This is a genomic window from Kribbella sp. NPDC054772 (assembly GCF_053611945.1).
The window spans coordinates 113,175-168,006 of record NZ_JBSHBJ010000011.1 but is presented as its reverse complement, the minus strand read 5'-3'; the positions used below and the strand labels follow the sequence as shown (position 1 = coordinate 168,006).

59 protein-coding genes and 1 pseudogene (2 of these 60 only partly in view) are annotated in these 54,832 nt (G+C 68.9%); 29 read left to right on the top strand and 31 right to left on the bottom strand.

Annotated elements, in window-relative coordinates; all coding sequences use genetic code 11:
* The 6 genes in view from ACWGID_RS20035 to dop are tightly spaced (at most 55 nt apart) and all read right to left on the bottom strand, a layout consistent with a single transcriptional unit that may run on beyond the window.
* Window positions 1–189: the beginning of a nitroreductase family deazaflavin-dependent oxidoreductase gene (locus ACWGID_RS20035; protein ID WP_452198554.1), read on the bottom strand. 234 nt of this gene lie to the left of the window's left edge; the window shows 189 of its 423 coding nt (coding positions 1–189); its start codon is at window positions 187–189; its stop codon lies beyond the left edge, outside the window.
* 13 nt (window positions 190–202) lie between these two features.
* Entirely contained in the window at window positions 203–811 is a 609-nt protein-coding gene (locus tag ACWGID_RS20030) for an NUDIX hydrolase (protein WP_452198552.1), read from the bottom strand.
* Window positions 808–1,668 carry a proteasome subunit alpha gene (gene prcA, locus ACWGID_RS20025; RefSeq protein ID WP_452198550.1) on the bottom strand — a complete coding sequence of 287 codons (861 nt, stop codon included), beginning with the start codon at window positions 1,666–1,668 and terminating at the stop codon, window positions 808–810. Before prcA ends, ACWGID_RS20030 begins: the two co-directional genes overlap by 4 nt.
* A 39-nt stretch (window positions 1,669–1,707) precedes the next feature.
* The gene (gene prcB / locus ACWGID_RS20020) at window positions 1,708–2,550 is read right to left on the bottom strand and encodes a proteasome subunit beta (RefSeq protein ID WP_452198548.1); all 843 of its coding nucleotides are present in this window, start codon (window positions 2,548–2,550) and stop codon (window positions 1,708–1,710) included.
* Window positions 2,551–2,558: 8 nt separating this feature from the next.
* On the bottom strand, window positions 2,559–2,768 hold the full coding sequence (locus ACWGID_RS20015) for a ubiquitin-like protein Pup (RefSeq protein WP_387779528.1): 210 nt from the start codon (window positions 2,766–2,768) through the stop codon (window positions 2,559–2,561).
* Window positions 2,769–2,823: 55 nt separating this feature from the next.
* Window positions 2,824–4,344, bottom strand: coding sequence for a depupylase/deamidase Dop (gene dop, locus ACWGID_RS20010; protein WP_452198545.1), 1,521 nt, complete (start codon window positions 4,342–4,344; stop codon window positions 2,824–2,826).
* 73 nt (window positions 4,345–4,417) lie between these two features.
* Here dop and ACWGID_RS20005 point away from each other — a divergent pair, with 73 nt between their 5' ends.
* The 4 genes from ACWGID_RS20005 to ACWGID_RS19990 all read left to right on the top strand — a co-directional run bounded on the left by ACWGID_RS20005 (window position 4,418) and on the right by ACWGID_RS19990 (window position 7,253).
* Window positions 4,418–4,918 (top strand): NUDIX hydrolase, encoded by a 501-nt coding sequence (locus ACWGID_RS20005; RefSeq protein WP_452198543.1) that lies wholly within the window; start codon window positions 4,418–4,420, stop codon window positions 4,916–4,918.
* Window positions 4,915–5,655, top strand: coding sequence for a phosphotransferase (locus tag ACWGID_RS20000; RefSeq protein WP_452198542.1), 741 nt, complete (start codon window positions 4,915–4,917; stop codon window positions 5,653–5,655). Before ACWGID_RS20005 ends, ACWGID_RS20000 begins: the two co-directional genes overlap by 4 nt.
* 72 nt (window positions 5,656–5,727) lie before the next feature.
* Window positions 5,728–6,348 (top strand): RNA polymerase sigma factor, encoded by a 621-nt coding sequence (locus ACWGID_RS19995; protein WP_452198540.1) that lies wholly within the window; start codon window positions 5,728–5,730, stop codon window positions 6,346–6,348.
* Window positions 6,345–7,253 carry a hypothetical protein gene (locus tag ACWGID_RS19990; protein WP_452198538.1) on the top strand — a complete coding sequence of 303 codons (909 nt, stop codon included), beginning with the start codon at window positions 6,345–6,347 and terminating at the stop codon, window positions 7,251–7,253. The genes ACWGID_RS19995 and ACWGID_RS19990 overlap by 4 nt, the downstream gene beginning before the upstream one ends.
* Here the strand turns inward: ACWGID_RS19990 and ACWGID_RS19985 are convergent.
* From ACWGID_RS19985 to ACWGID_RS19970, 4 genes are all read right to left on the bottom strand, one after another.
* A complete protein-coding gene (locus ACWGID_RS19985; RefSeq protein ID WP_452198536.1) occupies window positions 7,246–7,599 on the bottom strand; it encodes a hypothetical protein in 354 nt (117 codons plus the stop codon). The two genes, ACWGID_RS19990 and ACWGID_RS19985, sit on opposite strands and share 8 nt — an antisense overlap.
* A gap of 138 nt (window positions 7,600–7,737) precedes the next feature.
* Complete coding sequence (gene arc, locus ACWGID_RS19980; protein WP_452198534.1) at window positions 7,738–9,483, bottom strand: proteasome ATPase; 1,746 nt, start codon at window positions 9,481–9,483, stop codon at window positions 7,738–7,740.
* A 69-nt stretch (window positions 9,484–9,552) separates the two neighbouring features.
* The gene (locus tag ACWGID_RS19975) at window positions 9,553–10,521 is read right to left on the bottom strand and encodes a tRNA (adenine-N1)-methyltransferase (RefSeq protein WP_452198532.1); all 969 of its coding nucleotides are present in this window, start codon (window positions 10,519–10,521) and stop codon (window positions 9,553–9,555) included.
* Window positions 10,522–10,561: 40 nt separating this feature from the next.
* Window positions 10,562–11,716 carry a site-2 protease family protein gene (locus ACWGID_RS19970; protein ID WP_452198531.1) on the bottom strand — a complete coding sequence of 385 codons (1,155 nt, stop codon included), beginning with the start codon at window positions 11,714–11,716 and terminating at the stop codon, window positions 10,562–10,564.
* Between the two features lie 141 nt (window positions 11,717–11,857).
* Between ACWGID_RS19970 and ACWGID_RS19965 the strand changes: the two genes are divergently transcribed.
* The 6 genes from ACWGID_RS19965 to ACWGID_RS19940 all read left to right on the top strand — a co-directional run bounded on the left by ACWGID_RS19965 (window position 11,858) and on the right by ACWGID_RS19940 (window position 18,961).
* Complete coding sequence (locus ACWGID_RS19965; RefSeq protein WP_452198530.1) at window positions 11,858–12,745, top strand: RecB family exonuclease; 888 nt, start codon at window positions 11,858–11,860, stop codon at window positions 12,743–12,745.
* A gap of 50 nt (window positions 12,746–12,795) precedes the next feature.
* A complete protein-coding gene (locus ACWGID_RS19960; protein WP_452198528.1) occupies window positions 12,796–13,554 on the top strand; it encodes an ABC transporter ATP-binding protein in 759 nt (252 codons plus the stop codon).
* Window positions 13,554–16,076, top strand: coding sequence for an ABC transporter permease (locus tag ACWGID_RS19955; protein ID WP_452198526.1), 2,523 nt, complete (start codon window positions 13,554–13,556; stop codon window positions 16,074–16,076). The genes ACWGID_RS19960 and ACWGID_RS19955 overlap by 1 nt, the downstream gene beginning before the upstream one ends.
* 46 nt (window positions 16,077–16,122) lie before the next feature.
* Window positions 16,123–16,881, top strand: coding sequence for an IclR family transcriptional regulator (locus ACWGID_RS19950; RefSeq protein ID WP_452198524.1), 759 nt, complete (start codon window positions 16,123–16,125; stop codon window positions 16,879–16,881).
* A gap of 60 nt (window positions 16,882–16,941) precedes the next feature.
* Window positions 16,942–18,459 carry a glycerol kinase GlpK gene (gene glpK, locus ACWGID_RS19945; protein WP_452198522.1) on the top strand — a complete coding sequence of 506 codons (1,518 nt, stop codon included), beginning with the start codon at window positions 16,942–16,944 and terminating at the stop codon, window positions 18,457–18,459.
* 118 nt (window positions 18,460–18,577) lie between these two features.
* Window positions 18,578–18,961, top strand: coding sequence for a hypothetical protein (locus tag ACWGID_RS19940; protein ID WP_452198520.1), 384 nt, complete (start codon window positions 18,578–18,580; stop codon window positions 18,959–18,961).
* A 55-nt stretch (window positions 18,962–19,016) separates the two neighbouring features.
* Here the strand turns inward: ACWGID_RS19940 and ACWGID_RS19935 are convergent, their stop codons facing one another.
* The 3 genes from ACWGID_RS19935 to ACWGID_RS19925 are packed head-to-tail and all read right to left on the bottom strand — an operon-like array spanning window position 19,017 to window position 23,168.
* Window positions 19,017–20,729 carry a glycerol-3-phosphate dehydrogenase/oxidase gene (locus ACWGID_RS19935; RefSeq protein ID WP_452198518.1) on the bottom strand — a complete coding sequence of 571 codons (1,713 nt, stop codon included), beginning with the start codon at window positions 20,727–20,729 and terminating at the stop codon, window positions 19,017–19,019.
* 36 nt (window positions 20,730–20,765) lie between these two features.
* Window positions 20,766–22,283, bottom strand: coding sequence for a glycerol kinase GlpK (glpK, locus tag ACWGID_RS19930; protein ID WP_452198517.1), 1,518 nt, complete (start codon window positions 22,281–22,283; stop codon window positions 20,766–20,768).
* Between the two features lie 39 nt (window positions 22,284–22,322).
* Window positions 22,323–23,168 (bottom strand): MIP/aquaporin family protein, encoded by an 846-nt coding sequence (locus ACWGID_RS19925; RefSeq protein ID WP_452198515.1) that lies wholly within the window; start codon window positions 23,166–23,168, stop codon window positions 22,323–22,325.
* 223 nt (window positions 23,169–23,391) lie between these two features.
* On the opposite strand from ACWGID_RS19925, the gene ACWGID_RS19920 reads away from it, so the two are divergent.
* From ACWGID_RS19920 to ACWGID_RS19895, 6 genes are read left to right on the top strand one after another with little or no spacing between them, the layout of a single operon-like run.
* Complete coding sequence (locus tag ACWGID_RS19920; protein ID WP_452198513.1) at window positions 23,392–23,664, top strand: hypothetical protein; 273 nt, start codon at window positions 23,392–23,394, stop codon at window positions 23,662–23,664.
* Entirely contained in the window at window positions 23,601–24,155 is a 555-nt protein-coding gene (locus tag ACWGID_RS19915; protein ID WP_452198511.1) for a hypothetical protein, read from the top strand. The genes ACWGID_RS19920 and ACWGID_RS19915 overlap by 64 nt, the downstream gene beginning before the upstream one ends.
* 49 nt (window positions 24,156–24,204) lie before the next feature.
* Window positions 24,205–25,503, top strand: coding sequence for an alpha/beta hydrolase (locus tag ACWGID_RS19910; protein WP_452198509.1), 1,299 nt, complete (start codon window positions 24,205–24,207; stop codon window positions 25,501–25,503).
* Window positions 25,500–26,303 (top strand): SGNH/GDSL hydrolase family protein, encoded by an 804-nt coding sequence (locus ACWGID_RS19905; protein WP_452198507.1) that lies wholly within the window; start codon window positions 25,500–25,502, stop codon window positions 26,301–26,303. Before ACWGID_RS19910 ends, ACWGID_RS19905 begins: the two co-directional genes overlap by 4 nt.
* 19 nt (window positions 26,304–26,322) lie before the next feature.
* On the top strand, window positions 26,323–26,829 hold the full coding sequence (locus ACWGID_RS19900) for a SigE family RNA polymerase sigma factor (RefSeq protein WP_452198506.1): 507 nt from the start codon (window positions 26,323–26,325) through the stop codon (window positions 26,827–26,829).
* Window positions 26,826–28,007: a hypothetical protein gene (locus ACWGID_RS19895; RefSeq protein WP_452198504.1), complete on the top strand. Its 1,182-nt coding sequence runs from the start codon at window positions 26,826–26,828 to the stop codon at window positions 28,005–28,007. The genes ACWGID_RS19900 and ACWGID_RS19895 overlap by 4 nt, the downstream gene beginning before the upstream one ends.
* A 12-nt stretch (window positions 28,008–28,019) precedes the next feature.
* Here ACWGID_RS19895 and ACWGID_RS19890 read toward each other — a convergent pair whose 3' ends face one another.
* From ACWGID_RS19890 to ACWGID_RS19860, 7 genes are all read right to left on the bottom strand, one after another.
* Window positions 28,020–29,084, bottom strand: coding sequence for an ABC transporter ATP-binding protein (locus tag ACWGID_RS19890; RefSeq protein ID WP_452198503.1), 1,065 nt, complete (start codon window positions 29,082–29,084; stop codon window positions 28,020–28,022).
* Between the two features lie 26 nt (window positions 29,085–29,110).
* On the bottom strand, window positions 29,111–30,181 hold the full coding sequence (locus ACWGID_RS19885) for an ABC transporter ATP-binding protein (RefSeq protein ID WP_452198611.1): 1,071 nt from the start codon (window positions 30,179–30,181) through the stop codon (window positions 29,111–29,113).
* An 8-nt stretch (window positions 30,182–30,189) separates the two neighbouring features.
* Entirely contained in the window at window positions 30,190–31,203 is a 1,014-nt protein-coding gene (locus ACWGID_RS19880; RefSeq protein ID WP_452198501.1) for an ABC transporter permease, read from the bottom strand.
* A gap of 98 nt (window positions 31,204–31,301) precedes the next feature.
* Window positions 31,302–33,077: an ABC transporter substrate-binding protein gene (locus ACWGID_RS19875; RefSeq protein WP_452198499.1), complete on the bottom strand. Its 1,776-nt coding sequence runs from the start codon at window positions 33,075–33,077 to the stop codon at window positions 31,302–31,304.
* 56 nt (window positions 33,078–33,133) lie between these two features.
* Window positions 33,134–34,126, bottom strand: coding sequence for an ABC transporter permease (locus ACWGID_RS19870; protein WP_452198497.1), 993 nt, complete (start codon window positions 34,124–34,126; stop codon window positions 33,134–33,136).
* 239 nt (window positions 34,127–34,365) lie between these two features.
* The gene (locus ACWGID_RS19865) at window positions 34,366–35,937 is read right to left on the bottom strand and encodes an ABC transporter substrate-binding protein (RefSeq protein ID WP_452198495.1); all 1,572 of its coding nucleotides are present in this window, start codon (window positions 35,935–35,937) and stop codon (window positions 34,366–34,368) included.
* Between the two features lie 65 nt (window positions 35,938–36,002).
* Window positions 36,003–36,656 (bottom strand): HAD family hydrolase, encoded by a 654-nt coding sequence (locus tag ACWGID_RS19860; RefSeq protein WP_452198493.1) that lies wholly within the window; start codon window positions 36,654–36,656, stop codon window positions 36,003–36,005.
* Window positions 36,657–36,864: 208 nt separating this feature from the next.
* On the opposite strand from ACWGID_RS19860, the gene ACWGID_RS19855 reads away from it, so the two are divergent.
* Window positions 36,865–37,713: a PAC2 family protein gene (locus ACWGID_RS19855; RefSeq protein WP_452198491.1), complete on the top strand. Its 849-nt coding sequence runs from the start codon at window positions 36,865–36,867 to the stop codon at window positions 37,711–37,713.
* Here the strand turns inward: ACWGID_RS19855 and ACWGID_RS19850 are convergent.
* Complete coding sequence (locus tag ACWGID_RS19850; protein ID WP_452198489.1) at window positions 37,710–38,075, bottom strand: MerR family transcriptional regulator; 366 nt, start codon at window positions 38,073–38,075, stop codon at window positions 37,710–37,712. The two genes, ACWGID_RS19855 and ACWGID_RS19850, sit on opposite strands and share 4 nt — an antisense overlap.
* Before the next feature lie 55 nt (window positions 38,076–38,130).
* Here ACWGID_RS19850 and ACWGID_RS19845 point away from each other — a divergent pair, with 55 nt between their 5' ends.
* The 3 genes from ACWGID_RS19845 to ACWGID_RS19835 all read left to right on the top strand — a co-directional run bounded on the left by ACWGID_RS19845 (window position 38,131) and on the right by ACWGID_RS19835 (window position 40,743).
* Window positions 38,131–38,970, top strand: coding sequence for a polysaccharide deacetylase family protein (locus tag ACWGID_RS19845; protein WP_452198488.1), 840 nt, complete (start codon window positions 38,131–38,133; stop codon window positions 38,968–38,970).
* A gap of 99 nt (window positions 38,971–39,069) precedes the next feature.
* Window positions 39,070–39,840, top strand: coding sequence for a L,D-transpeptidase family protein (locus ACWGID_RS19840; protein WP_452198486.1), 771 nt, complete (start codon window positions 39,070–39,072; stop codon window positions 39,838–39,840).
* A 9-nt stretch (window positions 39,841–39,849) separates the two neighbouring features.
* Window positions 39,850–40,743 (top strand): hypothetical protein, encoded by an 894-nt coding sequence (locus ACWGID_RS19835; protein WP_452198485.1) that lies wholly within the window; start codon window positions 39,850–39,852, stop codon window positions 40,741–40,743.
* Window positions 40,744–40,786: 43 nt separating this feature from the next.
* Here the strand turns inward: ACWGID_RS19835 and mshC are convergent, their stop codons facing one another.
* Complete coding sequence (mshC, locus tag ACWGID_RS19830; RefSeq protein WP_452198483.1) at window positions 40,787–42,016, bottom strand: cysteine--1-D-myo-inosityl 2-amino-2-deoxy-alpha-D-glucopyranoside ligase; 1,230 nt, start codon at window positions 42,014–42,016, stop codon at window positions 40,787–40,789.
* Window positions 42,017–42,134: 118 nt separating this feature from the next.
* Between mshC and ACWGID_RS19825 the strand changes: the two genes are divergently transcribed.
* Window positions 42,135–42,839: a DUF6882 domain-containing protein gene (locus ACWGID_RS19825; RefSeq protein ID WP_452198482.1), complete on the top strand. Its 705-nt coding sequence runs from the start codon at window positions 42,135–42,137 to the stop codon at window positions 42,837–42,839.
* On the opposite strand, the gene ACWGID_RS19820 is transcribed toward ACWGID_RS19825, so the two are convergent.
* From ACWGID_RS19820 to ACWGID_RS19810, 3 genes are read right to left on the bottom strand one after another with little or no spacing between them, the layout of a single operon-like run.
* A complete protein-coding gene (locus ACWGID_RS19820; protein ID WP_452198480.1) occupies window positions 42,836–43,630 on the bottom strand; it encodes an SCO1664 family protein in 795 nt (264 codons plus the stop codon). The two genes, ACWGID_RS19825 and ACWGID_RS19820, sit on opposite strands and share 4 nt — an antisense overlap.
* Window positions 43,627–44,202: a DUF3090 domain-containing protein gene (locus tag ACWGID_RS19815; protein WP_452198479.1), complete on the bottom strand. Its 576-nt coding sequence runs from the start codon at window positions 44,200–44,202 to the stop codon at window positions 43,627–43,629. Before ACWGID_RS19815 ends, ACWGID_RS19820 begins: the two co-directional genes overlap by 4 nt.
* Before the next feature lie 12 nt (window positions 44,203–44,214).
* Entirely contained in the window at window positions 44,215–44,910 is a 696-nt protein-coding gene (locus tag ACWGID_RS19810) for a histidine phosphatase family protein (protein ID WP_452198477.1), read from the bottom strand.
* A gap of 41 nt (window positions 44,911–44,951) precedes the next feature.
* Between ACWGID_RS19810 and corA the strand changes: the two genes are divergently transcribed.
* Entirely contained in the window at window positions 44,952–45,932 is a 981-nt protein-coding gene (gene corA / locus ACWGID_RS19805) for a magnesium/cobalt transporter CorA (RefSeq protein ID WP_452198475.1), read from the top strand.
* A 124-nt stretch (window positions 45,933–46,056) separates the two neighbouring features.
* Here corA and ACWGID_RS19800 read toward each other — a convergent pair whose 3' ends face one another.
* Together ACWGID_RS19800 and ACWGID_RS19795 are read right to left on the bottom strand one after the other, a co-directional pair.
* A complete protein-coding gene (locus ACWGID_RS19800) occupies window positions 46,057–46,884 on the bottom strand; it encodes an undecaprenyl-diphosphate phosphatase (protein WP_452198473.1) in 828 nt (275 codons plus the stop codon).
* Window positions 46,884–47,942: an LLM class F420-dependent oxidoreductase gene (locus tag ACWGID_RS19795; RefSeq protein ID WP_452198471.1), complete on the bottom strand. Its 1,059-nt coding sequence runs from the start codon at window positions 47,940–47,942 to the stop codon at window positions 46,884–46,886. Before ACWGID_RS19795 ends, ACWGID_RS19800 begins: the two co-directional genes overlap by 1 nt.
* A gap of 51 nt (window positions 47,943–47,993) precedes the next feature.
* On the opposite strand from ACWGID_RS19795, the gene ACWGID_RS19790 reads away from it, so the two are divergent.
* Together ACWGID_RS19790 and ACWGID_RS19785 are read left to right on the top strand one after the other, a co-directional pair.
* The gene (locus ACWGID_RS19790) at window positions 47,994–48,935 is read left to right on the top strand and encodes an aldo/keto reductase (protein WP_452198469.1); all 942 of its coding nucleotides are present in this window, start codon (window positions 47,994–47,996) and stop codon (window positions 48,933–48,935) included.
* A gap of 33 nt (window positions 48,936–48,968) precedes the next feature.
* A complete protein-coding gene (locus tag ACWGID_RS19785) occupies window positions 48,969–49,154 on the top strand; it encodes a DUF5703 family protein (RefSeq protein WP_452198467.1) in 186 nt (61 codons plus the stop codon).
* On the opposite strand, the gene ACWGID_RS19780 is transcribed toward ACWGID_RS19785, so the two are convergent.
* Both ACWGID_RS19780 and ACWGID_RS19775 read right to left on the bottom strand, forming a co-directional pair.
* Entirely contained in the window at window positions 49,132–50,169 is a 1,038-nt protein-coding gene (locus tag ACWGID_RS19780; RefSeq protein WP_452198465.1) for a helix-turn-helix transcriptional regulator, read from the bottom strand. The genes ACWGID_RS19785 and ACWGID_RS19780 overlap by 23 nt on opposite strands.
* A gap of 2 nt (window positions 50,170–50,171) precedes the next feature.
* Window positions 50,172–50,588, bottom strand: coding sequence for an ester cyclase (locus tag ACWGID_RS19775; protein ID WP_452198463.1), 417 nt, complete (start codon window positions 50,586–50,588; stop codon window positions 50,172–50,174).
* Between the two features lie 95 nt (window positions 50,589–50,683).
* Between ACWGID_RS19775 and ACWGID_RS19770 the strand changes: the two genes are divergently transcribed.
* Genes ACWGID_RS19770 through ACWGID_RS19760 form a run of 3 tightly spaced genes read left to right on the top strand, consistent with a single transcriptional unit; the run spans window position 50,684 to window position 52,774 of the window.
* Entirely contained in the window at window positions 50,684–51,160 is a 477-nt protein-coding gene (locus ACWGID_RS19770) for a MarR family winged helix-turn-helix transcriptional regulator (RefSeq protein ID WP_452198462.1), read from the top strand.
* On the top strand, window positions 51,157–51,996 hold the full coding sequence (locus tag ACWGID_RS19765) for an ABC transporter ATP-binding protein (protein ID WP_452198460.1): 840 nt from the start codon (window positions 51,157–51,159) through the stop codon (window positions 51,994–51,996). Before ACWGID_RS19770 ends, ACWGID_RS19765 begins: the two co-directional genes overlap by 4 nt.
* Window positions 51,956–52,774, top strand: coding sequence for an ABC transporter permease (locus tag ACWGID_RS19760; protein ID WP_452198459.1), 819 nt, complete (start codon window positions 51,956–51,958; stop codon window positions 52,772–52,774). Before ACWGID_RS19765 ends, ACWGID_RS19760 begins: the two co-directional genes overlap by 41 nt.
* Here ACWGID_RS19760 and ACWGID_RS19755 read toward each other — a convergent pair.
* On the bottom strand, window positions 52,745–53,953 hold the full coding sequence (locus ACWGID_RS19755) for an MFS transporter (protein WP_452198457.1): 1,209 nt from the start codon (window positions 53,951–53,953) through the stop codon (window positions 52,745–52,747). The genes ACWGID_RS19760 and ACWGID_RS19755 overlap by 30 nt on opposite strands.
* A gap of 73 nt (window positions 53,954–54,026) precedes the next feature.
* On the opposite strand from ACWGID_RS19755, the pseudogene ACWGID_RS19750 reads away from it, so the two are divergent.
* Window positions 54,027–54,161 (top strand): annotated as a pseudogene (locus ACWGID_RS19750) (helix-turn-helix domain-containing protein); the annotation flags it as partial.
* On the opposite strand, the gene ACWGID_RS19745 reads toward ACWGID_RS19750, so the two are convergent.
* On the bottom strand, window positions 54,129–54,260 hold the full coding sequence (locus ACWGID_RS19745; protein WP_452198613.1) for a hypothetical protein: 132 nt from the start codon (window positions 54,258–54,260) through the stop codon (window positions 54,129–54,131). The pseudogene ACWGID_RS19750 and the gene ACWGID_RS19745 sit on opposite strands and share 33 nt — an antisense overlap.
* 94 nt (window positions 54,261–54,354) lie before the next feature.
* Between ACWGID_RS19745 and ACWGID_RS19740 the strand changes: the two genes are divergently transcribed.
* On the top strand, window positions 54,355–54,832 hold the 5' portion of the coding sequence (locus ACWGID_RS19740; protein ID WP_452198455.1) for a LysR substrate-binding domain-containing protein. It continues 56 nt past the right edge of the window; the window shows 478 of its 534 coding nt (coding positions 1–478); its start codon is at window positions 54,355–54,357; the stop codon falls past the right edge of the window.

Here is a 54,832-nt window from a genome sequence, read left to right as displayed (position 1 = left end):
GCTCGCGAACACATAGACGACGTTCGGATCGGTCTCGTTCTGCAGGTACATCGTCGGGGCGATGTACTCCTCGCCGCTCTTGCGGCCACGGTGGTGCAGCAGGACCATCGGGGCGCCCTCGAACGGCCCGCCGACCCTGCCTTCGTTCTCCCGGAACTCCGCGATGACGTTCGCGTTCCAGTCGCTCATATCAAGGTCCCTTTCAGAGAAGTCCTGCATAGTCCAACGCCAGATAGGCGGCATCGATTCCGGTCATTGCACCGGGTGTCCGCAATTCGGCACGGAACGCATCCACGGACAGCTCGACCGGAACGCAGTCCTCTGCTTCGTCCAGCTGCTGCTTCCCGTCGGGACGGCAACCGCGCGCGATCGCGACGTACTTGCGGAACGTCGACGACGCACCGGACCACTGCCAGCCGACCACGTCGAGCGTCTCGCAGGTGTACCCGGTCTCCTCCTCGAGCTCTCGGGCACCGGCGACGGCCACTTCCTCCCCGGGCTCCACCAGGCCACCGGGCAGGTTGGTGACGACGCTGTCCGGGCCGGCGCGGAACATCCGGATCGTGACGATCCGCCCGTCCGGCGTCAGCGGCAGCACGGTCACCCCGGACGCCACCCCGGCCTCCGGACCGAGCACGTCCCACTCGACCTCGCGACCGTCCGGCATCCGGTACGTGCGCAGGCGCACGCTCAGGAAGCGCTGGAAGCCCTTCTCCTCCCCCAGCAACTCCCACGGCGCCGGGTCGGCGGGCCGAGACAACTCAGCCGCCACGGTGTCCGTGACGGCTGAGTTCTCGTGCTGATCCGTCACAGCGGACGGTCGTCGTCGGAGTTGTCCGGCGGAGCCACCGGTACGTCGTCCGACGGCGGCGCGACCGGGGTGTCGTCCCCCTCAGCCGACGTGGTGTCCTCGGCCTTGGCGGACTCGCCGTCCTCCGAGTCCGTGGAGCCGGCCGCGTCCTCAGCCGGCCGGGACTCGGACAGAATCCGCTCGAGGGTCTCCTCGGTCATTCGCTTGAACTTCCGCACCTGGGACCTGCTCCGGTCCAGGACGGCGACCTCGAGCTGGTCCGGGGTCAGCGCCCGGACCTCGGTGCCGTCGTGGCCGAGCGCGTCCACCGCGAGCCGGAGCGCGCCGGCCAGCGAGATGCCGTCGGTGTAGTGCTCGCCGATGTACTCCGCGACCTGGTCGGCCGGACCACCCATCACGGCGTACCCGCGGACGTCCGCGATCGAGCCGTCGTAGGTGAGCCGGTAGATCTGGTCCTCGGCCGTCGAGGAGCCGACCTCGGCGACCAGGATCTCGACCTCGAGCGGCTTCTCACCGCCGGAGGAGAAGATCGCGCCGAGGGTCTGCGCGTACGCGTTGGCCAGCGCCCGGCCGGTGACGTCCCGCCGGTCGTAGGAGTACCCACGCATGTCGGCCAGCCGCACGCCGGCGATCCGCAGGTTCTCGAACTCGTTGTACCGGCCGACGGCCGCGAAGGCCATCCGGTCGTAGATCTCGGCCACCTTGTGCAGGGCGGGCGAGCGGTTCTCCGCGACGAACAGGATGCCGTCGGCATATTGCAGCGCGATCGCGCTGCGGCCCTTGGCGATGCCTTTCCGGGCGAAATCCGCCCGGTCCCGCATCAGCTGCTCGGGCGAGACGTAGAAGGGAACGCTCATCGAATCCTCTGTCAGTTCGGTCGGGGGGACAAGACAGCGTCAGGTCAGGGACGCCGCGGCCGGACCGTCTGGCCGCAGGTGCCGCTGGCTCCAGGCCGCGTCGACGAGCCCCGCGACCTCGTCCTCCGGCAGTCGCCGGTAGCCGTCCGCGGTGACCACGCCGACCACCGGGAAGATCCGCCGGAGCATGTCCGGGCCACCGGTCGCCGAGTCGTCGTCGGCCGCGTCGATCAGGGACTGGATCGTCACCGTCACGCAGTCGATCTCGGACAGGTCCTCGCGGTACAGCTTCTTCAGCGCGCCGCGGGCGAACAGCGAACCCGAGCCGACACTGTGGAAGTGGTGCTCCTCGTAGCGACCGCCGGTGGCGTCGTACGAGAAGATCCGCCCGCCCTTCAGGTCGGCGTCGTAGCCCGCGAACAGCGGCACCACGGCCAGACCCTGCATCGCCATCGCCAGGTTGCCCCGGATCAGCGCGCTCAGCCGGTTGGACTTGCCGTCGAGGCTCAGGGTGGCGCCCTCGAGCTTCTCGTAGTGCTCCAGTTCGACCTGGAACAGCCGGACCATCTCGATCCCGAAACCGGCCGAGCCGGCGAAGGCGACCGCCGAGTACTCGTCGGCCGGGAACACCTTCTCGATGTCACGCTGGGCGATGATGTTGCCCATCGTGGCCCGCCGGTCGCCGGCCATCACCACGCCACCCGGGAAGGTCGCGGCGACGATCGTCGTCCCGTGCGGGACCTGACTGGACAGGTCACCCGCCCCCGGGGACCGCCGTCCGGGCAACAGGTCGGGCGCGTGCCCGGCCAGGAAGTCCATGAACGACGAGCCCCCTGGGGTCAGGAAGGCTTCCGGCAACCGGCCGGAGGCATCGAATGTCATCGAGCGGTTCACTCCCCACCCTTTTGAACGAATCCGCGAACGAACTCCTCGGCGTTCTCCTCGAGGACCTCGTCGATCTCGTCCAGGATCGAGTCCACGTCCTCGTCGAGCCGTTCCTTGCGCTCGGCGACGTCTTCGGACGTCTCGACCTGCTCGACCTCTTCCTCGGTCGAGGAACGCTTCGGCTGCTTGTGCTGCTGACCGCCGTCCTTCGCCATGGCCACCTCCTAGAACCGCTGGGAAGGCCGCCCAAATCGGCCTTCACTAGCGACCCTACCCGGCGCCGCCCCCAGTAATGGTGCGAACCAGGTCACTCGCGGTGTCGCATTGGTCAAGAAGTGCCCCGACGTGCGCTTTCGTGCCCCGCAGCGGGTCCAGCGTCGGGATCCGCTGGAGCGATTCCTTCCCGGGCAGATCGAAGATCACCGAGTCCCAGGAGGCGGCCGCGACCTGCGGCGCGTACTGCTGCATGCAGCGGCCGCGGAAGTAGGCCCGGGTGTCGGTCGGCGGGTGCGCGACGGCCATCCGGATCTCCTCGTCGGTGACGACCCGCTGCATCCGGCCGGACTTCACCAACTTGTAATACAGACCCTTGTCCGGGCGCAGATCGGCGTACTGCAGGTCGACGAGGTGCAGCTTCGGGTCGTCCCACCCGAGACCGTCGCGGTCCCGGTAGGACTGCAGCAGTTTGTACTTCGCGACCCAGTCCAGCTGGTCCGACAACTTCATCGGGTCGATGGCGAGCTGGTCGAGGACCTGCTCCCAGCGGTGCAGCACGTCCTTGGTCTGCCGGTCCGCGTCGTCGCCGTACTTGTCCTCGACGTACTTGCGGGCCTGCTCCAGGTACTCCGTCTGCAACTGGACGGCGGTGAGCTTGCGGCCGTCCTTGAGGGTCAGCAGATGCGTGCAGGACGGGTCGTGGCTGACCTCGTGCAGCGCGGTCACCGGGCGGTCCACACCGAGGTCGTCGGTCAGCCAGCCGTCCTCGATCATCGCCAGCACCAGCGACGTCGTCCCGACCTTCAGGTACGACGAGATCTCGGACAGGTTGGCGTCGCCGATGATCACGTGCAGCCGGCGGTAGCGGTCCGGATTCGCGTGCGGCTCGTCGCGGGTGTTGATGATCGGGCGTTTCAGCGTCGTCTCCAGGCCGACCTCGACCTCGAAGTAGTCCGCCCGCTGGCTGACCTGAAACCCGTGCGTGGCACCGTCCTGGCCGATCCCGACGCGGCCGGCGCCGGTGACCACCTGACGGCTCACGAAGAACGGCGTCAGGTGCCGCACGATCGACGCGAACGGCGTCGACCGGCGCATCAGGTAGTTCTCGTGCGAGCCGTACGACGCGCCCTTGTTGTCGGTGTTGTTCTTGTAGAGGTTCAGCTGCGGAGCCCCTGGGATCAGCCGGGCCTGGCGCGCGCCCTCCATGATCACCAGCTCGCCGGCCTTGTCCCACACCACCGCGTCGCGCGGGTTGGTGGTCTCGGGCGCGGAGTACTCCGGGTGGGCGTGGTCGACGTACAGCCGGGCGCCGTTGGTGAGGATCACGTTCGCCAGGCCGGTCTCCTCGTCGGTGAGCTGGCTGGAGTCCGCCACCTCCCGGCTCAGGTCGAAGCCGCGCGCGTCCCGCAACGGGTGCTCCTCGTCGAAGTCCCATCGGGTCTTGCGCGCGAGCGGCTGCGTCTGCGCGTAGCCGTTCACCACCTGGCTCGAGGTCAGCATCGGGTTCGCCCCGGGCTGGCCCGGCACCGAGATGCCGAACTCGGTCTCGGTACCCATGATCCGCCGAACACTCATGGAGTTGAGCCTACGCGGTACCGACGACCAAAGGGGTTGCTGTGTCCACAGGGTTACCTGTGAAAATGCTCCGGTGGACGAACTCGTGGCGATTCTTGACGACGACAACCGGGTCACCGGGACGGCACCACGATCCGTGATGCGGCGTGACAACCTGCGGCACGCGGCCACCGGCGTCCTCGTCCGGAACCCGGCCGGCGACATCTACGTGCACCGCCGGACGCCGACCAAGGACGTGTACCCGGGCCGGTACGACTTCGCCGCCGGTGGGGTCGTGGCGGCCGGCGAGGAGCCCTTCCACGCCGTCGTACGGGAGCTGGACGAGGAGCTCGGGATCTCCGGGGTGGAGCTGATCCGGTTGCCCGAGGGTGACTACGCCGACGACAACACGACGTACCACGCCTACCTGTACGCCTGCGTCTGGGACGGCGCGATCAAGCACCAGCCCGAGGAAGTCGCGTGGGGCGCGTGGCTCTCCCCCGCCGAGCTCGTCGCCAAGCTCGATGTCTCGGAGTGGTCGTTCATGCCCGATGCTGTCGCACTGCTCGGCCCGTACGTCCGCAGCCTGCTGTGATCCTTGTCGAGGGCTGGGACAGCCGTGCGTGGATCGATGGCCCCTGGATCCACCGGTCGCCGCGGCGGCCGGAAGTGCGCCCCCGGCTGCTCGCCGAGACCACGCTCCTTCCCTGGCTCGCCCCGCAGTTGCCACTGCCCGTCCCGCTGCCAGAGCTGACGGAGGACGGCGTACGGCATCTGCTGTTGCCCGGCGAACCGCTGTCCGAGGACAGCCCGGAAACCGGGCGGGAATTGGGCGCGTTCCTCAAGGCCCTGCACTCTGTTGACCCGTCAGAAGCCGTTGCGTACGGCGCACTCGACGCCGAGACCGCGACGGCTGCCAAGACGCTCGAATTGGTCGAATTCCGGACGTGGATCGTGCCTTTACTCCCGTCCGAGGTCCGCACCACGGCGAGTGAGCTGCTCGACCGTGTCGCCCGGGTGCGGACGTCCCTGGTCCACTGCGACTTCGGTCCGGACCACATCCTGACGACCGACGGCCGGGTCACCGGGATCATCGACTGGACCGACGCGGTCATCGGAGACCCGGCCCTGGACCTCTGCTGGCCCCTCAACGGCGCCCCGGAAGCCGTCGCCGCCGGCGTCCGTGAGGTCTACCAGCCAACACGCGAGTTGATCGAGCGTTCGAAGGACTGGGCGCGGCTCTCCCCCTGGTACGGCGTCCACCGCGGTCTGCTGCTCGACCTGCCCGGCGACGTCGAGACGGGACTGCCGCAGATCATCGCCGCGCTCTGATGCAACCAGTTGGCCGGCGACCGGTCATTAGCTGCTGTGAAGATCATCCTGACTGACGATACGGAGCCGTCGATGGGATCCGCAGGCGCCGGTGCAGCGAGCGAGCCTGCGCCCGTCGACGGCTCGGACCACGATCTGTGGGAGCGGTTGCGCACCGGGGACCACTTCGCGCTGGGCGAACTGTTCGACCGGTACGCCGACGACGTCCGCGCGTTCGCGTTCCGTCGTACTGCCTCGTGGAGCACCGCGGACGACGTGGTGCAGGCGACGTTCCTGAACACCTGGCGGCGGTTCGAGCGGAACCCACCGGGGCGGCTGACCGCGCCGAGCGCTCGCGGCTGGCTGCTCGTGGTGGCCGGCAACGAGTGCCGGACGCTGGCTCGGACGGCGAACCGCTTGCGGAAGCTGGTGGATCGCCTGCCCGGTCCCGCGCCCGGTGACGACCACGCTCCGGACGTCGCCCGCCGCCTCGACGACGAACTCCGGATGTCCGCGATCCGCCGCGCCGTCGCGAAACTCCCCCGGCACGAACGCGAGACGCTCGAGCTCGTCGTCTGGTCCGGACTGACCACCTCCGAGGCGGCGGAAGCCCTCGGCGTACCGATCGGGACCGTCAAGGCCCGGCTGCACCGCACCCGTCAGCGTTTCCCCGACCTGCTCACCCGGGTCGACCTCACCGAGGAGCTCTCATGAACACCGAACTCGAACCGCCGCGCGTACCGCCGCTGACCGCCGCCGAGCACGCCCGGATGCGCAACCAGCTGATGGAGCGGGCCCGGCCCGACACGCGTCGTCCGGCCCCGCACCGGGTCGCCCCGGTGGTTGGCGTCGCCGCCGTCGCAGCCGTGGTCGCCGGCACGCTCGTCATCACCCAGAAGTCACCGGACCACGCCGGGGTAGCCGGTACCTCGACGCCGGTCGCGGCCCCGACCCTGGCGTACGGCACGGCCAAGCCACAGGCCCGTGTCGGCGTCGACCTCGGCCCCGTTCCGCAGGCCCAGTTGGCGAAGGTCGTCAACGAGTGCCAGTTCCCCGATGAGCCGGGTCCCGCCGAGCTCGTCTGGAGCCGTCACGTCCGGGGCATCTCCAAGGACAGCACCACGCTGGTGGGGCTGGCGCGGGACACGAAGGGTGCGACCCCGAAGCCCGTGAACGGCGACGGCGGTCGCAGGCCGGGGGCCGGGGCGGGAGGGGCTCCCGCCCCCTTCAGCCTCGGGTACCGGTACTGCCTCTCACGGACGCCGCCGCTCAGCAAGCTCGGCTCGATCGGCACGGTCGGCAGGGTCGACGACAAGGCATGGCGGGCCGACCCGACCGTGCAGCGCGGTCTGGTGGCGCTCGCCGGGTCGGACGGCGACTTCACGAACGACCTCCACACCTTGCAGGCGTGGCGGATCTACCGAGCGCTGCCCGAGATCGCGAAGGTCGAGGCCCGCTACGTCCTGGACGGTAAGCCCGGCCCGTGGACCAGCGGTGTCGTCGACGGCGGCTTCGCCTACACCGAGGTCCAGGCGACCGGGACGTTCAAGTCCGGCCAGCACCTCAAGACCGAGATCCGGGCGTTCGACGCCAAGGGCCGCCAGCTGCTGATCAACTAGGGCGTCGGGCCATCGTGCGGGCGTAGTTGATGCCGACCAGGCCCGCCCAGCAGATCAGGACGCCGAACTTGCCCATCATGTCGGCCGCGATCGCCGTGATCGGGATCGCCGCCACGATCGAGACGATCGCCAGCGCGAGACCACCCGGGTCCGTCTCCCGGCTCGGGTGGCGGCTCACCGGCCGGGCCGGTACGGGTTCCGGCAGCAGGCCGGCACGGCGCTGGGCGTCGCGCTGGTCGAGCTTGTCCAGGAAGCTGTCGATGACCTCGGACTCGTACTCCGGCCCGAGCTCCTGCCGTGCCGCCACCGCGGCCCGCAGGTCCTTGCGTAGATCGTCCGTCGCCATAGCAGCACGGTAGGCCCGCTATGACGCCGTACCAATCGGGGAAACCCCCCGATTGAACCGGGGGTTATCTCTACCCCCTGAGCGCAGACAAACGCCCCTGGACCGCGCTGGTCCAGGGGCGTTTCGCCGTCCGTGTGCTTACAGGTACTGACCGGTGTTGGTCGCCGTGTCGATCGACCGGCCCGGCTCGGTGCCCTGCTTGCCGGAGATGAGCGTCCGGATGTAGACGATCCGCTCGCCCTTCTTGCCGGAGATCCGGGCCCAGTCGTCCGGGTTCGTGGTGTTCGGCAGGTCCTCGTTCTCCTTGAACTCGTCCACGCAGGCCTGCAGCAGGTGCTGCACCCGAAGGCCCTTCTGCTTCTCGTCCAGGAACGCCTTGATCGCCATCTTCTTCGCCCGGTCGACGATGTTCTGGATCATCGCGCCCGAGTTGAAGTCCTTGAAGTACAGGACCTCCTTGTCACCGTTGGCGTAGGTGACCTCGAGGAACCGGTTCTCGTCGGCCTCGGTGTACATCCGCTCGACGGTGCGCTGGATCATCCCGTCCACGCAGGCCTGCCGGTCGCCACCGAACTCGCTCAGGTCGTCGGTGTGCAGCGGCAGTCCGCTGGTCAGGTACTTCGAGAAGATGTCCCGGGCCGCCTCGGCGTCCGGGCGCTCGATCTTGATCTTCACGTCTAGCCGGCCGGGCCGCAGGATCGCCGGGTCGATCATGTCCTCACGGTTCGAGGCACCGATCACGAGGACGTTCTCCAGGCCCTCGACACCGTCGATCTCGCTGAGCAGCTGCGGGACGATGGTGTTCTCGACGTCGGACGACACACCGGAACCGCGGGTGCGGAACAGCGAGTCCATCTCGTCGAAGAATACGATCACCGGCATTCCCTCGGACGCCTTCTCGCGCGCCCGCTGGAAGACCAGGCGGATGTGCCGCTCGGTCTCACCGACGTACTTGTTCAGCAGCTCCGGGCCCTTGATGTTCAGGAAGAACGACTTCTGCTCGGCGACACCGGTGCGCTCGGCGACCTTCTTGGCCAGCGAGTTCGCCACCGCCTTCGCGATCAGCGTCTTCCCGCAGCCGGGCGGCCCGTAGAGCAGCACGCCCTTCGGCGGCTTGAGCTCGTGCTCCAGGAACAGGTCCTTGTGCAGGTACGGCAGCTCGACCGCGTCCCGGATCTGCTCGATCTGGCCGGCCAGGCCACCGATCTGGGTGTAGTCGATGTCCGGGACCTCTTCGAGCACCAGCTCCTCGACCTCGGACTTCGGGATCTTCTCGTAGACGTACCCGGAGCGGGGCTCCAGCAGCAACGAGTCGCCCGACCGCAGCGGCACGTCGAGCAGCGGCGACGCGAGCCGCACCACCCGTTCCTCGTCCGCCTGCGCGATGACCAGCGCCCGCTCACCGTCGGCGAGCAGCTCCTTGAGCATCACCACGTCGCCGACGACCTCGAACTCGCAGGCCTCGACCACGTTGAGCGCTTCGTTCAGCATCAGTTCCTGGCCGAGCCGCAGCGCGTCCAGGTCCACCGACGGGCTCGCCGCGACCCGGAGTTTCCGGCCGCCGGTGAACACGTCCAGCGTGTCGTCTTCATTGCGTCCGAGGAAGGTGCCGAATCCGGACGGCGGTTGCGCCAGCCGGTCGACTTCCTCCTTCAGGGCGATGATCTTCTCTCGCGCCTCCCGCAGCGTGTCGGCCAGCCGCTCGTTCTGAGCGGTGACACTCGCCAAGGAGGCCTGGGTTTCGGACAGTCTGCTCTCGAGCGACCGGCTGTCCGCCGGGTGCTCGAGCAGCCGACGTCGCAACGCCGCGACTTCGGCTTCCAGGTACCGGACCTGGTTACGCAGTTCTGCCGCGGTAGGGCTCTCGTCTCCAGCCACGATCATCACCTCACCATGTGGGGCTCGACCCTATGGACCTTACCCAGAAAAGCTCGCCGGGCAAGCTGTATCCCATCACGTGTCGGTTGCGGATGAACCAGTTGCCTTCGGCATGTCGCCCGACGAATCCGCAGGGGCTTCCGCACGACGGGGCCCGAGGTAATCGTCGCCGTACGCACCAGGCGCGGGGCGCCGCTTCTTCCGGGGTGCCTGCTCCCCGTGCGCCATCCGTCGCGCGGTGACCAGGAAGGCGGTGTGACCTTGCATCCGGTGTCCCGGACGAACCGCAAGGCCTTCTACGTGCCAGTCTCGCACGAGTGACTCCCACGCGCGCGGCTCGGTGAACTCGCCGTGCGCCCGCAGTGTCTCCACGACCCGGCTCAGCTGCGTCGTGGTGGCGACGTACGCGCAGAACACCCCACCCGGGGACAGGGCCTCGGCGCAGACGTCGATGCACTCCCACGGGGCCAGCATGTCCAGGACGACGCGGTCCACATCCTGCTCGTTCAGCTTCTCGACCAGGTCGCCGACCTCGAGCCGCCAGGCCGGGTGCTCGGCTCCGAAGAAACCGGTGACGTTCTTGCGCGCGACCTCGGCGAAGTCCTCGCGGCGCTCGAACGAGATCACCTGCCCCTGGATCCCGACCGCGCGCAGCAACGCGGTGGTCAGCGCCCCGGAGCCGGCGCCGGCCTCGACCACCTTCGCGCCCGGAAAGATGTCGGCCATCGTGACGATCTGCGCGGTGTCCTTCGGGTAGATCACCGCCGCGCCGCGCGGCATCGAGACCGAGTAGTCGGCCATCAGCGGGCGCAGCGCGAGGTACTCGACGTTGCCCTTGGAGCGGATCGTGACCGCGTCCGGGCCGTCGATCAGTTCGTCGTGCGCGATCCCGCCCTTGGTGGTGTGGAAGATCTTCCCGCGCTCCAGCTTCACCGAGTGCCGGCGGCCCTTGGAGTCCTGCAGGGTGATCCACTCGCCCTCCTGCAAGGGGCCGTGGTGCACCCCGGAGAACGCCTGGTCAGGAAAGTCACGCAAGTCAGCCATAAGGCGCTCACCTTAACTTTCGGTCACCGGAACCGAGTAATCAGCCGGACCGGAACGCGCGTTCCACGTCCGCGGTCGCGAGCACGCCGTACACCGTGCCGTTCGCGTCCAGGACGAGGTACTCCGAGGCGGGGTGCTGGCGGAGCGTGGCGAGGATCTCCTCGCCGGTGTCGTTGACGCCGATGATGTGGCCCGCGCCGATCCGCGTCGAGACCTCGCTGACCGTGGTCCACGGACGCTGGTTCGGCGCCACCGCGGCGACCGCGGACTCCGACACCAGCGCGTGCGGGCTGCCGTCGCCGTCGATCACCACGACCGCGCCGGCCTGGGCCTCCCCGGCCATCCGGACCGCCTCGGAGATCGGTGTCCCGGAATGTACGGCGACGGCGCGGCGGGCCAGCGTCCGGACCTGAAGCGTGGGCAGCTTGCTGCGCAACCGGGCCTGCATCAGCGATGCGGTCGAGCCGCTCCACAGGAAGAAACCGACCAGCAGCGCGATCACGAAGTCGATCATCGACGGCTGCCAGCCCCAGAGCTGCTCGAACAGGACCGGCGCGGCCAGCACCGAGATCGCCAGCAGCCGGCCGGCCCAGGCCGCCACCACGGTGCCGGTGTGCATGTTCCCGGTGAGCTTCCAGACGATCGCGCGCAGCACCCAGCCACCGTCGAGCGGCAGGCCGGGCAGCAGGTTCGTGACGCCGACGATCAGGTTCGCGATGCCGAGCTCCAGGAGGGCGACGTACCCGACGCCCTCGTCGAAGGCGCGGGAGCCGAGGTACGCGAGGCCGCCGACGATCAGGGAGGCGATCGGGCCGACCACCGAGACGGCGAATTCCTCGAGTGGTGACTTCCGCTCACCCTCGATGTGCGTACCGGCCGCGAAGAAGCCGAGGTTGATCTCCGAGACGCCGATCCCGAACTTCAGCGCCATCAGCGCGTGCGCCAGCTCGTGGACCAGGATCGACAGCGTGAACGCGACCACGAAGGCGAACGCCGCGAGGTAGCGCCAGCCGCCGAGCTCGGGGAACTGGCGGCCGATGATCGCCGCGAAGCCGAGCGCCAGCAGCATCGCCACCGGCAGCCAGGTGAAGCGCATCGTCAGCCGGATCCCGCGGACACGACCGAGCACCCAGGTACCGGGCGGTGGTGGACCGGCCGGCTGGGCGGAGTTCTGGGAGTCGCGAGAATCTGGCATCAAGCCAACGCTACTGGTCTCGTGGTAACTCCGTGCTACGCACCCACCGTGAGCCGGGCGGCAAACCTCCTGGTTGCTGTTTTCCACAGGGTCGGGGTGGGCGCGCGCGAACTGTCGGTCGTTGTGCCTAGGGTTTGGGGCATGAGCGTCGCAGCCGCAGTCGATCCGCACCAGCATCCGCGGGGTGCCCTGTCGCCCTCCCGAGCGGCGGACTTCATGAGCTGCCCGTTGAAGTACCGGTTCCGCGTCGTCGACCGGCTGCCCGAGAAGCCGTCGCCGGCGGCCGTCCGCGGGACGGTGGTGCACGCCGTGCTCGAGCGTTTGTACGACCTGCCGCGCGGGCAGCGGACGCTCGAGCAGGCCGCCGAGATGCTGGAGCCGCAATGGCAGCGGGTGCTCGAGGAGGAGCCCGAGGTCGCGCAGCTGTTCGCCGAGGACGCGAGCGGCGAGGAGCTGGCCAAGTGGCTCGCCGAGGCCCACCAACTGCTCGGCAAGTACTTCACCCTCGAGGACCCGAACGCCCTGGAGCCCGCCGAGCGCGAGCTGTACGTCGAGACCGCGCTCGACTCCGGTCTGGTACTGCGCGGCTACGTCGACCGCCTCGACGTGGCGCCGACCGGTGAGATCCGGGTCGTCGACTACAAGACCGGTCGTTCGCCGTCGGAGTTCTTCGAGGCGAAGGCGCTGTTCCAGATGAAGTTCTACGCGCTGGTGCTGTGGAAGCTCCGCGGCGTGGTGCCGGCGATGCTGCAGCTGGTCTATCTGGGCAACGGCGAGATCGTCCGCTACGTCCCCGACGAGGCCGACCTGCGCGCCTGCGAGCGCAAGGTGTCCGCGCTCTGGATCGCGATCACCCGCGCGCTGGACTCCGGCGACTGGCGGCCGAGCCCGGGCCCGCTGTGCGACTGGTGCGACCACAAGGCGATCTGCCCGGCCTGGGGCGGCACTCCCCCGCCGCTGCCGACCCGCTCCGTCGAGGAGGTCGCAGCCGAGTCGGCCGGCATCGACCTGATCACGGTCGACGGCTGAGCGACGACCACCAGTCGGCCGAGGAACCCTCGGTCGATAGGTTTCGTCGCATGAGTGTGGGTGACGCTGCGGTCCAGGCGGTCGGGTTGTGGAAGCGGTACGGCGGTGGGCAGACGCAGGTCGACGCGCTCGCCGACGTGAGCGCGGATTTCGGGCGCGGCCGGTTCACCGCGATCATGGGCCCGTCCGGCTCCGGGAAGTCGACGTTGCTGCACTGTCTCGCGGGGCTCGACAAGCCGACGCTCGGGCAGGTGCTGCTCGGCGACGTCGACCTGACCAAGCTGCCCGAGAAGCAGCTCACGCACCTGCGCCGCGACCGGATCGGCTTCGTGTTCCAGGCGTTCAACCTGGTCCCGACGCTGACGGCGCTGGAGAACATCACGCTCCCTCTCGACCTGGCCGGCCGCAAGCCGGACCAGGAGTGGCTGACCACGGTCATCGACTCGATCGGCCTCAGCGACCGCCTCGGTCACAAGCCGTCGGAGCTGTCCGGCGGTCAGCAACAGCGGGTCGCCTGCGCCCGCGCTCTGGTCTCCCGACCTGATGTGGTGTTCGCCGACGAGCCGACCGGCAACCTGGACTCCCGCTCCTCCGGTGACGTCCTCGACTTCCTGCACCGCTCGGTTCGGGACTTCCAGCAGACGGTCGTGATGGTCACCCACGATCCGAGCGCGGCGTCGTACGCCGACCGGGTGCTGTTCCTCGCCGACGGCACGCTGCAGTCGGAACTGATCGACCCGACCGCCGAGTCGGTGCTCGACACGATGAAGCGGCTCGACGCGGCCCCGGCCGACGACCTGGCCGGCTGATGTTCAAGCTCGGTCTACGCTCGGTCCTCGCGCACCGGCTGCGGTTCGTGCTGTGCACGATCGCCGTGACGCTCGGCGTCGCGTTCGCCGGCGGTGCGATGGTCTTCACCGACACGCTCTCCACCGCCCTGAAGAAGAACTTCGCGGTCAGTACGGCGGACATCACCGTCACGCCGTCCACCCCGATCGAGGCAGGTGCCGGCCAGCCGGCGACGTTCCAGTCCGATGTCGCCGACCGCATCCGCACCGTCCCCGGAGTCGCCGACGCCACGCCGCAACTGTTGATCAGCGACGTCGAGATCCTCGGCCCGGACGGCAAGCCCCTGCAAAACTTCGGACTGACGAGCTTCGGTGCTTCCTGGCCTCGCGACAGCGCGACCGCTCCCTTCAAGCTGGTCGACGGCATCGCCCCGTCCGGCCGCGGCCAGCTCGCGCTCGACGAGTCCACCGCCAGCCGCGCGGGCTACGACCTCGGCGACCAGGTCAAGATCGTCACTCCGACCCAGTCCGTCACGGCGGCGCTGACGGCAACCACCACGCCGGCGGCCGCGGGCGTTGCGGCCGGAGCGCCGCTGGTCACCTTCGACGGCGCGACGGCCCAGTTCCTGCTGCTCGGCAAGCCGGGCTGGACGTCGATCACCGTCGCGGTCCAGCCGGGCTCCGACCCGGACACGGTCAGCAAGGCGATCGCCCAGACCGTTGGCGACTCGGTCAAGGTCCGTACGGCGAAGCAGGTCACCGCCGACGGTGAGCACGATCTCGACACCACGTTCGGCGGTTTCAGCACGGTCCTGGTGGTGTTCGCGTTCCTCGCGCTGTTCGTCGGCACGTTCCTGATCGTCAACACGTTCGCGATGGTGGTGGCGCAGCGCTCCCGCGAGCTCGCGATGCTGCGCGCGATCGGCGCGTCCCGCGGCCAGGTCACCGGCACGGTCGTTGCCGAGAGCGTGGTGATCGGCGCCGTCGGCGCCACCCTCGGCCTGCTGGTCGGGATCGGCGTCGCCTTCGGGATCAGGTTCGTCTACGAGCGCCTCGACCTGCGGATCCCAACCGCGGCACTGCAGGTCAAGCCGACGACGATCATCGTCTGCTACCTGATCGGAATCGGCGTGACGGTCGCGGCCGCGGCCCCCGCCGCCCGCCGGGCCGGCAAACTGCCGCCGATCGCCGCGATGCGCGACGACGTCGGCGCGCCGGAACGCTCGCTGCTCGTCCGCCTGCTGATCGGCGGCTTCGTGCTGCTGATGGCCGTCATGTTGTACGCGGTCGGTCTCGGCGCCGGCGGCCTGCCCGGCGCGGTCCTCATCATGCTCGCGGCCGGCACCGCGGTGATCAGCATCGTGATGCTCAGCCCGTTGCTCAGCCGGTACGTCGTCCGCGCGCTGATGTACCCGTTCGGCCGCAAGGCACCGGTCACTCTCGGCCGCCGCAACGCCGAACGCAACCCGCGCCGGACCTCGGCGACCGCGTCCGCGCTGATGATCTCGGTCTCGCTGATCTGCGGCCTGATGGTGATCACGGCGTCGGCCAAGGCCTCGATCAGCCAGAGCATCGCCGACGCGCTCGGCACGTCCGAGCTGCTGATCACCGCCGACGGCACGCCGACCTTCAGTTCGCAGATCGGCGACCGGACGGCGAAGGTCGCCGGCGTCCAGTCGGTGCACCGCGTCCGGCAGGACTCCGGCCAGATCGGCCGGACGAACGTCCCGGTCACCGGTGTCAGCGACGGCACCCTGGACGGCCCGATCACCACCACGTTCGACGCCGGTTCCGCGGCCGCGCTCGGCTCCGGCCAGGCGCTCCTGCCCCGGAACCTGGCGAAGACGCTCGACCTGACCGTCGGCAAGACGTTCGACCTGACCACCACGACCGGCAAACACCGCCTGACCGTCGGCGGCATCCTCGCCCCGAACCGGCAGCTCAACGCGGTCGTCGTCGCGCTCCCGACGTACGCGACCATCGGCGGCTCCGGCAGCGACACCCTGCTGTACGTCGACGTTGCCCAGGGCAAGCAGGTCGGGGAGGTCCGGGCCGGTGTCCTCGACGCGCTGACCAAGGACTTCCCGTCGGTCCAGGTCCGCGACCAGCAGGCGTACGCCGCGAGCGCCCGCGAACCCGTCGACGGTGTGCTGGCCGCGGTCGGGTTCCTGCTCGCGATGGCGATCCTGATCGCGCTGCTCGGCATCGTGAACACGCTCGCACTCGGCGTGGTCGAGCGGACCCGTGAGATCGGCCTGCTGCGGGCGATCGGGATGGACCGGCCGCAGCTCAGCCGGATGCTCCGGGTGGAGTCGATCGCGATCACGTCGCTCGGTTCGCTGCTGGGGCTGGTGATCGGCGTGCTGTTCGCGTCCGCGATCCAGTCCGCGATGGTCGACAACGGTCTGGCGGTACGCGACATCCCGGTGCTGCAACTGGCGTGCGCGGTCGTCGCCGCGATGCTGTTCGGCGTACTGGCTGCGGTCTGGCCGTCACGGCGCGCAGCCCGTCTCGATGTGCTGCGGGCGATCGCCTCGGAGTGACTCCTGAGGTGGAGCCAGACCAGTGATTCACAGGTAGCCTGCCGGTGTGCCGGGGACTGTGCAGTCGATCGAGCGAGCCGCGGCGGTGCTGCGACTGCTCGCCGCCGCGCCCGACGGGCTGGGGGTCGCCGATCTCGGCAACGCCCTCGGGCTGGCGAAGACGACCGTGCACGGCATCCTCCGCACCCTGCACCAGGTCGGCTTCGTCGAACAGGACCACAGCGGCGCGCACTATCACCTCAGCGACGCGTTCGGCCGCCTTGGCGAGAGCTACCTGGACCCGAACGAGCTCCGCAGCCGCGCGATCAACTGGGCCGACTCACTCGCGTCCCGCAGCGGCGAGGTGGTCCGCGTCGGCCGCCTGGTCGACGGCGTCGTGGTCGTCGTCCACCACGTCTTCCGCCCCGACGACAGCGACCAGAACCTCGACGTCGGTACGACGCTTCCGCCGCATGCCACCGCCTTGGGCAAGGCCGTGTTGGCCTACGACACCAGCGGTGCCGCACGGCCGCGGACCCTGGAGGCGTTCACCACGCGGACGATCATCGACCCGGCCCGGCTGGCCGAGGAGCTCGCGACGGTCCGGGCGCGCGGCTGGGCGAGCGAGTTCGAGGAGCACACCGTCGAGCTGGCGAGTATCGCGGCGCCGATCCGTGGCCTCGGCGGCCTGGTCGTCGGTGCGGTCGGGCTGGCCGGGCGGATCGAGCGGATCTGTGACAGCAAGCTCCGGCACCGGGCGGATCTGGTGACCATGGTTCGGGCGACGGCGGAGGCCATCGGGCGTGACCTCCGGGAGGACACTTGAGGCAGGGACCACCGGCACGTTCTGGGGGCACAGACCGGCGGCTGATCGGGGGGTGGGGAAATGGCTGAGCAGTACGTGGCCGCAGTGGATCAGGGGACGAACTCGACCCGCTGCATTCTGTTCGACCGGCGCGGGCGGCTGGTCTCGGTCGCCCAACGGGAGCACCATCAGTTGTTCCCGCGACCGGGCTGGGTCGAGCACGACGCCGGGGAGATCTGGAACAACGTAACCCGGGTGGTACCGGCGGCAATCCGGCAGATCGGGGCGATGCCGTCCCAGATCGTAGCCATCGGCATCGCCAACCAGCGGGAGACGAGTCTGCTCTGGGACCGGTTCACCGGGCAGCCGATCGGTCACGCGGTGGTCTGGCAGGACACCCGGACCGACCGCCTCGTCACCGAACTGGCCGGCGACGAGGGCCCGGACCGGTACTCCGAGCTGTGCGGTCTGCCGTTGACGACGTACTTCTCGGCACCGCGGATCCACTGGATGCTCGACCACACGCCCGGTCTGCGGCAGCGCGCCGAGCGCGGCGAGATCCTGTTCGGCACGATGGAGTCCTGGCTGATCTGGAACTTCACCGGCGGTGCGTCCGGCGGGCTGCACGCCACGGACGTGACGAACGCGAGCCGGACGATGCTGATGAACATCGAGACACTCGAGTGGGACGACCGGCTGCTGGCGGCCTTCGACCTGCCGCGGGCCATGCTGCCGGAGATCCGTTCGTCGTCCGGGGTGTTCGCGACCGCGACCGAAGTCCTGCCCGGGGTGCGGATCGCCGCCGCGCTCGGCGACCAGCAGGCGGCACTGTTCGGCCAGACCTGCTTCAGCGCCGGCGAGGCGAAGTGCACGTACGGCACGGGGTCGTTCCTGCTGATGAACACCGGTCCGGAGATCGTCCGGTCCAAGCACGGCATGCTGACGACGGTCGCGTACCGGATCGGCGACCGCCCGGCGTCGTACGCGCTGGAGGGTGCGATGGCGGTCACCGGGTCGCTCGTGCAGTGGTTCCGGGACGGGCTCGGCATGATCCACACCGCGGCCGAGATCGAGACGCTCGCGCGGACCGTCGACGACAACGGCGGCGCGTACATCGTGCCCGCGTTCTCCGGGCTGTTCGCGCCGCATTGGCGCAGCGAGGCGCGCGGCGTGATCGCGGGGCTAACCGCCTACATCACCAAGGGGCACCTGGCCCGTGCGGTACTGGAGGCGACCGGGTTCCAGACCCTGGAGGTGGTCGACGCGATGAACGCGGACTCCGGGATCGAGCTGACGTCGTTGAAGGTCGACGGCGGGATGACGGCGAACAACCTACTGATGCAGTTCCTCGCCGATCTCCTCGACGTCCGCGTCGTCCGCCCGATGGTGACCGAGACGGTCTCCCTCGGCGCCGCGTACGCCGCTGGTCTCGCGGTCGGGTACTGGCCCGATCTCGAGGGCCTGCGCAGCAACTGGCACCGCGCCGGCCAATGGGTCCCGCACATGGATCCGGCCCGCCGAGCCACGGAGTACACGAACTGGCAGTCAGCCGTCCAACGCACCTTCAACTGGATCCGCCCCGAAGACCACGAGCTCTAGCAAGCCTTTCGGGGGAACGCGAAGAGCGGTAGCCGTGATGGGGCTGTCAAACGCTTGATACGTGTGCTGCTTAGCGTCCTGAGTCATCAGGTAGGACAACTCGGGAGGAAACAAGCTCATGTTGACCGCAGGCAGGATTCTCGCCGCCGCCGCACTGGGGCTGAGCAGCGCCGCACTCGTTCCGGTCGCCGCGCACGCGGCGCCGCAGGCCGGATTGGTGATCACGCACATCAAGTGCAACGAGCAGGAGGACAACACCGGCGCGGACGACGCGTACCTGGTTGTCGACGGCAGCACCATCTGGGGGCCGGTGCAGATGACCACCGGGGACAGCAAGGACATCCAGCGGGTCGCCGTCCCGCAGGGCAAGGTGCTGACCCTGATGGAGGGCGACTTCCCCGATGACGACGACAACCTCGGCGCCAAGACCGTGAACGGCCCCGGCGACTACACCTTCACCGACGACGGCGCGAACTACGTGGTGACCGTCGCCAACGGCTGACCCCACCGCCCGGGGTCGGTACGGGAGGGCCGGTTGGAGCCGGCCCTCCCGGCCGTCAGATCGGCGAGACGATGTCCGGGGCCTCGAGGCGGACCTTGTCGGCGGACTCGTCGTCGGGCTGGTCCTGGGAGTCGCGCTCGGACTGGACCCGCTTGAGGTAGACCGACACCTCTCGTTCGATGGTCGCCTCGTCCCAGCCGAGGATCGGGGCGATCAGGCGGGCCGCCGCCTCGGCCGCGCCGACGCCACGGTCCCAGGCCTCGATCGAGATCCGGGTCCGCCGGGCCAGGATGTCGTCGAGATGCCGGGCCGCCTCGGCCTTCGCGCCGTACACGATCTCGGCCTTCAGGTAGTCCTGGGTGCCGGGCAACTGCTCGCCCAGCGACGGGTCCTCCGCGACCAACTCGAGGACTTCGTTGACCAGGGCACCGTACCGGTTCAGCAGGTGCTCGATCCGGGCGACGTGCAGGCCGGAGCGCTGCGCGATCAGGTGCCGCTGGTTCCACAGCGCCTGGTACCCGTCCGCGCCGACCAGCGGGATGTTCTTCGTGACACTGCGCGGGACCCGGCCGTCGAGCGCGTCCGCGGCCGCGTCGATCGCGTCCTTGGCCATCACCCTGTACGTCGTGTACTTGCCCCCGGCAACCACTACGAGACCCGGGGCCGCGTGCGCGACGACGTGCTCGCGGGACAGCTTCGACGTACTCTCCGACTCACCGGCGAGCAGCGGCCGCAGACCGGCGTACACGCCCTCGACGTCCTCGCGGCTGAGTGGCGTGGTGAGGACGGCGTTGACGTGGTCGAGCAGGTACTCGATGTCCTTGCTGGTCGCCGCCGGGTGCGCCTTGTCCAGGTGCCAGTCGGTGTCCGTGGTGCCGATCAGCCAGTGCCGGCCCCACGGGATGATGAACAGCACGGACTTCTCGGTCCGCAGGATCATCCCGGTGCTGGACTGGATCCGGTCCTTCGGTACGACGAGGTGGATGCCCTTCGACGCGCGGACGTGGTACTGCCCGCGCTCCCCCACCATCGCCTGGGTGTCGTCGGTCCACACGCCGGTCGAGTTCACGACCTGCTTGGCGCGGACCTCGAACGTGCGCCCGCTCTCCAGGTCCTTCGCCTGGACGCCGGTGACCCGCTCGCCCTGACGCAGGAATCCGGTGACCTTCACCCGGTTCGCCACGTGCGCGCCGTACGACGCCGCGGTACGAGCGAGCTCCATCGTGTGCCGCGCGTCGTCGACCTGCGCGTCGTAGTACTGCAGCGCCCCGACGAGCGCCGACTTCTTCAGCGACGGCACCAGCCGCATCGCCCCGCGGCGCGTGAGGTGCCGGTGCAGCGGCAGTCCGGCGCCGAGGCCGGAGCTGACCGCCATGCCGTCGTACAACGCCACGCCGGCGCCGGCGTAGAACCGCTCCCACCAGCGGTGCTGGAGCGGGTACAGGAACGGCACCGGCTTCACCAGGTGCGGCGCCAGGCGCTGCAGGAGCAGACCGCGCTCCTGCAACGCCTCGTGCACCAGTCGGAAGTCGAGCATCTCCAGGTAGCGCAAACCGCCATGAATCAACTTGCTGGACCTGCTGGAGGTACCGCTCGCGAAGTCGCGCGCCTCGAGCAGTCCGGTGGTCAGACCCCGGGTCGCGGCATCGAGTGCCGAACCAGTGCCGACCACCCCGCCACCGATCACCAGGACGTCCAGTTCCCGTCCGTCGGCCATCGCGTCGATCGCTTCGGCCCGCGCCTGCGGTGACAGAGCCACTACGCCCACTGTGCTGTTCCTTCCGATTCCGTATCTCGTGCTATCTCAGTCGACGTCGACCCAGTCGAGGGTGCGCTGGACGGCCTTCTGCCACCCGGCGTACCCGTGCTGTCGCTGTTCGTCCGTCCACTGCGGTTCCCACCGCTTGTCCTCGTTCCAGTTCTGAACCAGCTCGTCCTTGGTCTTCCAGAAGCCCACGGCGAGCCCGGCGGCGTACGCCGCGCCCAGGGCGGTGGTCTCCGCGACGACCGGCTTGCTCACCGGTACGCCGAGGATGTCCGCCTGCATCTGCATGGCCAGCTCGTTGGCTGTCACACCGCCGTCGACCTTCAGGACGTCGAGCTTCACGCCCGAGTCCTTCTCCATCGCGTCCGCGACGTCCTTGCTCTGGTAGCAGATCGCCTCCAGTGTTGCGCGCGCCAGGTGAGCGTTGGTGTTGAACCGGGACAGTCCGACGATCGCCCCGCGGGCATCGGACCGCCAGTACGGCGCGAACAGGCCGGAGAACGCGGGGACGAAGTACACGCCACCGTTGTCCTCGACCTGCCGGGCCAGCGTCTCGGTCTCGCTCGCACCGGAGATGATGCCGAGCTGGTCCCGCAGCCACTGGACCGCCGACCCGGTCACCGCGATGGATCCCTCCAGCGCGTAGATCGGGGCCTCGTCGCCGAATTTGTAGCACATCGTCGTCAGCAGGCCGGCCTTCGACCGGACCAGCTCGGTACCGGTGTTCAGCAGCATGAAGTTACCGGTGCCGTAGGTGTTCTTCGCCTCGCCCGGGTTGAAGCAGACCTGGCCGACGGTCGCGGCCTGCTGGTCACCGAGGTCACCGGTCAGCGCTACGACGCCACCCAGTGGACCGTTGGCGAGCGTCTCGCCATACATGTTCGGGTCCGAGGACGGACGGATCTCCGGGAGCATCTGCCTTGGGATGTTGAAGAAGCTGATCAGCTCGTCGTCCCAGTCGAGCGTCTCGAGGTTCATCAGCATCGTGCGGCTGGCGTTGGTCACATCCGTGATGTGGACGCCACCCTCCGTACCCCCCGTCAGGTTCCAGAGCAGCCAGGTGTCGGTGTTGCCGAACACCGCGTCCCCGGCCTCCGCGGCCTCGCGGACCCCGTCGACGTTCTCCAGGATCCACTGCACCTTGCCGGCCGAGAAGTACGTCGCCGGCGGCAGACCGGCCTTCTGCCGGATCACGTCACCCTTGCCCTCGCGGTCGAGCGCGGAGGCGATCCGGTCGGTCCGGGTGTCCTGCCAGACGATCGCGTTGTAGTAGGGCCGCCCGGTCTTGCGGTTCCAGACCACGGCGGTCTCGCGCTGGTTGGTGATGCCGAGCGCCGCCAGGTCGCTCGACTGCAGCCCTTGGGCGTTCATCGCGGTCCGGATGACCGCGCTCGTCCGCTCCCAGATCTCCACCGGGTTGTGCTCGACCCAGCCGGCCTGCGGCAGGATCTGCTCGTGCTCCAGCTGGTGGATGCCCACCTCGTTGCCGGAGTGGTCGAAGATCATGAAACGGGTGCTCGTGGTGCCCTGATCGACGGCACCGACGAAGTCAGCCATGGAAAATCCTCTCCTCACAGTGCGCGGTAGTGCGGTGCATCATGCCGACGTCTCCTCCTCGGGTACCGGAACCCGGCCCACCTCTTCGTCCGCGTCGCCGACTGGCAAGTACCGGCCGACGAGCACGTCGTAGAGCAGGGCGCCGATGAGCGCACCGATGATCGGTCCCACGATCGGGACCCAGAAATAGAGATCACCGAACTGATCCTTGAAGGCTTGTCCCCCGTACCCGGTCAGCGCGGAGGCGAGCCGTGGGCCGAAGTCACGCGCGGGGTTGATCGCGTACCCGGCCAGGGTGCCCCAGGCCATCCCGATGCCGACCACCAGCAGGCCGATGATGAACGGGCCCAGGTTCGCGGCCGGTGCGGTGTTGCGCAGGTCGACGATGGCCAGGATGACCAGCATCAGGATCGCCGTACCGATGATCTGGTCCAGGAAACCGCTCCACACGCCCGCCCCGAGCGCGGTGTTGCCGTTGCCCGGGAGGGTGGAGAACACCCCCTGGCTCTTGATCGTCAGTCCGGGGTCGAAGTGGTTCAGGACCTTGGAGTAGTTCCAGCGGACCACCATCGCCGCCGCGAACGCGCCGAGGAACTGGGCCGCGATGTAGGGCAGCACCTTCCGCCACGGGAATCCACGGAAGACCGCCAGGGCGATCGTCACCGCGGGATTGATGTGGCCACCGCTGAGCCGGGCGGACACGTAGACGCCCATGGTGACGCCGATACCCCAGGCCCAGCCGATCGAGTCGTGGTTGCCGATCCCCCCGGCCACCACTTGGGCGACCACCCCGACGCCGAACAGGATCAGGATGAACGTTCCGGCGAACTCCGCCGAACACTCCCCCAGAAGGGTTCTTGGTTTGACCGCTTCGGTCGTAGCCATGCTTGGCCTCCCTTCCACGCCGTGACGACCACGGCTGGCTGGAATGTAGGAGCGTTGGACCGGCGGTACAACGCCCCTCGTTCGACATTGTCGAACGGGGACCGCCGGTGCCTCGGCTGCGACACACGGTGACCACCGGCCCACTCACCGAACGCAGCGGGTCGACCGCCCACAGCGATAGGTTGGGCTCCCACTTCCGAACCCCGCCCGAGGAGCCCCGCCTGTGGCCGTCTCGCCGTACACCTTCAAAGGTGCGCTGGCAGTGCTCGACATCGACGACCGGAGCCGCTCGGCCCTCGAGAAGTTCTTCGGTACGGCGATCTTCGCCGGCGCCGGCGCCGCGGCCCTCGCCGGCGGACTCACCGCCGCGGCCTGGCTGTCACTGGTGGACCCGAAGAGCGAGGCCGCACGCGAACTACTGGACGAGCCGCTGTGGTTCGGGTGCTGGCGTTCGAGGCCACCGACCCTCCAGTCGCGCTGGCGACGGCGCGGCTGACGTACCGGCTCGATCGCACCATCGACCCGCTGCTCAAGGAGGCCGAACTGCTGGGCGACTACCAACTGAAGGCCGAGCTGATGGTCGGTTCCGCCGCGACTCGCGTGCGAAACGATGCGTGGCGCCCGTCGGATTTCGCGGCGATGGATCAGATCGCGACCATTCACTTCATCGGCACCGGCGTACGGCGGTTCGACCGTCTCTTGCCCTACGACGCGTCGTGGTTCGGGGCTCTGCTGACGATCCTGTCCCAGGCGAGCGTGATCAACTCCAACGTCAAGCGGGCCATCATCTTCCTGCTCTCTCAGTCTGCGGCGAGCCTGCCGTTCGACCATGTGAAGGGCTTGCTGGCTCATGTCCTGCCGGCACTACCGGACAGCTACGAGGTCGAACTGGCGTCAGTCGCCGCCTGCCATCCAGCGCTGCTCCGTGAGACGCCCGGGCCTGAGAGGACGCTGAGAGGGCCCGGAGTTGGCGTGCCAACCAGTTGATGTGGTGTCGCGTCTGGGGGGTGGGTCTACCTGATCTTGGAGGGGCTGAATGAGCGTTTCGCTGCTGAGCGGATGGTTCCCGCTGGTGCTGGATGTCGTGGCTGCCGGGGTGCTGGTGCTGGCCGTGGGGTGGCGGGATCGGCGCTGGCGGTTCCGCGTGCTGCCGTGCATCGCCGGTGGGGCCGCGCTGGTCGCGTTCATCGCGGCGTACCCGGGGGCGCGGTGGACCGGGATCACCGATCCGTTGCCGTTCTCCGTGTGGTTGTGGTTCGGGCTCGCTGTGGCGGCGCTGATCGTGCTCGCCGCGGGCTGGCGGACGGCGCAGTGGTGGCGGCGCGGTACGGCGGTACTCGCAGCGGCGCTCGCCGCGCTGGTGTGCGCCAACGGCGTCAACCAGTTCGTCGGCTACTACCCGACCATCGACTCTGCGGTGAACGACTGGACCAACACGCCGCTGCCGGGTCAGGTATCGATGGCGGGTATCGCTCACGACGCCGGAAGCAAGAAGCTGCCCGCGGCGGGCCGGCTGGTCGCCGTGAACATCCCGGCGACATTCAGCCACTTCCACCACCGCCAGGAGCTCGTCTACCTGCCTCCGGCCTGGTTCGGGGGCGGCCGCCATCGGCCGGCGTTGCCCGTGGTGGAGCTGGTCGGTGGCGAGCGGGGTGGCCCGGGTGACTGGGTGCGACTCGGCAACGCCGTACAGGTGTCCGACGCGTACGCGCACCAGCACCACGGGTGGGCGCCGATCCTGGTGTTCGCGGACGCGACCGCGCGGTTCGACGACGACACCGAGTGCGTGAACGGGCCGCGCGGGAACGCGGCCGACCACCTCGACCAAGACATCCCGCGGTACATCGAGAGAACGTTCGGCGCCGCCAAGGACCCGCGGCAGTGGGCCGTCGCCGGGTTCTCGATGGGCGGCACCTGCTCGCTCGACCTGGTCGTCGAGCACCCGAACGTGTTCGACCACTTCGTCGACATCTCCGGCGACCTCGTGCCGTACACCAGTACACCGGCCGCCAGCCTGCAGGATCTGTACGGCGGGAACGTGGCGCTGGAGAAGGCCAACGAGGCGCTGCTCGTGATGCACGCGCACGGCAAGTACACGAACGTGAACGGTCTGTTCCTGACCAGCACCGAGGAACTGCGCCACCAGCACGAGGCGGAGGAACTGTCCAAGGCGGCCGCGAAGGTCGGGATCTGGTCCCGCGTGGAGATCTCCCCGGGCACCCACGTCTGGCAGTTCGCCGCGCCCGCTTTCGCGTCGGCCTATCCTTGGCTGGCGAACCAGCTTGCCCTCCCGGTGAGCCCGCACCCTGAGACGAGGCACACGAAACCGGCGTGATCCCCACACTGCGACGGCTGTCCATCGGCCTGCTGCTGATCGTGCTCGTCGCCGCCTTCCACGACGGCGACACGCTCAGCGAGGTCGTACGGCCGCAACCGCCGGGCGCGATCGACGTGGTCGCGCTCGGCGACTCGGTGACGTCAGGGACCAGCTGCAACTGCTCCGGCTTCCCGCAGATGTACGGCGACCTGCTGCACGCCCGGACCGGTCGGAACGTGCACGTCGACAACCTCGGCGTCGGCGGCCTCGACTCCAACGGTCTGCTCCAGACCCTCAACCAGACGAACTCCCCCACCCAGGTGGCCACGGCGCGCGCCTCCGTCGTACTCCTGACGATCGGCGCGAACGACTACGGCGATCACCAGAAGGACGTCACCAGTGGTCAGTGCGACACCGACTGTGTCGCCGACGACTTCGAGCAGCTCACCGTCAACCTCGACCGGATCCTGAACCGGATCCACAGTCTCCGCGACGGCCTTCCGACGACGATCCTGGTCACCGGCTACTGGAACGTGTTCCAGGACGGCGACGTGGCCGCGCGGCAGTACCCGACGAGCGGCCGGGTCGCCAGCGACCAGCTCACCCTCCGCACCAACGCCGCGATCGCCGCCGCGGCGGCCGCGGACGACGCGATGTACGTCGACATCTACACGCCGTTCGAGCACAGCGGGAACATCACGTCGCTGCTCGCCGACGACGGCGACCACCCGAACGCGGCCGGCCACGCCCTGATCGCCAAGATCCTGCTCGCCGCAACACCCAACCCTTTGCCGCCGTCCTCACGTCAGGGAGGGTAGACAGACCAAGGGGGACGAGATGGCCGACCCGACGGCGTTCGCCGAGTTCGCCACCAGCCGGCACGGCGCGCTCTACCGGTACGCCTATCTCCTGGCCGGCGACCGCGGCCTCGCCGAGGACCTCGTCCAGGAGGCGCTGGTCAAGACGTACGTCGGATGGCATCGCCTCCGGGACCCGAACAACGCCGAGGCCTACACCCGCCGCGTGATCACGACGACCGCGATCGGCTGGTGGCGCCGCAAGTCGTGGCGGGCCGAGCAGCCGCACGACGACGTGCCCGATCGTCCGGCTGACGGCGATGACGCGACCGCGCGGGTCTGGTTGTGGCACGAGCTGCAGAAGCTCCCGCCACGGCAGCGAGCGGCGCTGGTACTGCGCTACTACGAGGACCTCACCGAACCGCAGACCGCCGAAATCCTCGGCTGCTCGGTCGGGACCGTGAAGAGCCAGGTTTCCGACGCGCTCAAGAAGCTCCGGACCCGTCTGGGGGCCGACGTCGTGCTGAAGGCAGGGATGACCGAATGACCGAGCTCCTCAGGGACACCCTCGCCGAGCGGGCGCAGGGCGTCGAACCGGCCCGGCTCGACCTGGACGCGATCGTCGCGGCCGGAAACCGCCGGGCCGGCCGACGCCGCGCACTCGGCGTCATCGGCGGCGCGGTCGCGACCGCGGCAGTCGCCGTCAGCGGAGCGACCGCCCTCCGACCCCGCGACACCCGGCCGCAGCCGGCCCGACCGCAGCCGACCCGACCGGCGCCGTTCGCCCAACGCCGGGCGACCTTCGCGCTCGGCAACAAGATCCACTACGGCGACGAGATCATCTCCGTCGGTTCGCACCGGATCGGCGCCTTCGCGCAAACCGACGCCGGCTTCGTCTTCCTGGACGACAGCAACGGCATCCACGTAGCCGACCGCTCCGGCGTCCACGACCTCGGCAAGAGCGCCTGGCGGGTGACCACCGACTTCCACGGCAACCTGGTCGCCTGGGTCGAAAGCTTCAACGACCACTGCGAGTCGGTCGTGTACGACGTCGCCGGCCGCCGCGAGCTCGTCCGCACCGCGATCGGCAACAAGATCCCGCCGAACGCCAGCCTCGCGGTCTCTCCGCGCATCGTCGCGATCGACGGAAGTTCGGCGTACTTCGGAACGCTCGACGGCCTGTACCGCTGGGACATCCCCACGAACAAGGGTGTCCTGATGGCCGACGTGTCCCCCAACGCCGTCCGGACGGTCACCTCGGGACAGCTGGTGTATCAGCAACCGCTCGCCCAGGCCGTCGGCCTCGCGCTCAAGGTCGGTCCTACGCTGACCACCGGAACCAAGACCACGTTCAACGGGCAGCAGGCGTTCCTCTCACCCAACGCGACGTACCTCGTCACCCAACCGGATGACGCCCGGATGGGTATCCAGCCGAGCTGGGCGGGGCTCCAACTGTTCGGCGTGAAGGTCCAGCACACCGGCCAGCTGCCGCGACCGTACTGGACGTTCGTGTTCGGTCAGTGGCTCGACGACACGACGTTCATCGCGGCCGGAGTGCGGTATACAGCTCGGGTGAACGTGGTCGACCTGCTGACGGTGTCCGCCACGACCGGTGCACACACGGTCGTGGCACGCGAGTTCTCCACGTTCACCTTCAGTACGAGCGCACCCCGCCGGACGCCGTTCGCGATGCCGACCGGCGCCCCCATCCTCGACCTGTACTGATCAGCTCTTTGGTCAGCTCTTGGCGGCTGCTTGAGCCGTCTGCTCCTGCTCCGGCGTCGCGTTCTCCGGGAAGTGGCACGCGGTCTGGTGTCCCTCGGACAGCTGGATCAGCGGCGGCTCGACCGTCTTGCAGATCTCCTGCGCCTTCCAGCAGCGGGTGTGGAAACGGCACGCCGGCGGCGGGTTGATCGGGCTCGGGACGTCACCCTGCAGCCGGATCCGCTCCTGCTTGGCCTTACGTTTGGTGTCCGGAACCGGCACGGCCGACAGCAGCGCGACCGTGTACGGGTGCATCGGGTTCTCGTACAGGCTGACCCGGTCGGCGAGCTCGACGATCTTGCCCAGGTACATCACCGCGACCCGGTCCGACACGTGCCGCACGACCGAGAGGTCGTGGGCGATCATCACGTAGGTCAGGTCGAACTCGTCCTGCAGGTCCTCGAGCAGGTTCACCACCTGCGCCTGGATCGACACGTCCAGCGCGGACACCGGCTCGTCGGCCACGATCAGCTTCGGCCGCAGCGCGAGCGTCCGGGCGATCCCGATCCGCTGCCGCTGACCGCCGGAGAACTCGTGCGGGTACCGGTTGTAGTGCTCCGGGCTCAGACCGACCAGCTCGAGCAGCTCCTGCACGGCTCGCTTCACGCCGTGCTCGGTCTTCACGTTCTGCAGCCGGAACGGCGCGCCGACGATCTTGCCGACGGTGTGCCGCGGGTTCAGCGAGCCATACGGGTCCTGGAAGATCATCTGCACGTCGCGACGCAGCGGCCGCATCCGCCCCTCGCCGAGGTGGCTGATGTCGCGCCCCTCGAAGACGATCTTGCCGGCCGTCGGCGTCTCCAGCCGGGTCAGCAGCCGGCCGGTCGTGGTCTTGCCACAGCCCGACTCACCCACCAGCGACAGCGTCTCGCCGCGGCTCACGCTGAAGGACAGTCCGTCAACGGCCTGGACCGCTCCGACCTGGCGCTGTAGCAAACCCTTGCGGATCGCGAAGTGCTTGACCAGGCCGTCGACCGACAGCAGCTCCTCGCCCAGCTTCGGGACCTTCGGAGTCGATTCGGCGTCAGTAGATGTCACAGTCGGCGTCCCATTCCCAGTGCCGCTCACAGCTTCGGCAAGATGTCGGTCTCCCACGCCTGCTGGCGGTTCTGTGGGGAGAGGTGGCAGGCGACCAGGTGACCGTCACCGGTGTCGAGCAGCTCCGGCCGCTCGGTCTCGCTGGCGCCGCCGTTCAGGTGCGCGTAGTTGCAGCGCGGGTTGAACGCGCAGCCCTTCGGCACGTTGATCAGGCTCGGCGGCGTGCCCTTGATCGGGATCAGCCGCTCGGTGCGCTCCCGGTCGATCCGCGGCATCGAACCGAGCAGACCCCAGGTGTACGGGTGCAGCGGCCCGTCGAAGATGTCCTCCGCGGTGCCGTACTCCGCCGCGCGGCCGGCGTACATCACCTGGATGTCGTCGGCCAGCTCGGCCACCACGCCGAGGTCGTGGGTGATGATGATGACGGCCGAGTTGAACTCCCGCTGCAGGTCCCGGATCAGGTCCAGGATCTGCGCCTGCACGGTGACGTCGAGGGCCGTGGTCGGCTCGTCGGCGATCAGCAGGTCGGGGTCGCAGGACAGCGCCATCGCGATCATCGCGCGCTGCCGCATGCCGCCGGAGAACTGGTGCGGGTAGGCGTCCACGCGCCGGTCGGGCTGCGGGATGCCGACCCGGTCGAGCATCTCGATCGCGTGTTTGCGCGCGACCGCCTTGCTGACGTCGTTGTGCACCCGGTAGGCCTCGATGATCTGGTGGCCCACCGTGTAGAAGGGGTGCATCGCGGACAGCGGGTCCTGGAAGATCATCGCCATCCGCTTGCCGCGCAACTGCCGGACCTCCTCGCGCGACGAGGACACCAGGTCCTGGCCGTCGAGGAAGATCTGGCCGCTGATCTTCGCGACCCCCGGCTTGTGCAGCCCCATGATCGACAGGCTGGTGACGCTCTTGCCGGAGCCGGACTCGCCGACGATCCCGAGCGTCTTGCCGCGCTCCAGCTTGAAGGAGATCCCGTCGACGGACTTCACCACACCGTCGTCGGTCGGGAAGTGCACCTTCAGGTCCCGGACATCGAGGAACGCCTCGCCGCGCGCGACCCGGTGGACGGGATCCTGGACAGAATCCTGGACTTCTTCGATCGGCTCGTTCACGAGATCCGCACCCTCGGGTCGACTACGGCGTACAGCACGTCCACGATCAAGTTCGCCATCACGATGAAGAACGCGGCGACGAGCGTCACCCCGAGCACCTTCGGCAGGTCGTTGGCCTGCAGCGCGATGACGGCGTACTGACCGATGCCCGGCAGCGAGAACGTGGTCTCGGTCAGGATCGCACCACCCAGCAACAGGCCGAGGTCCAGACCGAAGATCGTCAGGATCGGCGTCAGCGCCGACCGCAGCCCGTGCTTGATGATCACGTCCCGCTCGCCCAGGCCCTTCGCCCGCGCGGTCCGGACGAAGTCCTCGTTCATCGTCTCGAGCATGCCGGCCCGGGTGAGTCGCGCGTACGCCGCGGCGTACAGGAACGCGAGTGTCACCCACGGCAGGATCAGGTCGTAGGCCCACCACAACGGGTTCGTCTCGTCGAGTGGATTCGTCCCGCCCTGCGCGGTCCAGCCGAGGCCGTAACTGAAGATGGACAGTGACAACAGGCCGGTGAAGAAGATCGGCAGCGAGACCCCGGCCAAGGCCACGCCCATGAGTGATCGGTCCAGGACCGAGCCGCGTCTCAATGCCGAGACGATGCCGGTCCCGACTCCGGTGACCAGCCAGATCAACGCCGCACCACCCGCCAGTGAGGCAGTCACCGGTATTCGCGCGACCAGGTCCGGCCACACCGGGGTCTGGGTCAGGTACGAGTACCCGAAGCAGGGCGCCGGACAGTGCTCGGTGCCCGGACCGTAGTTGTACTCCGTGCCGACGAACAGGCCCTTGATGAACCGGCCGTACTGCACGTAGAGCGGGTCGGTGAAGCCGAGCTTGACCGCGGTCTGGTGGATCTGCTCCTTGCCGACGCTCCGGCCGACGTACCGCGAGGCCAGGTCGTCCGCCGTGGCACCGCCGAGCCGCGGGACCAGGAAGAAGATCGAGAACGTGACAGCCGTGACGATGAAGAGCAGGATCACTGCCCCGATCACCCGGCGGATCAGATATGCGAGCACCGTGCGCGGCCTGGTGGCCGATGGTCATCGAAGACGATCATCGGCCACCGTCAGCCTTCACCTACCTCTGCTGGCGAAATGATGGTTGGTCAGAGCAACTACTTCTGGGCGAGGCCGATCGCCGCGTAGTCGTACATGTTCTGACCGTCGTTGCTGAAGACGTTGGCCAGCGTGTCCGGACGGTACAGCAGGCCCTTGGCCCAGATGCCCGGCAGCGCCGCCGCCTGCTCCATGACCTTCTTGTCGATGTCCACCCAGATCTTGTTCCGGGCGGTCTCGTCGGTCGTCTTGAGGGCCTGGTCGATCATCGCGTCGACCTCGGGGATACGGATACCGAGGTTGGTGTTACCACCGGAGTCGCGGATCACCCGGCTGTCGACGATCTGGCTCAGGAAGCCGAAGCCGTCGTTCCAGTCGGCGCCCCAGCTGTAGACGATCAGGCCGAGCTTGTTCGCCTTCGCGAAGTCCGGCTTGCCGGCGTACAGCTTGGTGTAGTCACCGGTCGGGTAGGGCTTGGTGGTCAGGTTGATGCCGACCCGCTTCAGCGACTGCTGCAGCGTCTCGGCAACGGCCTTCTCCTTGGCCCGGTCGGTGCGGTAGGTGATGTTCATCGCGAAGCCGTTCGGCTGGCCGCACTGCTGCAGTTCCTGCTTGGCCTTGTCGACGTTGCCGTTCTTGTCGGTCTTGAAACCGTAGTCGTCGAACTGCTCCGACCCGGAGACGCCCGGCGGCATCAGGTTCGTCGCGATGTCGCCACCGATCGGACCGCCGTACGCGCGCTGGTAGCCCTCGTGGTCGGCGGCGTACAGCACGGCCTTGCGGCAATGGATGTTGTCCAGCGGCGGGACCTGGCTGTTGATCACGGTCCAGTTCAGCCGCGGCGCCGGCACGTTGTCGGCGTGTGCCTTCAGCTTCGGGTCGGCGAGGATCTTCGCCTGGGTCTCCGGCTGCACACCGGTACCGGCGAGGTCGACGTCCAGGTCACCGGCCAGCAGCCGGTTGTCGATGTCGGTACCCTCGACGTTGTACGCGATGGTGATCTGGTCCGGCAGCGCCTTGCGGCCCGAGTCCGGGTCGGTCGCCGGGTCGTACTGGTCGTTGCGGACCAGGTTGAAGCCGCTGTTCGGGTTGTAGGTGCCGAACTTGTACGGGCCGGTCGCGATCGGGTGTTCCTTGTACTTCGCACCGGTGTCCTTGGCCTGCGGCACCGGGGCCGTCGACGGCAGCTGCGCGAAGTAGTCGAACGACGCGAACGGCTTGTTCAGGTGGAACACGATCGTCTGGTCGTCCGGCGTCTCGATCGCCTTCGCGACACCGGCCAGCGACTTGTCCTTGTAGACGCTGTAGCCCTTCGGGATGTCCAGCAGGAAGTCGTTGAAGTACGTCGGGCCGTTGGGCAGCGTGACCTTGTCCAGCGAGCGCGCGACGGCGTACTTGACGTCCTTCGAGGTGACCGGCGTACCGTCCTCGAACTTCACGCCCTTGCGGATCTTGTAGGTCCACGTCTTGGCGTCGTCACTCGGCACACCCGGCGCCTCGGCCAGGTCCGGCACCGGCTTGGCGCCCTCGGCGCCCGGCTTCGCCGCGAACGTCATCAGCGGCCGGACATAGTTACGCACCAGGTTCCAGGACAGGCCGTAGTAGGTGTCGCCCGGGTCGGTCGAGTCCCATTGCTGGGTGATCGCCATCCGGAGCGTGCCACCCTTCTTGTCGCTCGGGTTGAACACCTTGCCGACCGCTGCGTTGTACTCCGCCGTCGCGCCCCCCTCGGAGGAGGAGCCGCCCGGCTTCGCCTTCGGTCCCCCACAAGCCACCAGGCTGAGGGCGACGGCCGCACTGACGGCGGTCGCCGTCGTGATGCGATTCCATCTCATCTCTTGTAGCACCCCTTTATTAGTGAGAGCCCAGGCTCCCTGGTTGGAGAGAAGTCCTACCGCGACCGCGGGTCGAGTGCGTCGCGCAGCCCGTCGCCGAACAGGTTGAAGGCCAGCACCGTGACGAAGATCGCCAGGCCCGGCGAGATCATGTACCAGGGGTCGACCGAGTACCACTTCGCCGCGATCGACAACATGTCGCCCCAGCTGGCGGTCGGCGGGCGGACACCGACGCCCAGGTACGACAGCCCAGCCTCGAAGAGCACGTTGGTCGGGATCAGCAGCGTCGCGTAGACGAGGATCGGGGCGATCAGGTTCGGCAGCAGCTCGGAGAACAGGATGTACGGGCGTCGCGCGCCCAGGCTCCGGGCCGCGTCGACGAACTCCCGCTCACGCAGCGACAGCGTCTGACCACGGATGATCCGGCCGATGTACGGCCAACTGAAGAACCCGATGATGAACACGATCAGGCCGACCCGCAGCGAGTCACCGCTGAGCCCGAGGATGGAGTCCGGTACGGCGCCGACCAGCGCCAGCGCGAACAGCACCAGCGGGAACGCCAGGAAGATGTCCATCACCCGGCTGATCAGCGTGTCCACCCAGCCACCGAAGTACCCGGCGGTGATGCCCATGACGACACCGATCACCACTGACACCAGCGTGGCCAGGAACGCGATCAGCAGCGAGATCCGGGCGCCGTAGACGATCCGGGCGAAGATGTCGCGGCCGTTCACCGGCTCGACGCCCAGCGGGTGGTCCCAGCTGACGCCGCCGAACTTGCCGATCGGCGTCTGCAGGGACGCATCGACGAGGTCCTGGTGAAAGTCGTTCGGTGTGACGCCGACCAGCTTGCACAGCAGCGGCGCGAAGATCCCGACCAGGATCAAGAGCAGGACGACGAAACCCCCGGCGATCGCGACTTTGTCCCGCTTCAGTCGCATCCAGGAGATCTGCCAGAGCGACCGGCCCTCGATCTTGCCGGCGCCTTCGAGTACCGCCTCCGGCTGTGCCGACGATGATCCCGGCTCGACCTCGAGTGGCGTGCTCACGCGCTGTGTACCCCTGCCTCGGTTCGGGTGAACCGGAACGAAATCCGGTGTGGCTGCGGCCTTAACCTGCCGCCATTACAGCGCGGAGTCAAACGCGGAAAGTGCTGCGTTGCCCGATCGTGATCGTCAGGAAATCGTCCCGGAATGTGGACTTTCCGCAGTAAACCACGGCGTCGCACCGACGGTCGCGGGAGCCTCGCGAACCGTTACTGCCATGGCATTTTTGTGTCAGCCCGAGGTCAGCGGCGTAATCCGGAGAAATACAGGAACGACAGCGGGTCGACGGCCGTCTTCACGTTCTCCACGTCGTTGCTCGCGACCACCGCGAGCCGTCCCTGCCAACTCGGGATCACCGGGGCGTCCCGCGCGATCACTCCCTGTAGTTGCGCGATCAGGTCGTCGCGCTTCAGACCGTTCTGCTCGGTCCGTTGCTGCTGCAGCAGCTTGGTCGCCGCGGCCGAGCGGTACCCGTTGGCCGCGAACGCGCCGTCACTGGCGATGAACGGAGCGAGATAGTCGTCGGCGTCCGGGTACTCCGGCACCCACCCGCCCTGGAACAGGTCGTACGCCCCCGCCTTGGTCCCCACCTGGTACTGCGGCCACTCGGCGCTCCGCAACGTCACCCGGAACAGCCCCGACGCCTCCAGTTGACGCTTCAGCTCGAGTACTTCGGCCTTCGCCCCGGCCCCGTACTGCGTCGGCGTCCAGCCGACCGTCAACGGGACCGGTACGGCGATGTTCGCCTGCTTCAGGATCGCCGCGGCGGCCGCCTTGCTCGGCTGCTTGTACTCGGTCCGGAACGCGTCGACCTGCCCACCGAAACCGGGCGGCACGACCGAGTACAGCGGCGACACATGGTCGCCGTACGCCCGCTTCGCGATCGCCTGGCGGTCGATCAGCTGCGCGACGGCCCGCCGTACGGCCGGATTGCGGGCCAGCAGCGACTTCATCTGGAACGCGAAGAACCGGATCTCCGCGGAGTTGGTCTCGACGACCTGGACCTTGTCGGACTTGCGCAGCTTGTCCAGCAGGCTCGGGCCGAACCCGTGGAACGCGAGGTCCGCCTTGCCGGTGGTGACGGCCTGGTAGAGCGCGGCCGAGTCCTTCATCAGGCTGATCGTGACGCCGTCGTTCTGCGCCGCCCGCGGACCGCGGTATCCGGAGAACTTGGTGAGGGTCACTTCCGACCCCGGCTTGTACGCCGCCAACTGGTACGGCCCACTGCCGACGGCCTCGGTCTTCAGCAGCTTGTTGGCCGGGTACACCTGCTCGTCGACGATCGAGGACGCGGTCGTGGTGAGCAGGTACGGGAGCCGGGCGTCGGGGGTGGTCAGGTTGAACACGGCCGTCAGGTCGTCCGGCGTACTCACGGACTTCACCGACGCGAACAGCGAGGCCGCTCCCCCGGGTGTCTTCAGCCGGACCAGCCGGTCGAAGCTGAACTTCACGTCCGACGAGGTCAACTCGTGCCCGTTCGGGAAGGTCAGGTGCTCCTTCAGGCTGCACGTGTACGTCGTCGGCGAGTCGAACTGGCAGTCGGCCGCGTCCGGCACCGGCGTGGGCTTGTCCGGGAGGATCGTCAGCAGGGTCTGGTACAGGTTCGCCTGGACGGTCCGCGAGCCGACGTCGTACGGACCGGCCGGATCGAGGGACGAGATCGCGTCCGTGGTGGCGAGCCGCAGCATCGCCAGCTTCGGCGTCTGCTCGCCCGGCAGCGGCGCCTTGTCGTCCGGCTGACCGCATGCCGCCAGCGACACGCCCAACGCCCCCACCGCCGCGGCCGCCGATACCCGGCGCACCCACTCGCTCACCGTCTCACCTTTCCCAGCCCGTTACCCCAACAACGCCCCCGAGGGCACCAAGTGACGGTAGCTCCTCAATGGAGCAGAGCGCGCAGAGACTCCGGTGTGAGCGGCTCGAGCGACTTCACCACGAGCCGGCGCGGTGCCTCCGGAACGGTCACCAACTGCGGTACGGCGACCACGTACAGCCCCGCCGCGGTCGCGGCCTGCGTACCGGTCACCGAGTCCTCGATCGCCACGCAGTACGCCGGATCGACGCCCAGCCGCTCCACACCGGTCAGGTACGGCTCCGGGTGCGGCTTGCCGAGCGTCACCTCGTCGCCGGCCACGATCACGTCGAACGGGTCCGGCGGCAGATGCCCGAGCACCGCCTCGATCATCACCCGGTACGACGCGGAGACCAGCGCGCACGGGATCTCCTCCTTGCGCAGCGCCTGGAGCAGCTCCAGCGCCCCCGGCATGAACGTGACCTGCTTGCGCAGCGCCTCGACGACCTCGGAGAACATCCGGTCGGCCAGCTCGTCGGCGGTGATCACGCCTTCCGGGATCCGCGCCAGCCACACCTGGACCGCGTCCCGCAGGTCGCTCCCGATCAAGGTCATGCAGTCCTCGATCGTCCAGGTCGCGCCGAGCTCGGCCATCAGCTCGAGCTGCACCTCCGCCCAGACCGTCTCGGAGTCGACCAACGTCCCGTCCATGTCCCACAACACCGCTTGCAGGGCCGGCAACTACCGCTCCTCTACGTCGTCCACACACCGATCAGGTCTCTTTGCCGTGCCCATTCTCCCTGGTCGCCCCAGATCCGGACATTTCGGGTCCGCGACACGGTTCGCCCGGGGTGAAACCCGACGCACGGCGAGGAGCGAACACGTAGGCTGGCAGTCCGGTCCGGCGAGCGCCGGAGAGTTGGCTACAGAGACGACAGGGGGCCTGCGAGTGGTTGATCTCGCGAACCTGAGGGACCCGGTCGTGATCGCCGCGTTCGAGGGCTGGAACGACGCGGCCGAGGCGGCCACCGGCGCGGTCGACCACCTGATCGACGAGTGGGACGCCGAACTCGTCACGGAGATCGACCCCGAGGACTACTACGACTTCCAGGTGAACCGCCCCCAGGTCGGCCTCGACGACGACGGTGTCCGGCAGCTGACCTGGCCCACCACCCGGGTCTACGTGGCCCGCCCCGAGGACAGCGACCGCGACGTCCTGCTGATCCGCGGCATCGAGCCGAACATGCGCTGGCGGGCGTTCTCCAGCGAGCTGCTGGAGATCGTCGACGAGTCGAACGCGCAGATCGTCGTCGTCCTCGGCGCCCTGCTCGCGGACTCGCCGCACACCCGGCCGATCCCCGTCTCGGCGACCTCGTCGGACCCGGAGCTGACCGCGTCGTGGAGCCTGGAGCCGTCGACATACGAGGGCCCGACCGGGATCACCGGGGTCTTCGCCGACCTCTGCGGCACGCTCGGCGTCCCCTCGGTGAGCATCTGGTCCGCGATCCCGCACTACATCGCCGGCACGCCGTGCCCGAAGGCGTCGCTCGCGCTGCTCGGCAAGATCGAGGCACTGCTCGACGTCGCGATGCCCGAAGGTGACCTGCCCGAGCTGGCCCGCGCCTGGCAGCGTGGCGCCGACGAGCTGAGCGAGGAGGACCCCGAGGTCGCGGAGTACGTGCACTCGCTGGAGGAGCAGCGCGACACCGCCGACCTGCCGGAGGCCACCGGTGAGGCGATCGCCGCCGAGTTCGAGCGCTACCTGAAGCGACGCAACAAGAACCACCCGAGCGACTAGGGCATCTCCCGGTTCGCCGTCGCGATCACGTCGTCGAGGACGCCGCGGGACGTGGTGAGATCGGCGATCATTCGGTCGATCCGCTCCCGCTCGGCGGTCAGTTCGGTGACGAGTTCCGGCGTGGCCCGCTCGTTGGGCCCGCCGTCGGGGTCGCGCATGCAGGGCAGCAGCTGCGCGATCTTCTTGCTGTGCAGCCCGGCCGCGAACAGCTCCTGGATCAGGATCACCCGGTCGACGGCGCGCTCGGCGTACTCGCGCTGCCCGCCGGTCGTCCGTTCCGAGACGAGCAGGCCCTGAACCTCGTAGTACCGCAGGGACCGCACGCTGACCCCGGTCCGCTCCGCGAGCTCACCGATCCGCACCCGACCGACCTCCGGACTTGAACCTGACACTGATGTCAGACTCTACCGTCCAGACATGACGCTCTACGACTACAGCCCGCTCCCGGAACGACCCCGCCTCGACTGGCCCGACGGCAAGCGCGTGGCCTTCTACGTCGGCCTCAACATCGAGCACTTCCTGCCCGACCAGCCGTCCACCAGCATCTGGCCGCTCGACCTCAAGCCCGACGCCCTCAACCAGGGCTGGCGCGAGTACGGCGAACGCGTCGGCATCTGGCGCACCATCGACATCCTCGACCGGTACGGCGTCCGCGCCAGCGCGCTCGTCAACTCACTGGTCGCCGAGCACAACCCGCAGATCATCGAGGCCGGCGTCGCGCGGGACTGGGCCTGGCTGGCGCACGGCAAGACGAACACCACCCTGCACACCGGGTACGAGCCCGACGAGGAACGCCGCGTCCTCACCGACATCACGGAGACCATTGAGAAGGCGACCGGGCAGCGTCCGAAGGGCTGGATGGGCCCCGGGCTCACCGAGACCCACAACACCCCGCAACTGCTGTCCGAGCTCGGCTACAGCTACGTGCTCGACTGGACCAACGACGACCAGCCGTACCGCCTGAACGTCCCCGGCATGCTCAGCGTCCCGTACACCGTCGAGCTCAACGACCTGGGCCTGTTCCTGCGCGGCCTCAGCGGCCCGGACTTCCTCCAGATGGTGAAGGACCAGTACGACGTCCTTCGCGAGGACTCCGCGGAGACCGGGCGGGTGATGGCGCTCGCGCTGCATCCGTTCGTGATCGGGCAGCCGTTCCGGGCGAAGTACCTGAACCTCGCGCTCGAGTACATTGCGGCGCAGCCGGACGTCTGGCTGACCACCAGCGACGCCATCGCGGAGCATTTCGCCCGGCCGTAACCCGACGAGGCGTGGCGCGTTGTTACCGATGGGTTTATTCTCGACCGGACAACTGGGGGGTGACGGCGTGCCGTCACCGGGACCACGGGGAGTAACAGCATGCGCGACGAGCGGGGCGCCAGCTCCATCCCTGCGCTCGCCGTGCTCGTGCTGCTCGGGATCGTCGCCGCGGTCGGGATCTTCGGCAACAAGACGAAACACATCGACGTCGACCTGAGCACGCTGACCGCCTCGACGACTGCCACCACGATCGCTACCGCTCCCCTCGACACCCAGCCGTTCTCCGGGACCGGCGGGCTCGTCGTACACCCGCGTGGCGAGGCCGCACTGTTCAGCGCACCCGACGCGGACGCCGTCGGCAAGATCGGCCCGACCCAGTTCGGGCCGACCTGGCTGCCCGTGGTGGAGCAGACCGACGGGTGGGTCCGGGTCCTGCTCCCGTCCAAGCCGAACCGGTCAACGGGCTGGCTCCAGGACGAGGACCTCGATCGCGCGACCTCGTCGTACCTGATCCGCGTGCACACCAGCTCGCGGACGCTGGAGCTTTTCCTCAACAACAAGAGCCTCGGCTCCTGGAAGGCCGGCGTCGGCGCGACCAAGACGCCGACACCGCCCGGCCGGACGTTCCTGCTCGGCTCGATCATCGACCACAAGCGCTCGGCCTCTCCCGTCGTGCTGCCGTTGGGTGCGCACAGTCCCACTCTGGACACGTTCGGTGGCGGACCTGGTACGGTCGCGATCCACGGCTGGCCGAATCCCCATGTCTTCGGGGCGGCGATCAGCGCCGGCTGCGTCCGGGTGCCGAAGACCGCTCTCGCCCACCTGCAGAAGGTTCCGCTCGGGACGCTCGTCCTGATCGACAGCAAATAAGGAGATCCGATGCGACGACAGTTGACTCCGACCGTGCTGACGGCTGCGGCCGTGGCAGGCGTCGTGACGTTCAGCCTGGTCGCGAGTGCGCCGGTCGGCAACGCGGCGGCCCGGCCGTCCTCGGCGTACGCCGTGAGCGCGGAAGGCCAGGTGCCGATCGCGAAGACGCCGTACGCGGAATCGCTGGACGGAAAGCGGCAGACGACGTCCGCGCTCGAGCTCCCGAAGAACCCGCTGCTCTCGGTCCGGGCCGGTACGGCGACCGCGGGCAACGACTCCGCCTCGGTCGAGCTGTTCGACATCGTGGTCGGTCCGGACATCCTGAACCAGGTGCAGATCCCGCCGGAGCTGAAAGAGCAGTGCAACTCGCTCCCGTCCACCGGCGCGAACGACCTGCCGGTCCCGGACATCGCACTGCCCGACCTCGGCCTGCCGTTGCCCAAGCTCAGCACCAAGGACCTGCCGGTCAAGAACCTGCCCGACCTGTGCAAACTGCTGCTCACGCCGCCGAAGTCGCTGCTGTCCATCGACGCGCTGAACGTCTATTGCTCCGGTGACCAGGGCGGCGTCGACATCGGCGGGCTGACGCTGCTCGGTCAGGCGATCAAGCTGCCGAGCACCAAGCAGGGCGCGTCGCTGCCGTCCAACCCGCTGGCGACCATCACGGTCAACAGTCAGGGCAAGCACTCCGACGGCGCGTTCACGATCACCGGTCTGAGCATCAATCTCGGTGGCGGTGCCGAGACCATCAACCTGGCGTCGGCGACCTGCGCCAAACCGGCCGCGAAGCCGAAGCCCAAGCCGACCCCGCACCCGCAGAACCCGGCCCCCGCGCAGATCGACACCCCGCCGTCGGCGCCGGTCCCGACCCCCGTCAAGACCCACCAGCCCGTCACCGGCTGATCTCCAGTCTGGGGAGGACGGTCGGCCCTCCCCGAACTGTTTGCTAGAGCTTGATACCGAGGAGAGCGTCGACGGCGAGGGCGACCAGGGCGGGCGCCTCGTGGTCGTCACCCTCGGCCTCGGCCCACGCGTCGACAGCCGCCAGCGCGCCCGCGCTGTCCAGGTCGTTCGTGAGTGCCGCCCGTACGGCGTCCACCGCGGCCGAACCGTCCGGTCCCGCGCCGCGACCGATCGCGCCGCGCCAGACGTCCAGCCGCGCCTGCGCGTCGGTCAGGTCGGACTCGGTCCAGAACCAGTCCGTCCGGTAGTGGTGGGTGAGCAGCGCGAGGCGGATCGCCATCGGGTCCACGCCGGCCAGCCGCTCCTTCGACACCAGCACCAGGTTGCCCTTGGACTTCGACATCTTCTCGCCGTCGAGACCGACCATCGCCTGGTGCACGTAAGCGCGCGCGAACGGGTGCTCCCCCGTCGCCACCTGAGCGCCGCTCGCGGACATCTCATGGTGCGGGAAGATCAGGTCCGACCCGCCGCCCTGGACGTCGAACGTCATCCCGAGGTACTTCAGCGCGATCGCCGAGCACTCCACGTGCCACCCCGGGCGGCCGCGTCCGAGCGGTGAGTCCCAGGCCGGTTCACCCGGCCGCTCGTGCCGCCACAGCAGGCTGTCCAGCGGGTCCTGCTTGCCCTCGCGCTCCGGGTCGCCACCGCGCTCGGCGAACAGCTCGTTCATCGTCTCGCGGTCGTAGTTGGACACCCCGCCGAAGGCCGGGTCAGTCTTCACCGCGAAGTACAGATCGCCGTCGACCGAGTAGACGGCGCCCGCGCGCTTCAGGTCCTCGATCGCGTCCGCGACCAGGTCGATCGACTCGACGACGCCGATGTAGTGCTGCGGCGGGATCACCCGGAGTGCGGTCATGTCGTCGCGGAACAGCTGGATCTCCTGCGCCGCGAGATCGGTCCACTCGACGCCGGTCGCGGTCGCGCGCTCGAGCAGCGGGTCGTCGACGTCGGTGATGTTCTGCGTGTACGAGACGTCGTACCCCGCGTCCCGCCAGAGCCGGTTCACCAGGTCGAACGTGACGTACGTCGCCGCGTGCCCCATGTGCGTCGCGTCGTACGGCGTGATGCCGCACACGTACATTCGCGCGGGCCCGTCGGTGTCGCCAGGGGCCGGCGGGACCTCGACCAAGCCGCCGGACGCGGTGTCGTAGAGGCGAAGCCGCCGGGCCGGCCCGGGTACGACCGGGATGTCTGGTTTCGTCCACGCCTGCATGTGTCGGAGCTTATGCCAGTCCGATTTTCAATGACGCGACACGGTTCCATTCCGTGGTCCGGGCTGCGGTGGACAGTGGGGTGAGCTATGCGCCCGATGGCCGGTAGCCTCGCGGGTGATGAGCGCATCAGCAGACTTCAGCCCCGAGTTCCAGGCGTACGGCGCCTGGATCGCCGCCGCTTCGATCCAGCAGCAGGACCTGTTCAACGAGGTCGTCGGGCCCGACTCGCTGCAGGCCGACCTCGACGCCCGCACGCTGACCGGCGAGCGCGGCGTCCTCGGCCGGGTCTCGCTGCTCGGCAGTTTCTCCGAGCTCGACCACACCTGGCTGTGGGGCTGGGCGAACCCGGGCTTCGGCGCGGACGCGCCGGCCGTCGCGCCGACGGCCGGCATCCGCGCGTTCGGCGAACAGCACCGGATCGCCGAGTTCACCACGGACAGCCCGGACCTGAGCGGCTTCCCGCAGCCGGAGCAGGCCGCGATCACGCTGGCGATCACGGCCGGCGCCGTACTCGGCGGTCGTGGTGTCTGGTCGACCGCGATCAACGAGGGCCGCGGACACGTCTACCTGCACGTGGCTGACGAGCAGCTGCCGCGCGCGGGCTTCGACGCGCTCGCGACACCCCGGCTGTTGACGACCGCGGTGAGCGTGTTCCCGGCCGACCACCGGCGAGTGGTCCGCGGCTACTTCCAGCACTTCGGCTTCCAGTTCCAGGAGAACGCCGAGTTCCTCCGGGGTACGGCGCCGAACGGCAGCATCGTGGTCACGTCGTACGACGAGCAAGGTCGGCTCGCCAACGTGAACGTCGAACCGAAGGCCTAGAACGCGGGCCAGGGAATCGCCGGCCAGTCGTCGCTCGGGTACGGGAACGTGCCAGTCTTGAGCAGCGCCGCGCAACGTTCCCTGGTCGCCGTCAATTCGACAGTGGTGATCAGCTCGCAGAGTTGCTGACCGAGCGCACCGGCCAGCTGATCCGCCAACCGCCGTACGTCGTCGAGCAGGTCGGCCGAGATCGGGTCGCCGGCCCAACCCCACAACACCGTGCGGAGCTTGTCGTCGGCGTTGAACGTGACGCCGTGATCCACGCCGTACACCCGGCCGTCGCCCGGGTTCAGCACGTGGCCGCCCTTGCGGTCGGCATTGTTGACCACGGCATCGAATACGGCCATCCGGCGCAACGCGTCATTGTCCGCGTGCACCAACGTCACCGGGTTGTGGCGGCCGTCGAGAGCCTCCAGCACACCGACCCAGCCGGACGGCACGCGGCCCTGCGGGACGATGTCGACCAGCTCGGTCTCCCCCGCCTTGAGCTCGGCCTCGTCGATCCACAGCTGCACCATGCCGACACCGAGCGGACCGTCGCGCAACAGAGTCGGTGGCACGACCGACCACTCGAGCGCCTCCGAGACGACGTACGCCGCGAACTCGCGCTGGGCCAGCGTGCCATCGGGGAAGTCCCACAGCGGGCGCTCCCCCTCGACCGGTTTGTAGACCACCGTCGCGGTCTCGCCGGCCAGGCTCACCGAACCCTGGTAGGTACCGTTCGAGGCGGCCACCAGGCGGCCGTGCAGCGCGAGCTCTCCGAGGGCGAGGAGCTCCGGGTCGACCGTCATTCCGGGAGGTGCCTGCGATAGCCGTTGGCGCGCGGGCAGATGTGGCCGTCGGCGTCGATCGGCCGGCCGCAGAACGGGCAGCTCGGGCGACCGGACGCGACCAATGCGACCGCGCGGCGGGCGAACGACCGCGCCTGCTCCTCGGTGATCCGGACCACGAACACCTCGGCGTCGTCGGACTCCATCGCCGCGGCGACCGGGTCCTCCTCCTCGAGCTCGACCTGCTCACCGGTGACGACCGCGAACACCTCGATCACCACGCGTTCCGCGTCGGCCTCCCAGGCCAGCGTCATGGTGCCGGCCCGGAACTCCTCCTCGATCGGCTGCTCGAGCGGCGCGTTGTCGTCCGACCCGCCCTGCGCGACCGGGTCCCGGTCGAAGCGCCGGGCGACCTCGTCCAGCATCACGTCGAGCCGCTCCGCGAGGGCCATCACCTGTTCCTTCTCACACGCCACCGAGGTCAGCCGATGCCCGGCCCGGGCCTGCAGGAAGAAGGTCCTGGCACCGGGTTCCCCCACGGTGCCGGCGACGAACCGCTCGGGGTCGTCGAAGGAGTGCACAACTCGCGCCATACCTAGACCCTATTACCGTCCACCGACTACCGCGTCCGAGGACTGCTTCTTCGGCTTGGCTTTCGCTGACGGCTTAGGAATCAGGGAGGCCAGCTCGCTGCCGGAGTCGTTCAGCCGGACCAGGAACGGGCGCACCGGGGTGTAGGTGATGATCGTCGTCGACGCGGTGTCCACGACGATCCGCTGGAACGTGTCCAGGTGCTGACCGAGCGCGTCCGCGACGATCGCCTTGATCACGTCGCCGTGCGAGACCGCCACCCAGATCGCGCCGTCTCCGTGGGTCTTGGCGAGCTCGGCGTCGTGTGCGCGCACCGCGTCGACGGCGCGTTGCTGCATGCCGCGCATCGACTCGCCGTTCGGGAAGGTGACCGCTGACGGGTGCTGCTGTACGACGGCCCACAGTGGGTCTTTTGCGAGTGTCGCGATCTTCTGGCCGGTCCAGTCGCCGTACCCGCACTCGGTCAGCCGGCGATCGGTTGCCGGACGCAACTCCGGATGGTGTTTGGCGATCGCGGCCGCGGTCTGCTTGCAGCGCTCCAACGGCGAGGTGACGATCGCGGCCAGCGGCAGCTCGGCGAGCCGGCCCGCGACGGCGGCGGCCTGTTCGATCCCGGTGGCGTCGAGCTTCACGCCGGGCGTCCGCCCGGCCAGCGTTCCGGAGGTGTTCGCGGCACTACGACCGTGGCGGACGAGAATCACGGTGGGCATGGAAGGCACGTTATCCGGTCGGCGCAACCCCTGATGCAATGATGGGTGGCGTGATCGTCGACTGCGGGGTCTACGCCGAGGGGGAACGGCAGGACCTGCCCAAGAATCCCGAGACGGTTGCCCAGGCCATCGACGACGACGGGCAGTGCTTCGGGTGGATCGGTCTGCACGAGCCCTCGGACGCCGAGATGGCGCGGGTACAGCGGCTCTTCGGGTTGCACGACCTCGCAGTTGAGGACGCGCTGCAGTTGCACCAGCGTCCCAAGGTGGAACGCTTCGGCGACACGCTCCTCGTCGTGCTCCGGACCCTCTGGTACGTCGACGAGGGCGACGCCGTCGAGACCGGTCAGGTGACCGTCTTCGTCGGCCCGCGGTACGTCGTGACGGTGCGGCACGGTGAGGGTGGCGAGCTCGCCACGACGCGGCACGAGCTCGAGGAACGCGCGTCGATGCTCGGGCACGGGCCGGCCGCCGTACTGTGGGCGATCTGTGACGAGGTAGTGGACGACTACGAGCACGTCGCCGGGCAGGTCGAGATCGACGTCGACGAGATCGAGTCCTCGGTGTTCTCCCCCGAGCGGACCAGCGACGCGGAGCGGATCTACCGGTTGAAGCGTGAGGTGCTGGAGATGCGCCGGGCGGTCGATCCGCTGCGCGAACCGATGGAGCAGTTCGCGCACGGTATGGCCGGCCTGGCCGCGAAGGCCGGGCCGTTCTTCCGCGACGTGGCCGACCACCTCAGCCGGGTCTCCGACCAGACCGAGGCGATCGACACACTGCTGTCCTCAGCACTCAACGCGCATCTCGCGCGCGTGTCGGTGCAGCAGAACGACGACATGCGGAAGATCTCGGCGTGGGTCGCGATCGCCGCCGTGCCGACGATGCTGGCCGGCATCTACGGGATGAACTTCGACAACATGCCCGAGCTCCGCTGGCATTTCGGCTACTACGCGATCCTGCTGGTGATGGCGCTGGTCTGCGTCACCATGTACCGCTTCTTCCGCAAGGTCGGCTGGCTCTAGGTCGCGCCCCCGCCTCGTTTGAGGGGCCGACCCCTCAAACGGTGGGTGAGCACCTGGTATTTCGGGTACGCACCCCACCGGATCGGGGGCCGGCCCCTCAAACGAGGACCGCGGCGCGAGCGGGTTAGGTTGCGGTGATCGTGCTCGTCGAGAGCAGGATGATCAGGACGACGCCGAGCAGCAGGCGGTAGAACGCGAAGACCTCGATCGTGTGCTTGGCGACGAACCGCAGCAGCCAGGCGATCGACACGTAGGCGACGACGAAGCTCACCACGGTCCCGACGATCAGTGGGACAACCCCGACGTTGCCGTTGACCGCGTCCTTCAGTTCGTAGACGCCGGCCCCGACGAGGGCCGGGATGCCGAGCAGGAACGAGATCCTGGTCGCGGCGACCCGCTCGAGTCCGCGGAACAGACCGGCCGAGATCGTCGCGCCCGACCGCGAGATGCCGGGGATCAGCGCCAGGCACTGGACGAGGCCCATCACCAGCGCGTCGACGAACGTGATCCGCGTCAACGGCCGGCTCTTGCTGCCCAGGCGCTCCGCGGCGACCATCACGAACGACCAGCCGATGAGCGCCGCGGCCACCCACCACAGGCTGCGCAGCGGTCCGGAGATCAGGTCCCGGGCGAGGAAGCCGACGATCACGATCGGCACCGAGCCGACGATCACGTACCAGCCCATCCGGGCATCGAACTCGCCGCGGTACTCCGGTTTGGCCAGGCCGCGGACCCAGGCGACCGCGATCCGCTGGATGTCCTTCCAGAAGTACAGGACGACCGCGGCGATCGCGCCGACCTGGATGACGGCGGTGAAGCCGGTGATCGACGGGTCGTCGATCTTCAGGCCGAGCATCTTCGACACGATCGTCAGGTGCCCGGTGCTGGAGACCGGGAGGAATTCGGTCAGGCCCTCGACGATGCCGAGGATGATGGCGTCCAGGATCGTCATCAGCTGCCGACCCCGGCCAGTTCGAGGGCCTCGGCCGCGGTGTGCAGGTCGGCGATCCGCTGCTCCACGGTTGACGCGAACGGCGTCAGCGCGACGGTCGTCGCCCCCGCCTCGGCGTACGCCGTCAGCTTCTCGGCCATCCGCTGCTTGTCACCGAGCAGCGAGATCGAGTCCAGGAAGCCGAACGGTACGGCGGCCATCGCCTCGCGGTGCTTCTTGTCCAGGTACAGGTCCTGGATCTCCTTCGCCTCGTCCGCGTAGCCCATCCGGACCGCGAGCGCGTTGTAGAAGTTCTTCTCCCGGCTGCCCATGCCGCCGATGTACAAGGCGGCGTACCCACGGATCGGGTCGGCCGCGGCCTGCAGGTCGTCTCCGGTCATGACCGGCACCGACGCCACGACGTCGAAACCGTCGAGGCTCTCGGAACCGTGACGGGTTTGCCGGCCCGTCCTGATGTGCGTCAACTGCTCTCCAAGGAATCCGGGGTCGTTCAGGATCCCGAGCCAGCCGTCGGCGATCTCGCCGGCCAGCTCGAGGTTCTTCGGTCCGACCGCGGCCAGGTACACGGGTACGTGGTCGCGGATCGGCCGCACAGTCAGTTTGAGGGCTTTGCCCGGTCCGTCGGGCAACGGGAGCGTGAAGTACTTCCCCTCGTAGGCGACCGTCTCGCGACGGAGCGCCGCGTTGACGATGTCGACGTACTCACGGGTCCTGAGCAGTGGCTGAGAGAAACGCACCCCGTGCCAGCCCTCCGACACCTGCGGCCCGGAGACGCCGAGGCCCAACCGGAAACGGCCGTTCGACAGGCGGTCCAGGGTGGCCGCCGTCATCGCGGTCATCGCCGGCGTCCGGGCCGGGATCTGGAAGACCGCCGCGCCGACGTCGATCGTGGTGGTCTGGGCGGCGATCCAGCTGAGCAGTGTGGCGGCGTCCGAGCCGTACGCCTCCGCGGCCCAGGTGACCGAGAAACCGAGCGCCTCGGCCTCCTTGACCAGCCTCAGGTGGTCCAGATGGTCGTCGCCGCCGTAGACGAAGCCGATGTTGAGTCCGAGTCGCATGACTGGCGAGCCTAGCGAGAACATGTCGGTGGGCCGCAATAGGCTCGGGTCATGCAACAGCGCTATCTCGGTCACAGTGGACTCGCGGTGAGCAGGCTCGGCCTGGGCACCATGTCGTGGGGCCGCGACACCGACGAGCACGAGGCGCGCGAGCAGCTGGCCGCGTTCGTGTCCGCCGGTGGCACGCTGATCGACACCGCCGCGGCGTACGGCGACGGTGACAGCGAGCTGTTGATCGGGTCACTGCTCGGCGACGTGGTGGACCGCGACGACGTGGTGATCGCGACCAAGGCCGGGTTCAGCGTGCGCCGCGGCGAGCGGATCACCGACACGTCCCGCGGCGCCCTGCTCCGCGACCTGGACGGGTCGCTGCGCCGGATGGGCGTCGACCACATCGATCTCTGGCAGCTGCACACCTGGTCCGACGACGTGCCGCTGGAGGAAACGCTCTCCGCGCTCGACTACGCCGTCAGCTCCGGCAAGGTGCGGTATGTCGGCGTCTCGAACTACGCCGGCTGGAAGGCCGCCCGCGCCGTCACCTGGCAGCAGGCCTGGCCGGGCCGCGCGGTCCCGGTCGCGAACCAGGTGGAGTACTCGCTGCTCGCCCGGGACGCCGAGGTCGACGCGATCCGGGCCGCCGCGGGGCTGGGGATCGGGATCCTGGCCTGGTCGCCGCTCGGTCGCGGCGTGCTGACCGGGAAGTACCGCACCGGCATCCCCGCGGACTCACGGGCCGCGTCCCAGCATCTGTCCAGATTCGTCGACCCCTATCTCGACGGCCGGTCTTCGGGCATCGTGGAAGCGGTCGCGCGCGCCGCTGACGGGCTCGGCTGGACCCCGCTCGAGGTGGCGCTCACCTGGGTGCGGGACCGGCCCGGAGTGTCGGCGGCGATCGTCGGGGCCCGTACTGCGCTACAACTGAAAGCAGTCCTCGGAGTGGAGGAGCTCACTCTGCCGCCGGCGATCGCGGCGGCGCTGGAGGATGTTTCGTGAGGTCGTTGGCGTTCTGGTAGTGCGGAGGTGTGGATGGCCGAGTACGAACTGCAGCAGTTCGAGGTGTCCAGGACGGAGTCCCGCGGCGCGGTGCGCAAGTTGCTCACCGAGCACGCGGAGTACGGCGGCTGGGAGCTGGCCCGGCTGCGACGCTATCCCGACGGTTCGCGCCGGGTCTGGCTCCGGCGCCGCATCATCAGGGTGATGCGGACCATCTGAGCAAGGCGCTCACCAGCTCCCGTCGGCTGCCGACGCCGACCTTGTCGAACGACGCCCGCACGTGCTCCTGCACGGTGTGCGGCGACAGACACAACCGCTCGACGATCTGCCGCGTGGAACAGCCGCGCAGCAACAACTCGGTCACCCGCTGCTGAGCCGCGGTGAGCCCGTGCAGATCGAGCAGCAAAGACCCCAGTTGAGCCGGCGTCACCGGCTCGATCACCACCACGATCTGCCCGTCGTCACCCAGCCGCGACGCCTGCAGCTCGAGCCACTCACCGCCACGCGCCCTGACCTTCAGCCGCGCGGTCGCCCGATCCAGCTGCATCCGTGCAGCCACCGCCCGCACCGCCACCGGCAAGTCCCCCACGGGCAACTCCACCACCGGCCCGAGCTCCCCGAGCCAGTACTCCGCCTCAGCCGTCACCGCTTGCGTCCGCAGCGACCCGTCAAGCACCACGACCCCCGGACCCACGTCGCGCCCGGTGCCCGCGGGTGGCCGGCCCCGGAGGCTCAAGCGCAGTCCTTCGGCGAGGTGCGGTGCGAGGCGGCGTACCAACTGGAGTTCCTGGACGGCGAAGCCGGCGTCCGCATTCTCGCGGTGCAGGCACAAGACCCCCCAGCAGCGGCCGTTCGACCGCAGGGCAGCGCGGAGTTCGTCGCCCAGACCGAGCGGCCGCATCACCTCGACGTACCGCGAACTGCTCCCCCAGTCGCCCCTGGTCGCCTGGCCGAGCGACCGCACCGGGTCGCGGCCACCGGCCAGTACGGCGAACTTGTTCACGTCATCCTGCCCGAACTCGTTCGCGAGGAACTGCTCGGTGACCGCACCGAGCGGCTCGTCGACGACCGCCGACGTGAACAGCATCGTCGCCGGATCGACCGTCGCGAAGAACGCCACGTCGACCGTCAACACGCCCCGGAGCCGCGCGAGCACCTCGGACCGCAGCTGATCGGCGTCCAGCCCCGCGTAACAGCGCTGGATCAGCATCTCCAGGCGATCCCCCGCCCCCATGGTCAGGATGCTACGCCGAGCTGCCGAGCGAAGCCGAGCTCGTCGAGCAGCCCCCAGCGTTCGACGATCAGCCCGTCCCGGAGCCTCCAGATGTTGATCCCGGCCAGGCTGACGGTGTTCCCGCTCGGCGGCACACCCATCACCTCGCCGCGCTGCGTCCCACCGGCTGTGAACCGCTCGACGACTACCTCGCCCTCGGCGATCAGCGCGTGCAGGTCGCTGTGCCAGTCGGGGAACGCGGCCCGCATCATCTGCGCGGCGTCCCGCATTCCTTGGCGGTCCGGCGTGACGCCGAACGGCGGGTCGTGGTTGATGAAGTCCTCGGCCAGGTGGGCGTCCACCGCACCGAGATCTCCTTGGCTGAACAGTCCGTCGATGAAGTCCTTGACGACGGTTTTGTTGCTGTCTGTTGCGTTCATACCTCGAGCGTGCGCGGACCGGGATCCGGCGGATACCCCGATTAGTTGGGGTTCTGCCGGTGAAATATCTCTGCGACAGAGGTATTCTGTCAGACGTGACCGAGGATCTCGCCGAGGACCTGCTGGCGGCGATCGGGCTGGTGCGCCGGCATCTGCGCCGATCGGTCGGCCGGCCGTTCCCGTTGTCCGCACTCACCGACTCGCAGGCCGAGCTGGTCCGAACGGTTCGCCGCAACCCGGGCATCTCGGTCGCCGAGGCCGCGGCCGAGCTCGGCCTGGTCGCGAACACCGTCTCCACGCTCGTCGGCCAGCTGACCGAGCGCGGGCTCATCCAGCGCACCCCGGACGCGTCCGACCGCCGGGTCGCGCGACTGACGCTCACCGATCCGGCCCGCGAACAGGTCGAGGCCTGGCGCGACCGGCGTACGGCGCTCGTCACCCGGGCACTCGACGACCTCGCGGACGACGACCGCGATGCACTGCGAGCCGCCTTGCCCGTGCTCGCCGGACTGGCCGAGCGATTGCACCCCGCAGAGCAAAACCTCGAGCAAGACCGGAAGGAGCGCGTATGAGTGCCGATCCCACCGCCGATCGCACCGCCGATCCAGCGCCGGCCGTCGCGATCAGCGGGTTGAGCCACCGCTTCGGCGAGCATCTCGCGGTCGACGGCCTCGACCTGACTGTCGCCCCAGGCGAGTGCTTCGGTCTCCTCGGTCCGAACGGCGCCGGCAAGACCACCACGCTCCGGGTGCTGAACACGCTCTATCCCCCGCAGTCGGGCACGGTCCGCGTCTTCGGCCTGAACGTCCGCACCGACGCGATGCCGGTACGCCGGCTGCTCGGTTACGTCCCGCAGCAGCTCTCGATCGAGGGCGCGTTGTCGGGCCGGGAGAACGTCTCGTGGTTCGCGCGGCTCTTCGACGTACCCCGGAAGGAACGCGGCGCCCGCGTGGCCGAAGTACTCGAGATCGTGGATCTGACCGATGCGGCCGACCGGCTCGCGTCGACGTACTCCGGTGGCATGGTACGGCGACTCGAGCTGGCGCAGGCGCTGGTCAACCGGCCCGCGCTGCTCGTGCTCGACGAGCCGACGGTCGGGCTGGACCCGGTCGCGCGGGACTCGGTGTGGGCGCGCGTGCAGGAGATGCAGGAGAAGTACGGGATGACCGTGCTGCTGACCACGCACTACATGGAGGAGGCCGACGTGCTCTGCGACCGGGTGGCGCTGATGCACCTCGGCCGGTTGCGAGCCATCGGTTCGCCCGCTGACCTGAAGGCCGAGCTCGGTCCGGACGCGAGCCTCGAGGACGTGTTCCGGCACCACACCGGCGAGAGCCTGGCAGCTGCGGAGAAGGGAGGGCTGCGCGATGTCCGTGGCACCCGTCGCACCGCCCAACGCATGGGTTGATTCGCGGCCGCGAGCGGTCCTGCGGCTGTTCTCGCGGATCGGTACGTTCTGCCTGGTCGAGCTGCAGAAGCTGCGGCACGACCGGACCGAGTTGGTGACCCGCGCCATCCAGCCGGTCCTCTGGCTGGTGATCTTCGGCCAGACGTTCAGCCGGATCCGGGCGATCCCGACCGGCGACGTCCCGTACCTCGACTATCTCGCGCCCGGGATCATCGCGCAGTCGGCGCTGTTCGTGGCGATCTTCTTCGGCATCCAGATCATCTGGGAACGCGACGCCGGCATCCTCACGAAGCTGCTCGTCACCCCGAGTCCGCGCTCGGCGCTGGTCGCCGGGAAGGCGTTCGCGGCCGGCGTCCGGACCATCTCGCAGGCCATCGTCGTGATGATCGTTGCGGCGCTTCTCGGCGTCAGCATGACCTGGAACCCGCTCAAGCTGCTCGCGGTCCTGGTCGTCGTAGTGCTCGGCGCGGCGTTCTTCTCGTGCCTCTCGATGACGATCGCGGGCCTGGTCCTGCGTCGCGATCGGTTGATGGGTATCGGGCAGGCGATCACGATGCCGCTGTTCTTCGCCTCGAACGCGCTCTACCCCGTCGCGTTGATGCCCAGCTGGCTGCAGACCATCTCGCACGTCAACCCGCTCACCTACGAGGTCAGTGCGCTGCGTGGCCTCCTGATCGGCCAGCCGACGACGTACTGGCTCGACTTCACCGTCCTTATCGTCGCCGCCGTGGCCGGCATCATCGCCGCATCAGCGCTGCTGGGCCGCCTCGCCCGTTAGAGATCCCGCGGTCTGACACCGCAGCAGAACGAGTCCGGAGACGACCGCGGTGATCAGCCCGGCGCCGACCAGGCTGTACTCCGCTCCGATCGCGCCGATGATCGGTCCGCCCACCAACAGCCCGGCCGCGCTCCCGGCGCTCACCACCACGCTCTGGCCCGAGAGCAGCGTTCGACGTTCCGCCCCTTGGGACGATCGGGTGATGAGGACTGAGATGGCCGCGATCCCGATCACCACGGTCACGCCTGACAACGCGCCCATGACCGCGATCACGGGAGGTGTCGTCCAGACGCCCATCCCGACCCAGCACAGTCCTGACCAGCCCCACGCGACAGCCGCCGTCACCACCGGTTTGGTACGCCGTACCACTGCCAAGGACACCGCGGTTCCGACCAGCGAGCCCACGCCGTACCCGGTCATGCCTGCGGCGAGGTAGACGCCTGGTTGTCCGCGTTCCTCGCCCACCACCGAGAGACCGAGCGTGAAGGCGAACCAGGTGACGCAGCCGGTGCCGCGCACGATCCACCCGTACAACACGTCGCTCCGCCCGCGCAGGCTCTCGCGGATGGAAGGACCTCCGGCGGCCACCGGGTCTGCGGCGGGCGTGCGCTCGGGCTGGACCGTGCAGGCGAGGAGCCCGGCCGCCACGACCGCGACGGCTTCCGCCCAGAGCAGCTCGTTTGTGAACCCCGCGGACACCGCCAGCGCCCCCACCGTCGGCCCGATGAGCATTCCGATCCGCCGTAGTCCGTCCTGCCACGTCAGCAGCAGGACTGCCCGTCCCTCGCCCCATCGGTCCCCGGTGTCCGCGAGCAACGCCGACCGCCCCGGATTCGACAAGGCATCGCCAAACCCCAGTAGCAGGCCACTTAGCACGAGCAACGGCGGTGACAACACCCCGAGGCCGGCTGCTGTCGGCACGGACGCCAGCGCCATCGCTGAGACCAGCGCGGCCAGGGCCAGCCGCGGCCCGGAGTCGACCCACTGACGCGCCTTTCGCGCCCACCAGGGCGACAACAACACCGGCACTCCGGCAGCTCCACCGACCAACCCGGTCGCTGCCACCGATCCGGTCTCGCGAAGGATCACCAACGGCAGTGCCACTTGCGCGATCCGGAACGCGAAGTCCGCCGTCCCGCTGCCGGCCAGCAAGGCCAGTGCTTCGAGTTTTGCCCTCACAGCAAGGATTCTTGGCGTCCCGGCGCACCTCAGGTAGCTACCGGCGGTTGCCCGCTTGCCATAGGCTCACCCTATGGCCTCATTACCATCGGTCGAGGACCTCCGCCTGGTCCAGGCCGTCGCGCGGACCGGCGCCGTCGGTACGGCGGCCCGCGAGCTGCGGATCTCCCAGCCGTCAGCCTCGCAGCGGCTCGCCCGGCTCGAACGGCTCTGCGGCGCCAAACTCTTCGAACGCGACACCCGCGGCGCCCGCCCGACCCTGGCCGGCGCCGAGCTCAGCCGCCGCGCCGACCACATCCTCGGCCACCTCGAGGAGGTGTACGACGCCACTCGGTTGGCCGCCACCGGCCGGCGACTGGTGATCGGCACCTTCGTCAGCATCGCCCCGATCCTGTTCCCCCGTGCTGGACGCCGATCTCCCGAACCTCGAGATCCAGCAACAGGTCGACCACGGCCACTTCCTGGTCGAACGCGTCGCGGAAGGCACCATGGACGCCGCCTTCATCGCGATCGCCGAGCAGATGACACTCCCCCGCGGCACCGTCGCGCAGCGCGTCGGCCACGATGAACTCGTCCTGTTCGTGCCGCCCGGCGCCCGTCCGCCAGGCCGCGGCCGGCAACCGCTCAAGGACCGCCCGATCGCCTTCTCCACCTACGACAAAGGCAGCGACGAGGTCCACACCCGCCTGGCCGCGCTGGGTGCCTTGCCCCGTCGCGGCGTCACGCTCAGCACCACCGTCGCCATGGCCCGCCGCCGCTCACACCTCGCGCTGATCCCGCGCAGCGCCCTCGCCACCGAGCTCCGGCCCGGCGAGCACCTGGTCCCAGCACCCTTCCGGTACCGCCTGACGCTCTCGGTCGTCACCACGCCGACCCCGC

Coding starts and splice junctions, on each gene's coding strand:
- ACWGID_RS19790 (WP_452198469.1), top strand. CDS start 47,994: ATGCAACAGCGCTATCTCGGTCACAGTGGACTCGCGGTGAGCAGGCTC.
- ACWGID_RS19825 (WP_452198482.1), top strand. CDS start 42,135: ATGAGCGCATCAGCAGACTTCAGCCCCGAGTTCCAGGCGTACGGCGCC.
- ACWGID_RS19900 (WP_452198506.1), top strand. CDS start 26,323: ATGGCCGACCCGACGGCGTTCGCCGAGTTCGCCACCAGCCGGCACGGC.
- ACWGID_RS19910 (WP_452198509.1), top strand. CDS start 24,205: ATGAGCGTTTCGCTGCTGAGCGGATGGTTCCCGCTGGTGCTGGATGTC.
- glpK (WP_452198517.1), bottom strand. CDS start 22,283: ATGGCTGACTTCGTCGGTGCCGTCGATCAGGGCACCACGAGCACCCGT.
- mshC (WP_452198483.1), bottom strand. CDS start 42,016: ATGCAGGCGTGGACGAAACCAGACATCCCGGTCGTACCCGGGCCGGCC.
- ACWGID_RS19760 (WP_452198459.1), top strand. CDS start 51,956: ATGTCCGTGGCACCCGTCGCACCGCCCAACGCATGGGTTGATTCGCGG.
- ACWGID_RS19940 (WP_452198520.1), top strand. CDS start 18,578: ATGTTGACCGCAGGCAGGATTCTCGCCGCCGCCGCACTGGGGCTGAGC.
- ACWGID_RS19820 (WP_452198480.1), bottom strand. CDS start 43,630: ATGACGGTCGACCCGGAGCTCCTCGCCCTCGGAGAGCTCGCGCTGCAC.
- ACWGID_RS19990 (WP_452198538.1), top strand. CDS start 6,345: ATGAACACCGAACTCGAACCGCCGCGCGTACCGCCGCTGACCGCCGCC.
- prcA (WP_452198550.1), bottom strand. CDS start 1,668: ATGAGCGTTCCCTTCTACGTCTCGCCCGAGCAGCTGATGCGGGACCGG.
- ACWGID_RS19970 (WP_452198531.1), bottom strand. CDS start 11,716: ATGCCAGATTCTCGCGACTCCCAGAACTCCGCCCAGCCGGCCGGTCCA.
- dop (WP_452198545.1), bottom strand. CDS start 4,344: ATGAGTGTTCGGCGGATCATGGGTACCGAGACCGAGTTCGGCATCTCG.
- ACWGID_RS19925 (WP_452198515.1), bottom strand. CDS start 23,168: ATGGCTACGACCGAAGCGGTCAAACCAAGAACCCTTCTGGGGGAGTGT.
- ACWGID_RS19895 (WP_452198504.1), top strand. CDS start 26,826: ATGACCGAGCTCCTCAGGGACACCCTCGCCGAGCGGGCGCAGGGCGTC.
- ACWGID_RS19960 (WP_452198528.1), top strand. CDS start 12,796: ATGAGTGTGGGTGACGCTGCGGTCCAGGCGGTCGGGTTGTGGAAGCGG.
- ACWGID_RS19965 (WP_452198530.1), top strand. CDS start 11,858: ATGAGCGTCGCAGCCGCAGTCGATCCGCACCAGCATCCGCGGGGTGCC.
- ACWGID_RS19975 (WP_452198532.1), bottom strand. CDS start 10,521: ATGGCTGACTTGCGTGACTTTCCTGACCAGGCGTTCTCCGGGGTGCAC.
- ACWGID_RS19835 (WP_452198485.1), top strand. CDS start 39,850: ATGCGACGACAGTTGACTCCGACCGTGCTGACGGCTGCGGCCGTGGCA.
- ACWGID_RS19840 (WP_452198486.1), top strand. CDS start 39,070: ATGCGCGACGAGCGGGGCGCCAGCTCCATCCCTGCGCTCGCCGTGCTC.
- ACWGID_RS19795 (WP_452198471.1), bottom strand. CDS start 47,942: ATGCGACTCGGACTCAACATCGGCTTCGTCTACGGCGGCGACGACCAT.
- ACWGID_RS19765 (WP_452198460.1), top strand. CDS start 51,157: ATGAGTGCCGATCCCACCGCCGATCGCACCGCCGATCCAGCGCCGGCC.
- ACWGID_RS19780 (WP_452198465.1), bottom strand. CDS start 50,169: ATGGGGGCGGGGGATCGCCTGGAGATGCTGATCCAGCGCTGTTACGCG.
- ACWGID_RS19875 (WP_452198499.1), bottom strand. CDS start 33,077: ATGAGATGGAATCGCATCACGACGGCGACCGCCGTCAGTGCGGCCGTC.
- ACWGID_RS19785 (WP_452198467.1), top strand. CDS start 48,969: ATGGCCGAGTACGAACTGCAGCAGTTCGAGGTGTCCAGGACGGAGTCC.
- ACWGID_RS19800 (WP_452198473.1), bottom strand. CDS start 46,884: ATGACGATCCTGGACGCCATCATCCTCGGCATCGTCGAGGGCCTGACC.
- corA (WP_452198475.1), top strand. CDS start 44,952: ATGGGTGGCGTGATCGTCGACTGCGGGGTCTACGCCGAGGGGGAACGG.
- ACWGID_RS19810 (WP_452198477.1), bottom strand. CDS start 44,910: ATGCCCACCGTGATTCTCGTCCGCCACGGTCGTAGTGCCGCGAACACC.
- ACWGID_RS19815 (WP_452198479.1), bottom strand. CDS start 44,202: ATGGCGCGAGTTGTGCACTCCTTCGACGACCCCGAGCGGTTCGTCGCC.
- ACWGID_RS19995 (WP_452198540.1), top strand. CDS start 5,728: ATGGGATCCGCAGGCGCCGGTGCAGCGAGCGAGCCTGCGCCCGTCGAC.
- ACWGID_RS19955 (WP_452198526.1), top strand. CDS start 13,554: ATGTTCAAGCTCGGTCTACGCTCGGTCCTCGCGCACCGGCTGCGGTTC.
- glpK (WP_452198522.1), top strand. CDS start 16,942: ATGGCTGAGCAGTACGTGGCCGCAGTGGATCAGGGGACGAACTCGACC.
- prcB (WP_452198548.1), bottom strand. CDS start 2,550: ATGACATTCGATGCCTCCGGCCGGTTGCCGGAAGCCTTCCTGACCCCA.
- ACWGID_RS20015 (WP_387779528.1), bottom strand. CDS start 2,768: ATGGCGAAGGACGGCGGTCAGCAGCACAAGCAGCCGAAGCGTTCCTCG.
- arc (WP_452198534.1), bottom strand. CDS start 9,483: ATGATCGTGGCTGGAGACGAGAGCCCTACCGCGGCAGAACTGCGTAAC.
- ACWGID_RS19845 (WP_452198488.1), top strand. CDS start 38,131: ATGACGCTCTACGACTACAGCCCGCTCCCGGAACGACCCCGCCTCGAC.
- ACWGID_RS19775 (WP_452198463.1), bottom strand. CDS start 50,588: ATGAACGCAACAGACAGCAACAAAACCGTCGTCAAGGACTTCATCGAC.
- ACWGID_RS19985 (WP_452198536.1), bottom strand. CDS start 7,599: ATGGCGACGGACGATCTACGCAAGGACCTGCGGGCCGCGGTGGCGGCA.